The 51,437-nt window shown below is 67.5% G+C and carries 48 protein-coding genes and 1 riboswitch (1 of these 49 running past the window's edge); of the genes, 19 read left to right on the forward strand and 29 right to left on the reverse strand.

The window, feature by feature from the left end:
- A protein-coding gene (locus EDC64_RS21195) for a sodium:calcium antiporter (RefSeq protein ID WP_132035236.1) crosses the window boundary here: on the forward strand, window positions 1–130 show its 3' end. Its footprint begins 905 nt before the window's first position; only the last 130 of its 1,035 coding nucleotides appear in the window; its start codon lies off the left edge, out of view; the stop codon is at window positions 128–130.
- Window positions 131–145: 15 nt separating this feature from the next.
- Here the strand turns inward: EDC64_RS21195 and coxB are convergent, their stop codons facing one another.
- From coxB to EDC64_RS21225, 6 genes are read right to left on the reverse strand one after another with little or no spacing between them, the layout of a single operon-like run.
- Window positions 146–1,105: a cytochrome c oxidase subunit II gene (coxB, locus tag EDC64_RS21200; protein WP_132035239.1), complete on the reverse strand. Its 960-nt coding sequence runs from the start codon at window positions 1,103–1,105 to the stop codon at window positions 146–148.
- 9 nt (window positions 1,106–1,114) lie between these two features.
- Window positions 1,115–1,921 carry a c-type cytochrome gene (locus EDC64_RS21205; RefSeq protein ID WP_338023419.1) on the reverse strand — a complete coding sequence of 269 codons (807 nt, stop codon included), beginning with the start codon at window positions 1,919–1,921 and terminating at the stop codon, window positions 1,115–1,117.
- A gap of 44 nt (window positions 1,922–1,965) precedes the next feature.
- Window positions 1,966–3,735: a GMC family oxidoreductase gene (locus EDC64_RS21210; protein ID WP_132035244.1), complete on the reverse strand. Its 1,770-nt coding sequence runs from the start codon at window positions 3,733–3,735 to the stop codon at window positions 1,966–1,968.
- 8 nt (window positions 3,736–3,743) lie between these two features.
- Window positions 3,744–4,550, reverse strand: coding sequence for a gluconate 2-dehydrogenase subunit 3 family protein (locus tag EDC64_RS21215; RefSeq protein ID WP_132035247.1), 807 nt, complete (start codon window positions 4,548–4,550; stop codon window positions 3,744–3,746).
- A complete protein-coding gene (locus tag EDC64_RS21220) occupies window positions 4,547–4,909 on the reverse strand; it encodes a hypothetical protein (protein WP_132035250.1) in 363 nt (120 codons plus the stop codon). The genes EDC64_RS21215 and EDC64_RS21220 overlap by 4 nt, the downstream gene beginning before the upstream one ends.
- Window positions 4,906–5,652 (reverse strand): c-type cytochrome, encoded by a 747-nt coding sequence (locus EDC64_RS21225; protein ID WP_165933850.1) that lies wholly within the window; start codon window positions 5,650–5,652, stop codon window positions 4,906–4,908. The genes EDC64_RS21220 and EDC64_RS21225 overlap by 4 nt, the downstream gene beginning before the upstream one ends.
- A gap of 417 nt (window positions 5,653–6,069) precedes the next feature.
- Between EDC64_RS21225 and EDC64_RS21230 the strand changes: the two genes are divergently transcribed.
- Complete coding sequence (locus EDC64_RS21230) at window positions 6,070–6,375, forward strand: c-type cytochrome (protein ID WP_207916156.1); 306 nt, start codon at window positions 6,070–6,072, stop codon at window positions 6,373–6,375.
- A 105-nt stretch (window positions 6,376–6,480) separates the two neighbouring features.
- On the opposite strand, the gene EDC64_RS21235 is transcribed toward EDC64_RS21230, so the two are convergent.
- Entirely contained in the window at window positions 6,481–7,530 is a 1,050-nt protein-coding gene (locus EDC64_RS21235) for a PRC-barrel domain-containing protein (RefSeq protein ID WP_165933851.1), read from the reverse strand.
- Between the two features lie 381 nt (window positions 7,531–7,911).
- Window positions 7,912–9,915, reverse strand: a complete 2,004-nt coding sequence (locus tag EDC64_RS21240) for an AI-2E family transporter (RefSeq protein WP_132035259.1) — start codon at window positions 9,913–9,915, stop codon at window positions 7,912–7,914.
- 368 nt (window positions 9,916–10,283) lie between these two features.
- On the opposite strand from EDC64_RS21240, the gene EDC64_RS21245 reads away from it, so the two are divergent.
- Window positions 10,284–11,099 (forward strand): MBL fold metallo-hydrolase, encoded by an 816-nt coding sequence (locus EDC64_RS21245; RefSeq protein ID WP_132035262.1) that lies wholly within the window; start codon window positions 10,284–10,286, stop codon window positions 11,097–11,099.
- Window positions 11,100–11,173: 74 nt separating this feature from the next.
- Complete coding sequence (uxuA, locus tag EDC64_RS21250) at window positions 11,174–12,364, forward strand: mannonate dehydratase (RefSeq protein ID WP_132035265.1); 1,191 nt, start codon at window positions 11,174–11,176, stop codon at window positions 12,362–12,364.
- Between the two features lie 140 nt (window positions 12,365–12,504).
- Here the strand turns inward: uxuA and EDC64_RS21255 are convergent, their stop codons facing one another.
- Entirely contained in the window at window positions 12,505–13,011 is a 507-nt protein-coding gene (locus EDC64_RS21255; RefSeq protein WP_132035268.1) for a YciE/YciF ferroxidase family protein, read from the reverse strand.
- 168 nt (window positions 13,012–13,179) lie between these two features.
- Window positions 13,180–14,526 carry a UDP-glucose dehydrogenase family protein gene (locus EDC64_RS21260; RefSeq protein ID WP_132035271.1) on the reverse strand — a complete coding sequence of 449 codons (1,347 nt, stop codon included), beginning with the start codon at window positions 14,524–14,526 and terminating at the stop codon, window positions 13,180–13,182.
- A 335-nt stretch (window positions 14,527–14,861) separates the two neighbouring features.
- On the opposite strand from EDC64_RS21260, the gene cysQ reads away from it, so the two are divergent.
- Genes cysQ through cbiB form a run of 4 tightly spaced genes read left to right on the forward strand, consistent with a single transcriptional unit; the run spans window position 14,862 to window position 19,543 of the window.
- Window positions 14,862–15,701: a 3'(2'),5'-bisphosphate nucleotidase CysQ gene (cysQ, locus tag EDC64_RS21265; protein ID WP_132035274.1), complete on the forward strand. Its 840-nt coding sequence runs from the start codon at window positions 14,862–14,864 to the stop codon at window positions 15,699–15,701.
- 5 nt (window positions 15,702–15,706) lie between these two features.
- Window positions 15,707–16,642 carry a sulfate adenylyltransferase subunit CysD gene (gene cysD, locus EDC64_RS21270; RefSeq protein WP_207916157.1) on the forward strand — a complete coding sequence of 312 codons (936 nt, stop codon included), beginning with the start codon at window positions 15,707–15,709 and terminating at the stop codon, window positions 16,640–16,642.
- On the forward strand, window positions 16,642–18,546 hold the full coding sequence (gene cysN, locus EDC64_RS21275; protein WP_132035277.1) for a sulfate adenylyltransferase subunit CysN: 1,905 nt from the start codon (window positions 16,642–16,644) through the stop codon (window positions 18,544–18,546). Before cysD ends, cysN begins: the two co-directional genes overlap by 1 nt.
- 22 nt (window positions 18,547–18,568) lie before the next feature.
- On the forward strand, window positions 18,569–19,543 hold the full coding sequence (gene cbiB / locus EDC64_RS21280; RefSeq protein ID WP_132035280.1) for an adenosylcobinamide-phosphate synthase CbiB: 975 nt from the start codon (window positions 18,569–18,571) through the stop codon (window positions 19,541–19,543).
- Here the strand turns inward: cbiB and EDC64_RS21285 are convergent.
- The 8 genes from EDC64_RS21285 to EDC64_RS21320 all read right to left on the reverse strand — a co-directional run bounded on the left by EDC64_RS21285 (window position 19,527) and on the right by EDC64_RS21320 (window position 26,513).
- Window positions 19,527–20,981, reverse strand: coding sequence for a cobyric acid synthase (locus tag EDC64_RS21285; protein WP_245504827.1), 1,455 nt, complete (start codon window positions 20,979–20,981; stop codon window positions 19,527–19,529). The genes cbiB and EDC64_RS21285 overlap by 17 nt on opposite strands.
- Before the next feature lie 32 nt (window positions 20,982–21,013).
- On the reverse strand, window positions 21,014–21,664 hold the full coding sequence (gene cobO, locus EDC64_RS21290; protein ID WP_132035283.1) for a cob(I)yrinic acid a,c-diamide adenosyltransferase: 651 nt from the start codon (window positions 21,662–21,664) through the stop codon (window positions 21,014–21,016).
- Complete coding sequence (gene cobU, locus EDC64_RS21295; protein ID WP_132035286.1) at window positions 21,661–22,179, reverse strand: bifunctional adenosylcobinamide kinase/adenosylcobinamide-phosphate guanylyltransferase; 519 nt, start codon at window positions 22,177–22,179, stop codon at window positions 21,661–21,663. The genes cobO and cobU overlap by 4 nt, the downstream gene beginning before the upstream one ends.
- A gap of 12 nt (window positions 22,180–22,191) precedes the next feature.
- Window positions 22,192–22,803 (reverse strand): HupE/UreJ family protein, encoded by a 612-nt coding sequence (locus tag EDC64_RS21300; RefSeq protein WP_132035288.1) that lies wholly within the window; start codon window positions 22,801–22,803, stop codon window positions 22,192–22,194.
- 51 nt (window positions 22,804–22,854) lie between these two features.
- Window positions 22,855–23,048, reverse strand: a riboswitch (cobalamin riboswitch).
- A gap of 36 nt (window positions 23,049–23,084) precedes the next feature.
- Window positions 23,085–24,140: a lipopolysaccharide heptosyltransferase I gene (gene waaC / locus EDC64_RS21305; protein WP_132035291.1), complete on the reverse strand. Its 1,056-nt coding sequence runs from the start codon at window positions 24,138–24,140 to the stop codon at window positions 23,085–23,087.
- Window positions 24,137–25,159 carry a lipopolysaccharide heptosyltransferase II gene (gene waaF, locus EDC64_RS21310; RefSeq protein WP_132035293.1) on the reverse strand — a complete coding sequence of 341 codons (1,023 nt, stop codon included), beginning with the start codon at window positions 25,157–25,159 and terminating at the stop codon, window positions 24,137–24,139. Before waaF ends, waaC begins: the two co-directional genes overlap by 4 nt.
- A 187-nt stretch (window positions 25,160–25,346) precedes the next feature.
- Window positions 25,347–25,805, reverse strand: coding sequence for a phasin (locus EDC64_RS21315; protein ID WP_132035296.1), 459 nt, complete (start codon window positions 25,803–25,805; stop codon window positions 25,347–25,349).
- Between the two features lie 180 nt (window positions 25,806–25,985).
- Window positions 25,986–26,513, reverse strand: coding sequence for a phasin family protein (locus EDC64_RS21320; protein ID WP_132035299.1), 528 nt, complete (start codon window positions 26,511–26,513; stop codon window positions 25,986–25,988).
- A 335-nt stretch (window positions 26,514–26,848) separates the two neighbouring features.
- Here EDC64_RS21320 and EDC64_RS21325 point away from each other — a divergent pair, with 335 nt between their 5' ends.
- From EDC64_RS21325 to EDC64_RS21345, 5 genes are all read left to right on the forward strand, one after another.
- Window positions 26,849–29,446, forward strand: coding sequence for a PAS domain-containing sensor histidine kinase (locus tag EDC64_RS21325; RefSeq protein WP_132035301.1), 2,598 nt, complete (start codon window positions 26,849–26,851; stop codon window positions 29,444–29,446).
- Window positions 29,447–29,780: 334 nt separating this feature from the next.
- Window positions 29,781–30,017: a (2Fe-2S)-binding protein gene (locus EDC64_RS21330; protein ID WP_132035304.1), complete on the forward strand. Its 237-nt coding sequence runs from the start codon at window positions 29,781–29,783 to the stop codon at window positions 30,015–30,017.
- A 112-nt stretch (window positions 30,018–30,129) separates the two neighbouring features.
- Window positions 30,130–30,612 (forward strand): bacterioferritin, encoded by a 483-nt coding sequence (bfr, locus tag EDC64_RS21335; protein ID WP_132035307.1) that lies wholly within the window; start codon window positions 30,130–30,132, stop codon window positions 30,610–30,612.
- Between the two features lie 269 nt (window positions 30,613–30,881).
- Window positions 30,882–31,940 (forward strand): extracellular solute-binding protein, encoded by a 1,059-nt coding sequence (locus tag EDC64_RS21340; RefSeq protein ID WP_132035310.1) that lies wholly within the window; start codon window positions 30,882–30,884, stop codon window positions 31,938–31,940.
- Between the two features lie 73 nt (window positions 31,941–32,013).
- Window positions 32,014–33,687: an ABC transporter permease gene (locus tag EDC64_RS21345; protein ID WP_245504828.1), complete on the forward strand. Its 1,674-nt coding sequence runs from the start codon at window positions 32,014–32,016 to the stop codon at window positions 33,685–33,687.
- Window positions 33,688–33,702: 15 nt separating this feature from the next.
- Here the strand turns inward: EDC64_RS21345 and EDC64_RS21350 are convergent, their stop codons facing one another.
- A complete protein-coding gene (locus EDC64_RS21350; RefSeq protein ID WP_132035313.1) occupies window positions 33,703–35,667 on the reverse strand; it encodes an acetoacetate--CoA ligase in 1,965 nt (654 codons plus the stop codon).
- A 271-nt stretch (window positions 35,668–35,938) separates the two neighbouring features.
- Between EDC64_RS21350 and EDC64_RS21355 the strand changes: the two genes are divergently transcribed.
- Window positions 35,939–37,852: an AsmA family protein gene (locus EDC64_RS21355; RefSeq protein WP_132035316.1), complete on the forward strand. Its 1,914-nt coding sequence runs from the start codon at window positions 35,939–35,941 to the stop codon at window positions 37,850–37,852.
- A 64-nt stretch (window positions 37,853–37,916) separates the two neighbouring features.
- Here the strand turns inward: EDC64_RS21355 and EDC64_RS21360 are convergent, their stop codons facing one another.
- The 3 genes from EDC64_RS21360 to thrC are packed head-to-tail and all read right to left on the reverse strand — an operon-like array spanning window position 37,917 to window position 41,317.
- The gene (locus EDC64_RS21360) at window positions 37,917–38,558 is read right to left on the reverse strand and encodes a GNAT family N-acetyltransferase (protein WP_132035319.1); all 642 of its coding nucleotides are present in this window, start codon (window positions 38,556–38,558) and stop codon (window positions 37,917–37,919) included.
- 57 nt (window positions 38,559–38,615) lie between these two features.
- The gene (locus EDC64_RS21365) at window positions 38,616–39,902 is read right to left on the reverse strand and encodes a M16 family metallopeptidase (RefSeq protein WP_132035380.1); all 1,287 of its coding nucleotides are present in this window, start codon (window positions 39,900–39,902) and stop codon (window positions 38,616–38,618) included.
- Window positions 39,903–39,904: 2 nt separating this feature from the next.
- Window positions 39,905–41,317 carry a threonine synthase gene (gene thrC, locus EDC64_RS21370; protein WP_132035322.1) on the reverse strand — a complete coding sequence of 471 codons (1,413 nt, stop codon included), beginning with the start codon at window positions 41,315–41,317 and terminating at the stop codon, window positions 39,905–39,907.
- A 178-nt stretch (window positions 41,318–41,495) separates the two neighbouring features.
- On the opposite strand from thrC, the gene EDC64_RS21375 reads away from it, so the two are divergent.
- Both EDC64_RS21375 and purB read left to right on the forward strand, forming a co-directional pair.
- Window positions 41,496–42,452 (forward strand): hypothetical protein, encoded by a 957-nt coding sequence (locus EDC64_RS21375; protein WP_132035325.1) that lies wholly within the window; start codon window positions 41,496–41,498, stop codon window positions 42,450–42,452.
- Window positions 42,453–42,528: 76 nt separating this feature from the next.
- Window positions 42,529–43,836: an adenylosuccinate lyase gene (purB, locus tag EDC64_RS21380; RefSeq protein ID WP_132035328.1), complete on the forward strand. Its 1,308-nt coding sequence runs from the start codon at window positions 42,529–42,531 to the stop codon at window positions 43,834–43,836.
- A 69-nt stretch (window positions 43,837–43,905) separates the two neighbouring features.
- Here the strand turns inward: purB and grxD are convergent, their stop codons facing one another.
- From grxD to purC, 7 genes are all read right to left on the reverse strand, one after another.
- Complete coding sequence (grxD, locus tag EDC64_RS21385; RefSeq protein ID WP_132035331.1) at window positions 43,906–44,244, reverse strand: Grx4 family monothiol glutaredoxin; 339 nt, start codon at window positions 44,242–44,244, stop codon at window positions 43,906–43,908.
- Window positions 44,245–44,405: 161 nt separating this feature from the next.
- Window positions 44,406–44,882: a RidA family protein gene (locus EDC64_RS21390; protein WP_132035334.1), complete on the reverse strand. Its 477-nt coding sequence runs from the start codon at window positions 44,880–44,882 to the stop codon at window positions 44,406–44,408.
- A 106-nt stretch (window positions 44,883–44,988) separates the two neighbouring features.
- Entirely contained in the window at window positions 44,989–45,222 is a 234-nt protein-coding gene (locus tag EDC64_RS21395) for a BolA family protein (RefSeq protein WP_132035337.1), read from the reverse strand.
- A 12-nt stretch (window positions 45,223–45,234) separates the two neighbouring features.
- A complete protein-coding gene (gene purL / locus EDC64_RS21400) occupies window positions 45,235–47,439 on the reverse strand; it encodes a phosphoribosylformylglycinamidine synthase subunit PurL (RefSeq protein WP_132035383.1) in 2,205 nt (734 codons plus the stop codon).
- 104 nt (window positions 47,440–47,543) lie between these two features.
- A complete protein-coding gene (purQ, locus tag EDC64_RS21405) occupies window positions 47,544–48,242 on the reverse strand; it encodes a phosphoribosylformylglycinamidine synthase subunit PurQ (RefSeq protein ID WP_132035340.1) in 699 nt (232 codons plus the stop codon).
- Window positions 48,243–48,311: 69 nt separating this feature from the next.
- Entirely contained in the window at window positions 48,312–48,554 is a 243-nt protein-coding gene (purS, locus tag EDC64_RS21410) for a phosphoribosylformylglycinamidine synthase subunit PurS (protein ID WP_132035343.1), read from the reverse strand.
- A 70-nt stretch (window positions 48,555–48,624) separates the two neighbouring features.
- Complete coding sequence (gene purC / locus EDC64_RS21415; RefSeq protein WP_132035346.1) at window positions 48,625–49,419, reverse strand: phosphoribosylaminoimidazolesuccinocarboxamide synthase; 795 nt, start codon at window positions 49,417–49,419, stop codon at window positions 48,625–48,627.
- 290 nt (window positions 49,420–49,709) lie between these two features.
- On the opposite strand from purC, the gene EDC64_RS21420 reads away from it, so the two are divergent.
- From EDC64_RS21420 to EDC64_RS21430, 3 genes are all read left to right on the forward strand, one after another.
- Window positions 49,710–50,033: a DUF1476 domain-containing protein gene (locus EDC64_RS21420; RefSeq protein WP_132035349.1), complete on the forward strand. Its 324-nt coding sequence runs from the start codon at window positions 49,710–49,712 to the stop codon at window positions 50,031–50,033.
- Window positions 50,034–50,097: 64 nt separating this feature from the next.
- Entirely contained in the window at window positions 50,098–50,535 is a 438-nt protein-coding gene (locus tag EDC64_RS21425) for an SH3 domain-containing protein (RefSeq protein WP_132035352.1), read from the forward strand.
- A 77-nt stretch (window positions 50,536–50,612) separates the two neighbouring features.
- Complete coding sequence (locus tag EDC64_RS21430) at window positions 50,613–51,305, forward strand: MgtC/SapB family protein (protein ID WP_245504829.1); 693 nt, start codon at window positions 50,613–50,615, stop codon at window positions 51,303–51,305.
- Window positions 51,306–51,437: the final 132 nt, after the last annotated feature.

Below are 51,437 nucleotides of genomic sequence, written 5' to 3' on the forward strand. Positions count from 1 at the left end.
CGGCATTTTCCTGGTCGGTCTGATCGAACGCGGCAACCGCTCGGTGGCACGCCTCGGTTATGATTCCCTCGCGGCCCTCTGCGTGTTTTTCGCAGGCCTCGCGCTTCTGGCCCTCACGCCGGCCTCGTGACGGGACCGCGGTGCCTCATTTCAGACCATCCAGATAGGCTGCCAAGGCCCGCAATTGCTCCCCGGTGAAGACGCCGAACGAGGGCATCTTGCTGGCGGGCTTCAGGTGCTGAGTGGAGGCGATCCAGCCCGCGAGGGTGCCCCGATTGGTCGGGAACAGGCCCGCGCCGATGGTGCGCCGGCTGCCGACATGCGTGAGATCGGGGCCGAGCGTGCCGGCTGCCGACGTGCCGCGCACCGTATGGCAGGCGCCGCAGCCGGATTCCAGGAACAGGTCCCGTCCCTGGGCCCGGAGCGTGGTCACGGGCTGGCGCGCATCCTCGCGCTGGCCGCGCATCCATGCTTCGAACGCCTCCGGCGTGTGCGCGACGACGTCGAATGCCATCAGCGCATGGGCGGAGCCGCAGAATTCGGCGCATTGCCCGCGATAGATCCCGGGCCGCTCGGCCTCCAGCAGGAGCCGGTTCGTATGCCCGGGAATCATGTCCAGCTTGCCGGCGAGGCTCGGGATCCAGAAACTGTGAATCACGTCGGCGGACGTCAGGAGGAAACGGACCGGACGGCCGACCGGGACATGGATCTCGTTCGCCGTGACCAGCGGCGGCGTCTCGGCGGTGGCGGCGGGATAGTGGACACGCCACCAGAACTGCTCCCCCGTGACGTGGATTTCGAGCGGTTCGGTGCCGGGCGCGCGCACCAGGTCGCGCGTCAGGACCAGCCCATAGACCAGCAGCGCTGTCAGGACGACGAAGGGAAAGATGATCCCGCCGCCGATCACCATACGATGGTCCGAGAGAAAGGCCCGGCGCTCCTGCGGCGCGAACAGCGCGAACGCGACGCAGGCCATCACGATCAGAAAGATGATCGCGGCACCCGCGAACATGATCCAGGTCAGCGTCGCGATGCCGGCGGCCGCGGAGCCGGCCGGCGCGAGCGCCGATTGAACACCTGAGAACACCGCATCCAGTCCGGACATTCTGCTCCCTCAGGGCTGCCGCGGCGCCGGGGCGCCAAGCGGACCGCCGGGGCCATCGGCGCCGGGCAGGCGACCCGCCGTCCAGGGCGTCCCGCTTGTGCCCACGGCGTGCGCCGGACGGAAAGCCCCGGCATCGGGCGTGATCTCGCGCCCGCGCACATTGGCGAGGAACACCGACACCGCCTGGATCTGCTCGTCCGTCATCGCCTGCGCGATCAGCGCCATGACGTTTTGAGGGTCGCCGCCACGCACGCCCCGTTTCCATTGCTGGAGCTGGAAAGCGAGATAGGCGGCGGACTGCCCGGCGATGAAGGGATAGAAGGGCGCCTTGCCGACCCCATTCTCGCCGTGACAGCCGGCACAGGCCGGCACGCCCTGCTCCGGAAGTCCGCGGGCCGAGATCGCGCCGCCGATCTGCAGCAGGCCGACATCGGCCGGGGCCGGGGGCGCGGCGGGCGCGGCGTTCGCGGCGGCGTAATAGGTCGAGACGGCGATCAATTCGTCTTCGGCCAGGGCCCGGGCGACGGGCGCCATGACCGGATTCGGCCGGAGGCCGCCGGCATAATCCTGGAGCGTCTTGTAGAGATACCAAGCCGACTGGTCGGCCAACCGCGGAAAAGCACCGCTGCTGTCCCCCGCGCCGTCGGCGCCGTGGCAACGCGCGCAAGCGACCGCATCCTGATGACGCCCGCCGGTGATCGCAATCTGACGACCGTGCACCAAATCCGCGCGCCGGTCGGCCCGGTCGGCAGGTGTCTGCGCGGCAGGCGTCGTCGGCCCGGGGAGGGCGGTTTGGGATACGGCCGGACCGGCCATAATCAGGGCCGTGCCGAGCGCCAGCAGGGGCAGGATCGCCCGCTTCACGACGGCACCAGCGGGCGGGGGTTTCGCAAATACTGCTTGAGCATGGCGTCCAGCGCCCAATAGGTCAGGGCGCCGACGGTTCCGGTCGGGTTGTAGCCGGCATTTTGCGGAAACACACCGGCGCCCATGACCCAGAGATTGTGCATGTCCCAGGATTGCAAATACCGATTGACGACACTCGTCTTCGGATCGGTGCCCATGATGGTCCCGCCGGTATTGTGCGTCGTCTGGTAGGGAACTATGCTGTAATGGTCGTCGAGCCAGCCGACCGAGACCGACTTGCCGCCCATCGCCTGCGCGACGCGCCAAGCCTTCTCCGTCACGTGGCGCGACATCAGCCGGTCATTATAGGGGAAATCGAAGGTGACCATGCCCAGCGGCTGGCCGAAGGCGTCGGTATAGGAGGGGTCGAGGCCGATATAATTGTTCGGGTGGGGCACGGACGAGCCGTGAATCGTCAGCGAGACCGTGCTGTTATAATTCTCGGCCACCGCCTGCTTCCAGGCCCGTCCCCAGCGCGGCGTCCCGTCCGGGACCGGGTGGAAATTGATGGGACGTCCGCTGGTCTGATAGGCGGCGATATAGGCCCCGCCGACGAAGCCGAGCCCGGAATGGTCGAAGCTGCCATTGTTGACGTCGTCGATCGCGGTGCCGAGCGCGCCGGCCCCCATGAACGGATTGATGCGCTTGGAGCCGGCATAGAATACATTTATGCCGCTCATCGTCTGATAGGTATAATTGCGGCCGACGGTGCCGGAACGGGTCCGCGGATCATAGGGCTCGCCGATGCCGGACTGCAGCATCAGGACCGCATTGTGGTGTGCAAAGGCGCACAGCACGACCATGGCCGCCGGCTGGAACACCTCCCGGCCGCGCGCATCGACATAGGTGACGCCGGTGGCGACATTGGCCCCTCGATCCCACTCCACGCGCAGCACATAGGACCGCGTGCGCAGCTCGAAATTCTTGTTGGCGAGGGCGGCCGGCAGGATGGCGACCTGCGCGCTGGCCTTGGCGAAGTGCTCGCACCCGTAGGTTTCGCAGAAGCCACAATACATGCAGGGCTTCAGCTCCAATCCGTAGGGATTGGTGTAGTGCCGGGTCGAGTTCGAGGAGGGGACCGGAAAGGGGTGATGGCCGAGTTCGGCCGCCGCTGTGCCGAAGAGATGGCCGGAATAGGCCTGCTTCATCGGCGGATTGGGATAAGGTGCGCTGCGGGCGCCCTCGAACGGGTTGCCGCCCGATTGGACCTCGCCCCGTAGATTGCCGGCCGTCCCTCCGGTGCCGCAGATCCTCTCAAAATAGTCGTAGAAGGGTTCGAGGTCCTCATAGCTGAGGCCCCAGTCCTGGATCGTCACGTCCTCGGCGAGAAAGTCGCGTCCGTAGCGGTCGTTCACCCACGAGCGCAGCGCGAACCATTCGGGCTGAAACCGCCAGGTCTGGCCGTTCCAATGAACCATCGCGCCGCCCACCCCCTCGCCGGGGAGGAACGAGCCGAGCTGGCGCATCGGCAGGGCCCGCTGGCCGGGAAAATTCCGGAAGCTCAGCGTCTGCACCCGTGGGTCCTGCATCAGCCCGTGCCGAACCGAATATTTCAACTCGTCGTGCATGGTCGGCGACTGGAAGTCGGGGATCGTCTGGCGCATCTGGCCGCGCTCGAGCGCAACCACGGTGTGGCCGGCCTCGGCCAGTTCCTTGCCGAGGATCGCGGCGGTCATGCCGCCGCCGACCAAGGCGACATCGACGGGGGGCATCCGGACAGCCATGGCGACCCTCACGGGTGGTCGGTGAGGTGGGCGTGGCGCGCGTCCTCGTTCGCCATGCTGATCGGTTCGCGGCGGTACGCGTAATCATAGGCATCGACGAGTTCGAGATATTGCGCATAGGCACCGGGAAAGCCCACCATGCGCCACCCGACCATGTCGCGATTGCCGCCATAAGCGGGGTCGGCAAAGAAGCCTTCGATCGTATTGGCGAGCAGAGTCTCGAAAAAGACCGGCGCCGGCAAAGAGGGCAGAACGATGCGTGCGGTCTCCAGGCCGGAGAGCACATCATCCCTCTCGGCCTCGCCCAAGTCCCAGAATTCGCGGCCGGCATTCGCCGCCCGGACATGGGCGCGGATTTCCTCGATGCCGATCTGGTAGAGCTGCGCCGGCGTGAAGCGCAATTGGTAGCCCTGCTCGGGCGGCGCGTCGGCAAGCCATGGCCCGTCGAGATACATGCGGTCTCCGGCGCCGAAACCGCTCGCGAGCTGCCGATCGATATAAGTCAGCACCCCGGCTGCCGCGGCGCCGGCAAAGGTCGCATCCGGCGGGATCAGGCGGTCCACCGCCGCGGTCACGAAAGCCGCTTCCGGGTCGTTGAAGAAGAACAACATGCCCGTGCCGGAGGGCGCGGCGGCCGCTGCGTTCGAGGCGGGGGAAGCGGGGGCTGGAGCCGCGGGTTGGGCGGCGGCCTGCGATCCGCGGCAGATCGGAAAGCCGCTCTCGTCACAGGTGCCGATGGCGACGGCCGCGCCGACTCCCGCGACGCTCGCGGCGCCGGTCTTCAGAAGATGTCGGCGGGAAACGGGTCGGGTCATGGGCGATCTCCCTTCGCTGACGCGCGCAGGACGGTCTGAAGACAGGGCTGGTGGGCCGCGGACCCCTGATAGGCGTCGCACAATGCGGCCTGCGGAAGCGGCGGCACCCGCGTCTGGCCGGGGGGCACGGTCGGCGGGCTCTTGGGCCCGCTATAGCCGGTGGTGGTCCCGTTGTTCGTGCCGGCGCCGACATGCGTCAGCCGCGCGACGCCGTCGCCGCCGGCTTGCGATCCGGATGCGCCGCGCGACTGCGTCACCTCGTCGGACACGTTCGCCTGTGCCCAGGCCGGAGCCGCCGCGAGCACGCACATCCACGCGCCGAGCGCGAAGCGGGCAAGCCGAAGGGAAAGATGCGTCATCGGCTGGGGCTCCCGTATCCGCCGGGTGGGGCCGATGCCGGAACCGGCGGCAACGTGCGGATGTCCCGCGTCGCCGTGCCCGGCGCGGCCGGAGCGAGGGCGGCGTAATAGGCAGCAACCCCCTCAATGTCGAATTCGGTCATCCGTCGGGCGATGCTTTCCATCACCGCCAAAAAATCGCCCTTGCGCGCGCCGGTCTTCCAGGCGCGGAGCTGGGCCTCGATATAGGCCGCATGCTGTCCCGCCAGCGCGGGATAGAAGGGAGGAAGACCGCGCCCTGCCGGGCCGTGGCAATTGACACAGCCTTGGATGCCGCGCGCTGCCGAACCCACCGCCGCCAGGTGCGCGCCATGTTGGAGCCGTTCGGGATCCAGCGTCGGGCGCAAGGCCGCGCGCACCGGGATCTGCACCGCGAAATAGATCGACACGTCCCGCATCTGCTGGTCGTCGAGGGCGCGGGCGATGGGCGACATGACCACGTTTTCGCGCGCGCCCGACGCGTAATCCCTCAAGGCTCGATAGAGATATTCAGGGCTTTGCCCGAACAGGCTGGGAAATACGGCGGCAGCGTCTCCCGCACCCTGCAAGCCATGGCAGGTGAAGCAGGCTCCGCCGGGTGCGCCGATCCCAACCGCGCCGACGACGACCGCACGGCCGCGCGACACCTCCTCGGCGCGCACTGCCCCTGGCTGCCAGACGGCCGCGCCCCCGGACTGTGCGCGACCCGGGCCGCCGCCGAGCACAACAAGCGTCGCACAGACCAGAGCGCGGCACATCATGCCAGAGGCGGGAGTCAGGTTTCGCGACATCCTGGCTCTCCCTGTGAACCCGCACGGGTTGGGTGAGTTTGGCTCGGGACGCACCGCGCCATCGCCCAGGTAACGCCGCACCTTGGAAAAATGTTTCTTGCCGGGTCCTAAAAGTGCCGTCTGACGGAGCGTTCTCCTGAGGCCGGATCTCCTGGTCCCCTTCTCGGAAGGCACCGGCGCTCACCGGTTCGGCCGGGGGTCGAGGGAACATCCGGACCGGCCCGGGCATTGCACTTCGAGCAGTGCGCGACCTTGAAAGCCGACGCCGTGTCCGACGCCATCTCAAGCCACGTCCTCCGCATCATAGCGATCGGCCTCGGTGCTCTGCTGTCGGCAGGATGCGATCGCGTCGTGCCGGCTGGACGGCAGGTGGCGGACGGCGACCCTGCGCGTGGCCATGTCCTCGTTCGGTCTTATGGATGTCAGACGTGCCATGCGATTCCCGGCGTCGCGGGCGTCAAAGGCGTCGTCGGACCGCCGCTCGACCGGTTCGCTCGGCGGGCCATGATTGCCGGCCTGGTGCCGAACGAGCCCGCGGTCCTGCTGCGCTGGCTGGAAAATCCGCCGCAGATCTCCCCCCGCACCGCGATGCCGGACATGGGCGTGTCACGCGCGGATGCACGGGACATCGCCGCCTATCTCTACAGTCTGGAATAGGAGGGGCACGACGCCGCATCGCACGACGGTGCATCTCGCGGACCGAAGGCGCCGGCGCCCCCCGGGGCGGCAGGAGGGCCGTGGCCCTCCTGCGCTGGAATCCCGTCAGCCGGCGTGTTCGCGCCAGAAGGTGTCGACGCGCTGGCGGTCCTGAGTGGACTGGTTCGGATCGGAGAAGCGGTCCGGATCCACCGTCGGCGCCTGATCGATGACGTCTTCTGACACGTTCAGAACGAAGGTGTTCAGGCCGGACGTGGCCCGCACCGACGACCACGGAACCGCCACCATATCCTCGCCGAGGCCGAGAATGCCCCCGCTGGCGACGATCAGATAGCGGATGTCGCCATTGCCGGGATCGAGAACGATATCCTCGACCGTGCCGAGCTGCTCGTCTTTCGGATTGCGGACTTCCGTCGCGGTCACGTTGGCGAGATTGATGAGACCGGTCTGCACTTCGCTCACCGGCCGGGCGCCGACCAGACGCTGCTGACGCCAGTTCGAGACCTCGTTGGCGTTCACGCCGGCCTGCTTCAGCTCGTTGGAATAGCCGTTATAGACTTGGCGGAGTTCGTCCAGAACGGTTGCGCAGGCCTGTTCATCGCCCCGATGCGCGAGGACGTTCACGGCCGCCCGCAGGGTGCGGATCTGATAGGGCGCCGAGCGGATGCCCCAGCCGTCTCCCGCCCACATCTGGTTGGTGTTGGGGGTGGCCGTCTGCGCGGTGGTGCCGCCCCGAGTCGGCTGTGTCGTTGCGCGATCATCGGCCCCGCGATTGGCCTCGGCGCGGGGGTCGGTCGCGCGGGTTTCCGCAGCGCGGCGATCCCCTCCGCGATTATCTGCATTCCTGTTGGCATCGGTCCCGTAGCCGGGTGTTCCCCAGCCCGCGAGCCAATAGCCGTCCTGGTCGAGGCGGCGGTCGAACGCCTGGAGATTCTGGAGGCATTGCTGCGCCACCTGCTGGCGCTGGCCCTGCTCGCCCTGCGTTGCGCCGCGCATTCCCGGCTGACGGTTCTGCTGAGCCGGCATCTGCTGCTGTGCGGTGGCCGGGCGCTGCATCCCGGGTTGCGTGGTTTGCTGCTGAGCCATTGCGCCGTGGGAGCCGATCGCAAGACCGAGGGTGGCGACTGTCGCGCCGAGTACATGCTTCGTCTGCATTGGCATTTCCTTCCGCTGGGATCGCGAGGGGTGAAAACCCCGCCGCTCGCGGGGCCTTCCCTTTCGAAAGCCCCCCAGCGCCAGCAGGTTCGGGATCGGCGCTCGCCTTTTTGATCCTGCCGACGGCTCCGGCACGCGACGGGAATCGCGACCGCGGCAATGAAAAGACTCGGGGCCTCAAAGTTTTGAGATGCCGGGATCGGGAGCTTGACGATCCCGATATCTCGGCCATCGGATCACTTGTTTTTGATCTCTCGCCGGGCGGCTGTGGCCTCAGCCGAATGGGGAATGATTTTCGGCGTGAGCGGCTCATCCGATCCCGTGCAGCCCCGCCCACGCCGGCGCAGGCGGGGGAAGCACATCTGAGTGGTAATGCCTCCCTCAGGCGTCGACGAGACGAGCATCGTTGGGTTCGCGCCCGTCGGTCGGGGGCGTGCCGGTCTCCTCTGCCGCGAGACGGATCAGACCGGCCAGCATCTCGTCCATGGTGGTTGCCACGATGTCTGCGCCTGAACCGGTCTCCAACGTGGTCCGGAACGCCCGATCCTCCTGCGCACCCCAGGCGCAGAGAATGATGCGCGCCCCGGGAATGCGGCGTCGCAGGCGCCGGACGGAATAGCGCATCAGGGCGGCCGAGCGGGTTTCCAGCGTCGACAGCATCGCCACGGCAAAACCGGCACGGCCAAGGTCCGACAATGCGCCGCTGGAAAGCTGGTCCGGCCCTTCCAGGCGGGTGACCAGGCCGTGGCGTCCCACGAGATCGGCGGCGACCGCCGCCGCTGCCGCGTCGAGGCCGGAGCGAAGCGCAAGGCTGAGCACGGGTGTCGCGCCTTGCCAGCGCTCCGGCAAAGCTGAAGGATCGAAGCGCGGTCGGACGCGCGCCGGCCGGCCGGATTCGTCCAGCGCCGCCTCGGTTTCGACGTCGTGCGTATCGCCGTCCCGCGCCACGTCGTCGTAATCCGAGAGGTTGTCCAACAGTTCGCTGACGCTCGTCCGCAGCCGTTCGACCCGCTCGTCGTCGAGGCTGCCGCGCTCCGCATCACGCTCCGCGAGCCGCAGGCCGGGCAGGGCGACCTCGTCGAGATAGCCCAGCAGCGTGCCTTCCTTCAGAAACTCTTCCGCCTTGCTCGTCGCTTCGGTGGGGTCGCTCGCCAGCATGCGCTGGTAGAACAACTCGGAGGCGCTGAGGGCAGGGCGGTCGCCCAGCATCACGTCGAGATAATCGAGTTGGTCCACGTGCCGCCCCAGCACGACGAGGCACAAGGTGAGGGGGGTCGAAAGAACGAGGCCGATCGGCCCCCACAGCCAGGTCCAGAACGTGGCGCATACCACGACGGCGACCGGCGAGAGGCCGGTGCTTCGGCCATAGACCATCGGCTCGATGATGTGGCCGACCAGAGGCTCGACCACGGCGAACAGCACCACGGTCCAGACCACGATGCTCCAGCCGGGATCGACCGCCATGGCGAGGGTGATCGGCAGCAAGGCGGCGATGATGGCGCCGACATAGGGCACGAAGCGCAGCACTCCCGCCAGGAGCCCCCAGAGGGCCGGGCTCGGCACGCCGATCACCCACAGGCCGAAGCCGATCACGGTGCCGAACGCGGCGTTCAGCGCGACCTGCGTGAGAAAGAACCGGGACAGGCGCGCGGCAGCCTCGTCCAAGGCGGCGGTGGTCCTTTGGATATCCTGGGCGCCGGCAAGACGGATGAAGCGGTTCCTCAGGTCTTCGCGCTGGAGCAGGATAAAGATCACGAAAATGATGATGATGCCCGTTGTCGCAAGCGGATGGACCAGGGGCTCGATCACCGACTGGAGCATGCCGATCGTGCCCGGCGCGCGGTCGTGGATTTCGACCGGAAGCGGATCGGCGCTCGTGGCGGAGGGCATTGGGCCTCCGGGCGCCGGGATGTCGGGACGATCGATTTCCCGGCCGAGATCCTGGAACATCTGACCGAGGCGATCGAAGGTCCCGGATCCTTCGGCCGTGTCCTTCAGCGTGCGGATCTTCTCGCGCATCGTCTGCTGATAACGGGGCAGGTCGGTCGCCAGCTCGACGATCTGGCTCGCCACGACGCCCCCGAGGGTGACGATGCCGACAAAGGCGAAGGCGACGACCACGATCACGGACAGGGTGCGGGGCAGCCGCAGCCGGCGCAGCCCCAGGATCAGCGGCGCGAGCACGAAGCTGAGAAGCACGGCCAGGGCGATCGGCACGAGCACGTCGCGCGCGAAATAGAGCATCGCGACGATGGTCACGAAGCCGATGAGCCAGTTCACCTTATCGGTGCCGAAGGCGATCTTCGGCAACCCGTCGGGGATGACGAGCGGCTTGCTGCGCGACGCGCGGTCGCCGGACGCGCGGTCCGCTGCGGGAGGCTTCACGGCCGGAACGATCCAAAGCGCACCGCGCGGTGCGCCGGACGGGGCGAGGGGGGGCAGACATGAGCGGACGGCACGCGATCCTCCGGCGGCCAGACGGCCGAGCTTTCCGTTAACGCCGCCCGCGGCGGAAGGTTGCGCGGGGGTGCAAACATGCTGCGCGGGGGTGCAAACCTGCTGCGCAGGGCTTGGTCGAGGCCGCGCAGGGCGCTAGTGTCGGTCCGGCTGCGACGGTGCCGTCATTGGATGCCGTCGGAGCGTCAGATCCCGCTTCCGTTCCCTTCATGGAGGGTGTTACCCGCGTCGCGGAACGCGCAGATCGCCGTCGCGGCGGCTCGCGCGCCCGAAATGCGGCTGCCCGCGAGCCGATCATGTCCTTCACGTTCACCATTCTCGGATGCGGATCCTCCGGCGGCGTGCCGCGCGTCGGTCAAGGCTGGGGCGCCTGCGATCCGGCGGATGCGCGCAATCGCCGCCGCCGGTGCTCGCTGCTGGTTCGGCGGCACGGGCCGGGGGGCGTGACCACCGTCCTCGTCGACACCTCGCCCGACCTGCGCGAGCAATTGCTGGATGCCGGCGTCGACGATATCGATGCCGTTCTCTTCACCCATTCGCATGCCGACCATACCCACGGGATCGACGATCTGCGCCCGCTGGCGATTCACCACCGGCGGCGCCTCGACGCTTATATCGATGACGAGACGTCGGCCGCCTTGCATGCGCGCTTCGGCTATTGCTTCGAGACGCCGCCCTCGGGCACCTATCCCCCCATCCTCACCGAGCACCGCTTCCACGAGGGGCGGCCGATCGAAGTGACAGGGAAGGGGGGGCCGATCACCGCTTTGCCGTTCCGCCAGCGCCACGGAGAGATCGATTCCTTCGGGTTCCGCTTCGGCGACGTCGCCTATTCGAGCGATGTCAGCGCCTTCCCCGAAAACAGCCTGGACCAGTTGCGCGGGCTCGACATGTGGATCCTCGACGCGCTGCGGGACCTGCCGCACCCCACGCATTTCACCGTCAGGGAGGCGCTGGATCACATCGCGCTGCTGAAACCGCAACGCGCCATTCTGACCAATCTCCACACCGATCTCGATTATGCGGAACTCGCCGCCCGCCTGCCGGACGGCGTCGTGCCGGCCCACGACATGCTGACCTTTGCGATCCCCGAATCTTCTGCACGAACGTGAGGGTGTTCTCTCAAAGACCTGATAAATAACATATATTCGAATTCGGTGAAGTTCGACGACAAGGTGAGGCGGACATGCGGCAGGGGTGGCGGTGGTACGGGCCGGACGATCCGGTGAGCCTCGACGACGTCCGTCAGGCCGGGGCGAGCGACATCGTGACGGCCCTGCATCATGTGCCGATCGGCGAAGCCTGGACCGAACGGGACGTAGCCCGGCGCAAAGCGGAGATCGAGGATGCCGCGCCGCATCGAAGCCGGCTGCGCTGGAGCGTGGTCGAATCGATCCCGATCCCCGACGCCGTGAAACGCGACGGCGCCGGCGCGACGGCGGCGATCGACGCCTGGATCGCCAGCCTCGAGGCCGTGGCGCGGAACGGCATCAAGATCGTGTGCTACAATTTCATGCCGGTGATCGACTGGGCGCGCACCGATCTCGAATGGGAACTGCCGAACGGCGCCCGCGCGCTGCGCTTCGACCAGGACCGCTATGCCGCCTTCGACCTGTTCATCCTGCGCCGTCCGGGGGCGGAGCGGCAATATGACGGCGCGGCGATCGGCCGGGCGCAAGCGGCGTTCGCGCGCATGGCGCCCGCGGACGTCGCGGACTTGGTCCGGGTGATCGCCAGCGCCTTGCCGGGCTCCACCACCGAGCCGCTCACCATAGAAGGCTTCCGGGACACGCTCGACGCCTATCGCGGCATCGACGCTGCGGCGCTGCGGGCGAATTTGATCGGTTTTCTGGCGCGGGTCGCACCGGTGGCGGAGCAGCTCGGCGTCACCTTGACTTTGCATCCCGACGATCCGCCGCGGCCGCTATTCGGCCTGCCGCGCATCGCCTCGACCGCCGACGATTATGCCGCTCTCTTTTCGGCCGTGCCGTCGCCGGCCAACGGCATGTGCTTCTGCACCGGCTCGCTCGGCGTGCGGCCGGACAACGATCTGCCGGACATGGCGCGCCGTTTCGCGCCGCGCATCGCCTTCGCCCATCTGCGCGCGACCAAGCGGGAGGCGGACGGCCTGTCGTTCCACGAGGCCGATCATCTCGACGGCGATGTGGACATGATCGCCGTCCTGCAGGCGCTGCTGGCGGAAGACCGGCTCCGCGCGCCGGGCGCCCGCATCGTGTTCCGCCCGGACCATGGCCACCGCATGCTGGACGATCTCGCGCCCGGCAAGCGCACCAATCCCGGCTATACCGCCATCGGGCGGCTGCGCGGTCTCGCCGAGCTGCGCGGCGCGATCCGGGCTTTGGAGGCGTCGGCCTGAACCGGGGGGATTTCCCGGAACGCGGGATATCCCGTCATGTTCCATAATATCTCTTCTGCGAATTGTGGGGCTTGTTTTTAGGGCGCCGACACGGCCGGCGCCCTCTCTTGCGGCTGGGAAATGCGAAACTCCGCGCGGGCCTATTCGGCGGCGCGGATGTTCAGCTTGCCTTCGGCGATGCTGGTCAGCTTCTGGTCCGCGGCTTTCTCCTCGGCCAGGGTCTTTTCGAGCACGCGGGCGCAGTCCGCGCGTCCCAGGCGCTTCGCCCAGGCGACCAGCGTGCCGTAGCGGGTCATTTCGTAATGCTCCACCGCCTGCGCGGCGGCCGCCAGTGCGGCGTCGAGGACTTCCTTGTCGGCGATCTCCCCGGCGATTTCCTCGGCCTCGTCGATGATGCCGTCGATGGCCGGGCACGTCACCGTCTTCGCTTCGACGCCGTGCATCCGGAACACTTCCTCGAGCCGCGTCACATGGCCCTCGGTTTCCTTCAGATGCGCCTGGAACGCCTGCTTCAGCGTGGCATCCGACGTTTTGTCGATCATCTTGGGCAGAGCTTTGAGAATGCGCTTCTCGGCATAATAGATGTCGCGAAGCGTATGGACGAACAAATCGTCCATGGTTTCAATGTCTTTTGAGAAAAGGCCCATGGCGAAGCTCCCGTTCTTGGCGGATGTGGGGGGCAGGACGCGCCGCGCATCCTGCCTAGCCATCGAACGTGAGGCGGAGATACTTGTTCCTGCTGCGCAGCTCGGCGTCTCGCGCCAAGCTTCCGTGAACCGCAAGGCTTTGCGGCGATATGAACCGCCCTGCCCGGTCTATTCCGCGGCGTCGAGATTTTCTTCCGCGCTCTGCCCCACCGGACGCCCGACGCTCTCATAGACGAAGCCGAGCTGCGCCATCTGGTCCGGCACATAGATGTTGCGCAGGTCGACCAGAACGGGCTGGCGCAGGATCGCCTTCATCCGGTCGAAATCGAGGGCGCGGAAGGCGTCCCATTCGGTCACGATGACGAGGCAGTCGGCATCCTGCGCAACGTCATAGGGGCCGGTGCCGTATTCGACCGCGGCGGGCAGAACTTTCCTGGCCTCGTCCATCCCCTCCGGGTCGAAGGCCCGCACGCGCATGCCCTTGTCGAGGAGCGCGTGGATGATCGACAGAGCCGGACTGTCCCGCATGTCGTCGGTGTTGGGCTTGAAGGTCAGGCCGAGGATCGCCGCCGTCCGCCCCCGGACCTGGCCGCCGAGCGCCTTTTCGACCTTCCGCGCAATGGCGAGCTTGCGCACGTCGTTGACCGCGATCACGGTCTCGACGATGCGCAGCGGCGTGCCGACCTGCTGCGCCGTGCGCGTCAGAGCGAGCGTATCCTTAGGGAAGCAGGAACCGCCATAGCCCGGTCCGGCATGGAGAAATTTCGCCCCGATGCGGTTGTCGAGGCCGATGCCGCGCGCCACGTCCTGAACGTTCGCCCCGACCTGCTCGCACAAGTCGGCCATCTCGTTGATGAAGGTGATCTTCATGGCGAGGAAGGCGTTTCCGGCATATTTGATCAGCTCGGACGTCCGCCGGGCAGTGAACATCAGCGGCAGCTGGTTGAGCGAGAGCGGCCGGTAGAGCGCGGCCATCACGGACCGGGCACGCGGATCCTCGGTGCCCACGACGACCCGGTCGGGCCGCTTGAAATCCTCGATCGCCGCGCCTTCGCGCAGGAATTCGGGATTCGACACCACCGAAATGTCGGCCTCGGGCCGGGTCTCCCGGATCACCCGCTCGACCTCGTCGCCGGTCCCCACCGGCACCGTCGACTTCGTAACCACCACGGTGAAGCCTTCCGCGACCGCAGCAATCTCGCGGGCGGCGGCAAAGACATAGCTGAGGTCGGCGTGCCCGTCGCCGCGCCGCGAGGGCGTGCCCACGGCGATGAAGACGGTCTCGGCCTCCTTCACGGCGCGGGTGAGGTCGGTGTCGAAGTCGAGCCGTCCGGCGGCGCAATTGCGCGCCACGAGTTCGTCGAGACCCGGCTCGAAGATCGGGATCCGCCCTTCGCGGAGCATGGCGATCTTGCCCGCATCCTTATCGATGCAGGTGACGTGGTGGCCGAAATCGGCGAAGCACGCGCCGGATACCAGCCCCACATAGCCCGTCCCGATCATTGCAACCCGCATGCCGTCGCCCTCTTGTCGCTGTCCGAACACCTGCCGGGATAATGATGCGGCGTTTATAACAACAACACGGCAGCGTCCCCTGAAATATGACGCCGTCTAACACATAAAACACAATATTATTGCGTAAAAATTATTAATCACCACAAAAATATTGCAAATCTCTGCGGCGACGCTTAGGGATCGAACGGCTCGGCGCGCCTTGGATCCCTCCCCAGCGAGAGCGTTCGGTGGTATCCGGCGTTCGGTGGTATCCGGCTTTCGCCGAAACAGAACTGGTTTGGACCGGCAGATCCGCGGCACCCGTCGCGAAACTCCGGTTGGTTTGGGAAACGGGCATGTCCACGCGCGCCGCTGCTAGTCTTCTTCTGCCCGATCTCATGCGCCTCGTCGTGTCCGCCGGCGCCGCGATCCTGGACGTCTATGCCACCGACTTTACCATTGCGCACAAAGCGGACAATTCTGCCGTAACGGAAGCCGACCTTCGGGCCGAGGCCATCCTCCTCGAGGGGCTGGCACTCCTGTCCCCCGGCGTCGCGGTGGTGGCCGAGGAGCAGGTGTCCGCCGGGGGACCCGCTTGCGCGGCGCCAATCTTCTATCTGGTGGACCCGCTCGACGGCACCCGCGAGTTCGTCTCGCGCAACGGCGAGTTCACCGTGAATGTCGCTTTGGTGGAGGACGGGTGCCCGGTCGCCGGACTGGTCTACGCCCCGGCGCTCGGGATCCTCTATGGCGGCGTGGTCGGCGCGGGCGCGGCCAAGCATCGGATCGAGTCCGGCAGGATCGGCCCCGCCGAAGCGATCACGGTGCGCGCAGCCGCGCTCGACGCGCTGGCCGTGCTGGCGAGCCGGTCCCATGCCGATGCGGCGACCCGAAGCTGGATCGACCGCCTGCCCGGCGCCAGCGTGCTGTCGGCGGGCTCCTCGCTGAAATTCGGCCTGATCGCCGAGGGACGCGCCGATCTGTATCCGCGCTTCGGTCGAACCATGGAATGGGACACGGCGGCGGGCGATGCCGTCCTGCGGGCGGCGGGCGGCTGCGTCGTCTGCCGCGACGGGCTGCCCCTGCGCTACGGCAAGGACACCCGGACCGACGACGCCCCGTTCGCGAACCCGCATTTCGTGGCTTATGGCGATCCTCGGCTGGCGCCGCTCGCCATTCTTCCGGTGGAGGGGTGACGACGATGGTTCAGCTTTCCCCCACCCCCACCCCGGCCCCTGCCCGGCTGTCGCATCTCCAGCGCCTCGAGGCGGAATCGATCCACATCCTGCGCGAGGTCGCCGCGGAATCGGCCAATCCCGTCATGCTGTATTCGATCGGCAAAGATTCGGCCGTCATGCTGCATCTCGCGGTGAAGGCATTCTATCCGGCCCGCCCGCCCTTCCCCCTGCTCCACATCGACACCGGCTGGAAGTTTCGCGACATGATCGCCTTCCGCGACCGCATGGCCGCGGACCTGGATTTCCGCCTGATCGTCCATACCAACAGCGCGGGCGCGGCACGCGGCATCAATCCGTTCGATCACGGCTCCTCGCTCTACACCGCGATCATGAAGACCGAAGCGTTGAAGGAGGCCTTGAGCCTGCATGGCTTCGACGCGGCGTTCGGCGGCGCCCGGCGGGACGAGGAGAAGAGCCGGGCCAAGGAACGCATCTTCTCGTTTCGCAGCGCCAGTCACGCCTGGGACCCGAAGACCCAGCGGCCGGAACTCTGGAACCTCTACAATACGCGGGTCCGGCCGGGGGAATCGATCCGCGTCTTTCCGCTCTCCAACTGGACCGAGTTGGATATCTGGCAATATATCCAGGCCGAGCGCATCCCCATCGTCCCGCTTTATTATGCGGCGGAACGGCCGGTCGTGTGGCGCGACGGCCAGATGATCATGGTCGACGATGCGCGCCTGCCTCTCTCCCCCGGTGAGGTGCCGGAGCTTCGCAAAGTGCGCTTCCGCACGCTCGGCTGCTATCCCCTCACCGCCGCCGTCGACAGCGATGCCGACACGCTGGAGGCGATCGTCGCCGAAATGCGCGTCGCCCGGACGTCGGAGCGCGCGGGCCGGCTGATCGATCACGACGAGGCGGCCTCGATGGAAAAGAAGAAGCGGGAGGGCTATTTCTGATGCGGGCCGCGCCGTCTCCGGACCTTGTCGCGTCCGACACCAAGGGCCTTCTGCGCTTTCTCACCTGCGGCAGCGTGGATGACGGAAAGTCGACCCTGATCGGCCGCCTGCTCTACGACACGAAGCTCCTGCTCGACGATCAGGTCGCCGCGCTGGCCCGCGACTCGAAGAAGTTCGGCACGGCGGGAGACGACCTCGATTTCGCGCTTCTGGTCGACGGGCTCGCGGCCGAGCGCGAGCAGGGCATCACCATCGACGTCGCCTACCGCTTCTTCGCGACCGAGAGGCGCAAATTCATCGTCGCCGACACGCCGGGCCACGAACAATATACCCGCAACATGGCGACCGGCGCCTCCAATTCCGACCTCGCCATCCTCCTCGTCGACGCGCGCCACGGCCTCCTGCCCCAGACGCGCCGGCATTCCTTCATCGTTTCGCTGCTCGGCATTCGCCACGTCGTGCTGGCTGTGAACAAGATCGATCTCGTGGACTTTTCGCAGGCCACGTTCGACGCCATCGTCGCGGACTATCGGGCCATGGCCGCCGGGCTCGGCTTCGAGACCGTCCATGCCTTACCGCTCTCCGCCCGCCACGGCGACAACGTGCTCGCGCCGAGCCCCCGCACGCCGTGGTACGATGGCCCCGGTCTGTTGCCTTATCTCGAAGAGATCGAGGTGGACCGGGCCGAAAGCGCGCCGTTCCGCATGCCGGTCCAGTGGGTGAATCGCCCCAATCTGGATTTCCGCGGCTTTTCCGGCTCGATCGTCGGCGGCCGCGTGCAGCCGGGCGACCGGATTGTGGTGGCCCGCACCGGGCATGTCTCGCGGGTGAAGTCGATCGTGACCGCCGATGGCGAACTCGCCGAAGCCGGCGCCGGACAAGCGGTCACCCTGACCCTGGAGGATGAGATCGACGTTTCGCGCGGCGACCTCCTCGCCGCTGCCGATGCGCGTCCGGAGCTTGCCGACCAGTTCGCGGCGCACGTCATCTGGATGCACGAGGACCCGCTGGCCCCCGGCCGGCCGCTCCTCCTGAAGATCGGAACGCGCACCGTGGGCGCGAGCATCAATGCCGTCCGAAACCGGATCGACATAGACAGCTTCGCCCCGCAGCCGGCCCGCAGCCTTGCCCTCAACGAGGTGGGCGAGGTGCATATCGGGCTGCGGGATGCGGTCCCGTTCGATCCCTATGCGAGCTGCCAGGGCACCGGTGCCTTCATCCTGATCGATCGCCACACCAACCAGACGGTGGGCGCCGGCATGGTGCGCGCCGGCCTGCGCCGGGCGACCAATATCCATTGGCAGGACCTGAAGGTCTCGAAGACGGCGCGCGCCGCGCTCAACCACCAGAAGCCGGTCGTGCTCTGGTTCACCGGCCTCTCCGGAGCGGGGAAGTCGACCATCGCCACCTTGGTCGAAAAGAAGCTCCATGCCGCCTCGCGGCACACTTATGTGCTCGACGGCGACAATGTCCGCCACGGGCTCAACAAGGATCTCGGCTTTACCGATGCCGACCGGGTGGAGAATATCCGGCGCGTCGCGGAGGTCGCGAAGCTGTTCGCCGATGCCGGTCTGATCGTGATCGTTTCCTTCATCTCGCCGTTCCGCACCGAGCGCGGCTTCGCCCGCGATCTGCTCGGGCCGCGCGAATTCGTCGAGATCTATGTCGACACGCCGATCGAGGTGGCCGAGGCGCGCGATGCCAAGGGGCTCTATCGCAAGGCGCGCGAAGGCCTGATCAAGAATTTCACCGGGATCGACAGCGCCTATGAGCCGCCGCTCGCGCCCGAATTGCGGCTTTCCGGCGGGACGCGGAGCGCCGAGGATCTGGCCGACGAGGTCATCGCCTATCTCGGCGAGAACGGCTATCTGGAGCGGGCCGAGGATCTGGACTGGACCATCTGAGGCCCGTTCGGGGGGTGATTGCGTGCCTTTCCTTCCTGTGGCGGCGCTCGCGCTTCTGATCGAGGCGGCCGTTGGCTATCCCGCCCGCCTGCTGCCGCGCATCGGCCATCCGGTCATCTGGATCGGACGCCTCATCGCGGCTCTCGACGACCGGCTCAATCGGCCGGATCGTTCGTTTGCGGCGCGGCGCGTCCGCGGCATCGCCGCCCTCCTCGTCATCCTCGCCGCGGCGGCCCTTCCCTGCGCGCTGCTCCAGCATGTCCTGCTCGCGCTGCCGCTCGGGCTGATCGGGCTTGCCATCCTCGCCTCTTCGCTCCTGGCGCAGCGCTCGCTTCATGCCCATGTCGCCGCGGTGGCGCAGGCGCTGGAGGATGAGGGTCTCGCGGCGGGACGGGCCGCGGTCTCGCAGATCGTCGGACGCGATCCGGCCCAGCTCGACGTCGCCGGCGTGTCGCGCGCGGCGATCGAGAGCCTCGCGGAGAATTTTTCAGACGGCATCGTGGCGCCGGCTTTCTGGCTCGCCATCGGCGGTCTGCCGGGAGCGGCCGCCTATAAGGCGGTCAATACCGCCGACAGCATGATCGGCCATAAGACGCCGCGCCACCAGGCGTTCGGCTGGGCCGCGGCGCGCCTGGACGATCTCGTCAATCTTCCCGCCTCGCGCCTGTCGGGCCTGCTCCTGGTCGCGGCGGCGCGCACGCAGCCCGGCGCCTCGGCGGCGGGGGCGTGGCGCGCCATGCGGCGCGATGCGCCGCGGCACCGGTCGCCCAATGCGGGCTGGCCGGAGGCGGCCATGGCCGGCGCCCTGGGTATCGCAATCGCGGGACCGCGGTCTTACGGAGGCGTGCCGGTCGATGCCGCCTTCATGGGGGACGGACGGCGCGAGATCGGGCCGGCCGACATCAGGGCGGCGCTGCGGCTCTACCGCCGCGCCGATGCCCTGCTCGTCGGCGCGCTCTCGCTCGGCGCGCTGGCAACGCTCATCGCGCCAGGCTGAGGAGCCGGTCCAGGTCGATAGAAGCGGCGAGATGGGCCGCCAAAGCGTCCAACGTCGCCTCGATCTGGGCGTCATAGCCGATCTGCGACGGCCCGGCGCCGAGCTGCGCCAGCCAGGCCGCCCGCTGGGCATCGTCGGCGAACAGGCCGTGGACATAGCTGCCGGCGATCCGGCCGGAGGCGGAGACCGCGCCGTCGGCGCGCCCGTCGGCGAGCCGGGCGAAGGGGCGCGCCGCATCGGGGCCGGCGGTCTCGCCCATATGCATCTCGTAACCGCGGAAGGGCGCGTCCAGCCAGGAGCGCCCGGTCACCTCGGTCAGTGTCTTGCCCGCCGTCAGTATGGTCGCGACGTCGAGCAGGCCGAGCCCGCGCGTCGTGCCGGGCGGTCCTTCGACGCCGTCGGGATCGGCGATGCGCGTGCCGAGAATCTGATAGCCTCCGCACAGGCCCATCACCCGTCCGCCTCGCCGGGCGAAGGCGATGATGTCGTGATGGAGGCCGCCGGCCCGCAGCGCGTCGAGATCGGCCCGCGTCGCCTTCGAGCCGACCAGCAGGACGAGGTCGGCGTCCGGCGGAAGGGTATCGCGCGGGCTCAGCCGGCATATGTCGAGAGCCGGCTCGGCATCCAGCGGATCGAGGTCGTCGAAATTCGATACATGGGGCAGGATCGGGACGCAGATCAGCCGCCGCGCGCCCTCTTTTCGCGGCCGGAGGGCATCGAGCGCGAGCGAATCCTCGGCCGGCAGCAGAGAAGCCTGGGCAAAGTGTGGCACGAGGCCGAGCGGCGCCCATCCGGTGCGCGTCGCGATCTGCCGCATGCCTTCGTCGAAAAGTTTAATATCCCCATGCATCCTATTGATAATGAATCCGCAAACCTGCCGTTCATCCTCTGGATCAAGAACCGCTTTGGTCCCGACGAGGCTGGCGATGACGCCGCCGCGATGGATGTCGCCGATGATCGCCACGGGCACGTTTGCTGCGCGGGCGAAGCCCATATTGGCGATGTCGTTGGCCCGCAGATTGATCTCCGAGGCGCTCCCCGCCCCCTCCACCAGGACCAGATCGCACGCACTGCTGAGCCGGCTAAAACTCTCCAGGACAAACGGCAGAAGATCCCGCTTCATCGCCTGATACGCGGCCGCCCGGGCCGCGCCGAAGACGCGCCCCTGGACCACGATCTGGGCGCCGGCGGTGCCCTGCGGCTTCAGCAAAACCGGGTTCATGTCGACTTGCGGCGCACAGCGCGCGGCGCGCGCCTGGAGCGCCTGGGCGCGGCCGATCTCGCCGCCATCCGCGGTCACGGCGGCATTGTTCGACATGTTCTGCGGCTTGAACGGCCGCACCCGGAGGCCGCGATCGGTGAAGGCGCGGCACAGGCCGGCGACGAGGAGCGACTTGCCGACGTCCGAGCCGGTGCCTTGAAACATCAGCGCGACCATATCGGCTCCCGGCTCAATCTCGGCGCGAAGGGTCAGAATTCGATGCCGGCCTGCGCCTTCACGCCGGCGGCGAAATGGTGCTTCACCAGCGCCATTTCGGTCACGAGGTCGGCCACCGCCAGAAGATCCGGCTTGGCGTTGCGCCCGGTGACCACGACATGGAGGTCGGGCCGGCGGTCGCGCAGCACCGCCACCACGTCGGCGAGGTCGAGATAGCCGTAGCGCAGCGCGATGTTGAGTTCGTCGAGGATCAGCAGAGACAGGCGGGGATCGGCCATCATCGCGCGGGCCTGGGCGAAGGCGCGGGCGGCGGCCGCCTTGTCGCGGGCGATGTCCTGGGTCTCCCAGGTGAAGCCCTCGCCCATCGCGTGCCAGTCCACCCGGTCGCCGAACGCCTGGAAGGCCTCCCGCTCCCCGGTCTGCCACGCCCCCTTGATGAACTGAACCACCCCCACGCGCCCGCCGCGCCCGAGCATGCGCAAAGCGAGGCCGAACGCGGCCGTGCTCTTGCCCTTGCCGGGCCCGGTATGGACGATGAGCAGCCCCTTCTCGCGGGTCTTCTCGGCGACCTCGGCGTCCTGGACGGCCTTGCGCTTGGCCATCTTCGCCTTGTGCCGCGCGGCCTCGTCGTCGGGTGCGCCCAAGGCGATCTTGCCGGGGTCTTCGCCGCTCGCGTCGCTCATGCCACGTCCTTTACCGTGAGAGGAAGGCCGGCCACCACCAGGATCACCCGGTCGGCGCGCGCCGCGACGGCCTGATTGAGGCGGCCGGCGCAGTCGCGAAACCGGCGCGCGAGCGCATTGTCCGGCACGATGCCGAAGCCGACTTCGTTGGCGACCAGCACCAGGTCCGCGGCGCGGGGGCGAAGAGCCGCCAGCAAAGCGGCCTCTTCCCGGGCGAGGTCGTGGTCCGCGAGCATATGGTTGGTCAGCCACAATGTCAGGCAATCGACCAGAACCGGCTGCGCGGACGGCAGGTCGGCGAGCAGAGCGGCGACGTCGAACGGGCAGTCGTGGGTCTGCCAGCGCACATCGCGCCGCGCGCGGTGGATGTCGATCCGCGTGGTCATTTCGGCATCGAACGCCTGCGCCGTCGCGACATAAGCGAGCGGCCCCGGGGATTGCTCCACCAGGGCCTCGGCATGGCGGCTCTTGCCCGAGCGGGCGCCGCCCAGGATCAGAATGATCCGGCCGGTCACGGCCGGTCTCCGCTAGCCGGGCAGGATCTGGCCGGCCAAAACGGCGATGCCGATCCCGGCGACCGCCGCGCCGGCGAGCCGCGCATTCAGCGGTGCGATCGCAAGACCGCGGGCCGCCAGGGCGACGCCGACCGCGATGGCGCTCTGGATCACGAACAGGCCGGCGAGATAGGCGACGAGCGGCGTCGCCTCGGCGCCGAAGATCGACTCACCATAGGCATAGCCATGGAACAGCCCGGCCACCGCGAACAGGCCGGCCCAGACCGGCGTGCCGAGCGCCGCGCCGCGCGCCAGCAGCACGCCGATCAGCAGAACCGAAGCGGCGACCAGAAGTTCGGCGCCCGGAAGCGAAACGCCGGCGACATGGGCGAGCACGCCCACCATGGAGGCGCCGACAAAGGCCACCGGCAGCGCGAGGCTGAGGCCATAGGCGCCGGCCACCAGGCCGGCCGCCACGATGAAGGCCAGATGATCGAGGCCGATCACGGGATGGCCGAGCCCGGACAGGAGGCCCTGGGAGAAAGTCCCCGGCAGCTCGCCGTCCATCATGTGGTGCGCATGGGCCGGTGCGGCGAGCGCGGCGAGCGACAGCAAAGCGAGGGCGACACTGCGAGACCGGATCATCTTGGACTCCCTGCCCTCCCACCGAGGGCCGATTGGACTGCCCGCACGGCGGCGGGGTGGCGATCTTCGGCAGGTCTCCTGGCTCGCGGTTCGTCGCCTCTCCCCGCCTTCCCGGAGCTGGGCTCCAGTGGCGCACCGGGGAACGCTCACCGCCGACAGTTGCGGGGGCAGCTGCGGCATGGGGACGGATCCCGCACCGCATTCCCTTTTCATTCCCGAAGGAAACCGACGACTCTGCCGACTATAGAGGCGCGCGCGTGCACTGCAACGGTCGCGATGGATCAGCGCGTCGCCGGCGCCGCGTTTCTTTGGGTGCGATCGGCATGGCCGAAGCGCAGCACGTTGAGCGCCCGCCACGCGGCGCGGGCGGCGTGATCGACCATGCAGGGTGGGCCTTCAAGGGTGTGCGGGGCGATCTTGCAATGCGCCGATTCGCACGGCGCACAGGGGCGGAACGCCCGCAGCTCGAGCGCCTTGGGGCCATAGAGGCCGGTCAGCCGCGCGTCCGTCGGTCCGTAGAGGCCGAGCGTCGGCACGCCGAGCGCGGCCGCGAGGTGCCCCAGCCCGGAATCCACGGTCACCACGCCCTGCGCCCCCGCCAGAATCGGCGCCAGCCGGTCGAGCGGCAAAGGCGGCAGGATCTCCACCTCCGGCAGATCGCGGGCGATCGCCTGGGCGCGGTGCGTCTCGGCCTCGCCGAGCGCGAAGACGCGAACCGCCAGGCCTTCGGACGCGGCGATCTGGGCGAGTTCGCGCCAGCGCAGCACGGTCCAGGTCTTGGTGCTCCAGGTGGTGCCGTGCAGCAGCACCAGATAGGGCGTGCCCGGCTCGGCCGGCGGCACGCCGAGCGCGCGTTGGGGCGCGAGGTCTGGCAAGGCATAGCCGAGCGCCGCGGCGAACAGCCGGCGGATCCGCACCGCCATGTGCTCCACTTCGGGAATCGCGTAGCGCCGGCCATATGCGAGACTCGCCACCCCCTCGCGCGCGCTGCCCCAGGCGAAGCCGTGGCGGCGGCCGCGGGCCAGGGTCGCGATCAAGGCACTCTTCATCAGGCCCTGCGCATCGAGGATCGCATCATACCGTTCCGCGGCCAGAGCGGCGCGCACCGCCCGGCCCTCCTGCGAGCGCCAGGCCGCGAGCGGATTGCCGCGCAGCCGCCGAAGCGGCACCGGGATGGCGCGCCGCACCGCCGGATGAAGCTGCACCAGAGGCACGAGCGATTCCTCCACGGCCCAGTCGACCACCAGGCCCGGAATCGCGCGCGCGGCGTCGCTCAGCGCGGGAAACGTATGGACCACGTCTCCCAGCGAAGAGAGTTTGACGATGAGAACCTTCATCCCCGGACCCGCACCGCCGCGGCCAACACCTCAGCCGGCTGGATCGCCTCGAAGCAGGCAAGGGTCTTCAACGGGCATTCGCGCTTGAAGCAGGGCCGGCAGGGCAGATCGTGTGACACGACCGAGGAGCGCGGCCCGGTCGGTGGCGTCAGCTTTTCCGAACTGGAGCCATAGAGCACCACCAGCGGGCGATCGAGCGCGCCGGCAACGTGCATCAGACCGGAATCGTTCGACACGACGACATCCGCCGCCGCGAGAATGGCGGCCGCGTCGAGGAGGCTGGTGCGTCCGACGAGATTGTCGACCGGCGTGCCGGCCAGTCGCACGATCTCCTCCGCGATCGGCGCGTCCTTCGGCCCGCCGAGCACCCGGATCCGGTAGCCCGCCGCTTGCGCAAGGTTCGCGAGGCGGGCGAACTTGGCGGCCGGCCAGCGTTTGGCAGGGCCATATTCCGCGCCGGGACACAGCGCCATGATCGCGCCGCTGCCGGCGAGCGGAAAGCGGGAGGCCGCCGCCTCGGCGGCGCCGTCGGGCAGATGCAGCACCGGCCGCGGCGCCTTCATCTGGTCGCCGCGCGGTGCGCCGAGCGCGACGAATCGGTCGATGGTGCGGGCGGTCTTGCGGTCGCGATCCTCCCGGGCCTCGGTGAGGAGAAGGCTGCGCCCCTCGGCGGCATAGCCGATGCGCTCGGGGATCCCCGCGGCGAACGGCACAATGGCCGCCTTGAAGGCGCGTGGCAGGATGATGGCCTTGCCATATCCCTCCTCGCGCAGCGCCCGGCCGGCGCGCCAGCGGGCCACGAGGCCGAACTCGCCATGGCCGAGACCGAGGGGAATGGTTCGCCGCACCCCGCGGATCAACCGGGCGATGGGAAGGGCGGAGGGTGGCGCGATGACGTCGATGGGCCGTCCCGGTTCCCGAACGCGCAGGCTTTCGATCAAGCTTCCCGCCATCACCATGTCGCCGACCCAGGACGGGCCGACGACGAGAATCGGAGAAACCGAACCAAAGGCGCGCATAAGGGGCTCGTGGCACCGACTGTCGCCCAGCCTCAGCCCGGCGGGCGCGGCTTTTGAGGATGCGACATAGGCCGGGGTCTTCGCAAGACCGGGGGGCGGCGTCAAGGCGCGAATGGATGCTGCGCCGCAAACGAAAGAAGCGTCGGGGACGACCCGACGCTTCGACGAAATCAGGGCAATCCGCGGATCAGGCGGCGGTGCGGAAGGTCTTCTCGACCGACGACTTGATCGGTTCGGAGGTGTCGGTCGCGATCTTCTGGGCGAGGCTGGACAGCTCCTTGGCCTGGGCCTGGAGGCTCTCATATTGCTGGCGCAGATGGGCGGTGGACAGTTCGACCGCCTCGGAAGGACTCTTCGCCGTCAGCACGGAGGCGAAGAAGTCGAACGCCGAATTCATGTTGGTGCGCAGGATTTCCAGCGACTTTACATTGTACTCGGCGACACCCTTGGCCGACGTCGAGAACGTATCTTCGAACATGTCGGTGGTCTGCTCGGCCGCCGTCTTGAACTTCTCGTAATTGCCGCGAGCGGTCTGGACGCTCTTCTCCGCCATATCGCGGAACGGAGCGGGAACTTCGAATTTCGAGAAGGCGCTGCTGGCAGCGGCCATCTGATCCTGGAACGCCTTGGCAAAGGTTTCGTTCATGATGTCCTCGGTGCGCTGTTGGCAGGTTGATGCGCAATGGGCTGGCAGTGTCCCAACGACGCTCCGGCTGCGACCGCACCCGGCCCCCGTGATCCACAATCCCTCAAACATCATAACCCACAGAAGAGTGCGGCACAAAAGAAAATTTTGCGCCGCACAATCGGCGGACCGTGGGCAGGCTCAATAGGTCTGGTTGGGGTCCGACGGCTTGCTGGCGTCCATCGCCTTGCCGGCGGCACTCTGCATGTCCTCGGCCACCGACTTGGCATGGGCCGTGGCGGCCGCGCCGAGGGCCTGCACCCGCTCGGACAAGGCGCGGGCATGCTCGTCAAGCGAGCGGACGGTGGATTCGCCGAGCGTGCGGGCATCGCTGCCGAGCGCCGCTGCCTGGCTCGCCACCGCCTGAACCTGCTCGGTCACGAAGGCGGTCTGGAGACTGAGCACTTCCTGCGGCGAGCGGGCCTGCACCAGCTTGGTGAGAAACTCGAAGCTCGCATTCACGTTCGCCTCGACCAAGCCGAGGGTTTTCTGGCGCAGTTCCTTCATTCCGGAGCGCACCTCTTCCATGCGCCCTTCGGAGTCCCCGACCGCGCTGCGGGCGGTGTCGAACATGGTGTCGAACGCCTGCCGTGCCTGCGCGACATTCTTCTCGGCAATGGCCCGCAGTTCCGCGGGCAGCTCGAAGTCCGGACCGAACTTTCCTGTCATCGTCGTCACTCCTCGGGCGTTGGGGCTTGCCAGCACCGGCCGCTCCCTGGCGATCTTAGATGCGGTTTTGCCGCGATGGAATTCCTTAATCGCTGCGAGAGCCTGCCTTATCGGTCTGCGCTCAAGGGGTTAGGTCGTGTCGCACAAGCGCGTTCCGGCTCCCGCGTTCAAAACGGGCATTCTGCGGCCCGCAACCCTACGTATGCCGTCACAATAAAACAGGCCTGCGACGAACGCCGTGCAAGGCGGGCTGTTAATCTTTAAATGTCACCTTGAGATGCGGTTCCGAGCGGCTTTGGCCGCAATGCCCTTTCGGGCGTTTCACGTGCGAGGTCATGAGCGAGCATACCTCCCGCCTGCTGTCCCTGAACGAGCCGGCCTTCGCAGCGCTGCGCCGGGCGGAGTACGCGTCTTTTCTCGTCTCCATGCCGGACGCCAAGGTGGTCGCCGCGACCCCGCCTTGTGCCGGCCTCGGCGTGATCGAAGGGGCGAGCGCGCCGATGGGCGCGAAGATCGTCGCCCGCACCGTGGCGGCGGCGGCGAGCCCGACCGCGCGCCTCGAACGCGTCCGGCTCCCGACCGGCTTCGTGCCGGTCGTCTTTTCCTGCACCACCATGTCTTCCGCCCTCGGCCGGCTGGTCCTGTTCGCCGATCCCCGCGCCCTCGCACCGACCACACCGACGCCCCTGGATCCCGGCGGCCCGCAGCCCGGACCCCGCCGGGACGCCGCGCGCCCGCTTCGCTTCACCTGGGAGGCCGACGCGCAGGGCCGCCTCTGTGCCCTCTCGCCCGCCTTCGTCGACGCGCTGGCGCCCCGCCTCTCCGCGTGGAGGGGACGCACCTTCGCCGATCTCGCCGCCGACGGCGTGCTGCGCGACGTGGCGCCGGTCGTCGACCTCATGGCGGCCGGGGCGAGCTTTTCCAATGCGGTGCTCTGGACCGGCGGGGCGGCGGCGCGCCGGATCGAAATCGGCGGCGTCCCGTTGTTCGACGGTGCCAAACGCCGCATCGGCATACGCGGGTTCGGCCTGATCTGGGACGCCTCCCCCGAGGCGGCCGAACCGGAAGCGGCCCGGAACGTCGTGCCGCTGCGCGGCGGGACCCTTTCCCCGCGCGAGCGGTCCGCTTTTCACGAGATCGCCCGCACTTTGACCGACGCGATCGACGGATGGCCCAAGCCGGCCGCGCCGCCCGCTCCCCCGGTTTCGCCCGCCCCGGTCTCCCCGCCCGCACCCGTCTTTCACGCGCCGCCCAATGCCGCGATCGTTTCAGACTCTCCAGACGCCAGGGTCCGGGCCTCGACGGCGCCGCCCCCCGAAACGCCCGGTCACGAGACGCCGCGCGCACCCGAGGCGAGCCCGACCCTGTCCCCCATGGCCGAGGCGGAGCCGCCCGCCGACGCGCCCTCTCCGCCCGCCCCCGATCCGGACGGCACTGCCGCCCCGCCGCCCGCCGCCCGCCCCGCGCCGACGATCCTGCCCGCGGCCCGCGTGCCGCTGGACGAGACGCTGCTCGACACGCTGCCCTTCGGCCTCGCCGTCGAGCAGGGCGGCGATCTGGTTCACGTCAATGCCACGCTTCTGGCCTGGGCCGGCACAGGCGACAGGTCCGCCTTCGCCGCCACGGGGGGCCTTGGGGCCCGGCTCGTGCCCGCGGCGCAGGGGCGCGGGCGGTTCGAGATGGACGGGGTGGACGGGGCGCGTCTGCCGGTCGAGGTGCGGGTGATGTCCGTGCCCTGGCGGGGCGAGACGGCACGGCTCACCGTCGTGCGCCGGATCGAGGATGCCCCCCCGTCCATTCCCCCGGCCGATGTCGGCGCCGAGCGCGCGCTGGCGAGATCACAGGCGTTAGATGTCGTTCCTTACGCCGTGTTCGTGCTGGATCAAGCGGGTTCCATCGATGAATTAAACCGTGCTGCCGCCGATCTCAGCGGGTTCGCCCGCGACGAACTGCGCGGCGAACCCTTCGCCCTGCTGTTCTCCAGCGCCAGCCAGAGCGCCGCCGTGGGCCTCCTCGACGCCGCCGCCGCCGCCCCCGAGGGCAGCCCCCCCGGCCAGGCCAGCGTCACGCTGCGCCACCGAATCGGTCGGGAGACCCCGATGGAGGCGGTCCTTGCGCGAGCGACGGAGATGCCGCCCCGCTTCTGCCTGATCCTACGGCCGCCTTCCGCCGCCGAGACCGCGCAGCGCGACGCGCCGGCGGTCCCAGCCGCTGCTTCGGTCCTGATGTCCTGGGCGCCCCCCCACGATCCCGCCACGCCGGTCGAACCCTTCGTGCGGCGCATGTCGCACGCCGTGCGGGTGCCACTCACCAGCATCCTCGGTTTCGTCGAAGCCGTTCGTGCCTCGACCTTCGGACCGGTCGGCAACAGCCGCTATGCGAAGCAGGCGGAGGCGGCGGCGCTCGCGGGGCAACATTTGCTTGCAAGCCTCGCGGACATCGAGCACCTGCTTCCAGTCTCCACCGAGGATGGCCGGGAAGCCGTCGACATCAATGCGGTGCTCGATGCGGCGATCGACCATATCATCCCGAGCGCCCGCCGCCGCCGCATCCTCATCCGGCAGGATTGCGAAACGGGCCTCGACACTTGGTTCGACCCCGAAGCGCTCGCCCGCGCCCTTCGCCTGCTCTTGGAAGAAGCGGTGCGCGCCACCCCCTCGGGCGGGCAGGTGATCGTTTCCGCGCGCCGTCGCAAGGCGGATCCGGGCGTCGTCGTGATGATCCGCGACGGCGGCGCCGGCCTCACCGAGGAAGAGATCGCCCAGGCGCTCTCACCATTCAGGGCGGCGGGCACGTCGGACCGCTTCACCAGTGCGGGGCTGCCCTTCCGGATGGCGCGGATCGCCGCCGTCATGCGGGCCAATGGCGGCGAGCTTCGTCTGCGCCGCGGGGTGGAGAGCGGCTTGCTGTGCGAGATCCACCTTCCCGCCTGAGGTCCGCCTCCCCACAGGAGATGTCGTTTCGCTCCGATGTCCTGATCGGCGGAATCGGACGCGACATCTGCGGCATGCGGCGGTGGGGAGCGGTTCACAGAATAGAATGATTAGAATCTACGGCGTGATTTCTTCACATTTGGTGGTCTTGGCACCATGTCGCATCTGACCGGGATTGACGCGAGGCCCGGCAGTTTGCGAAAACTATCAAGGAAACAATGATTTAGAAGAAATCTAAACTGCAAGTATGTCGGGTTTCGAAGCTGGCCCCATCATTTCTTGAAGCAACCGCCGACCAACGAACGCCAACCGAGCCGAACGCGAAGTCAGCCAGATGATTGTCTGCTCCTGCAATGTCTTTTCGGATCATCAGGTTCGCGACGCCCTCGCGACGTCCTCCGGCGTGCGGTCTCCCGGCGAGGTGTATCGCTGCCTCGGCTGCTCGCCGCAATGCGGGCGCTGCGCGCGCACCATTCGCGCGATCATGGATCAGGTTCACGGCTCCTGCGCCGCCTGCCCCGCAGAGTGCCCTGCGGCTTCCTTGACTGCAAAGCTGATCGCGGCGGAGTGAGCCGGAGGTGGGGCGGACCTTTTGGCGAGATGTTGCAATGAGTTTAGAATTCCTCTAAGTCTTATTCGAGGGTAGCGGGGCGCCCCTGCGGCGCAGGGCAAGGAGCGGAAGCATGAAGGGCGATACCAAGGTCATCGAATATCTCAATCGGGGCCTTCGGTCCGAGCTGACGGCGATCAACCAGTATTGGCTGCATTACCGCATGCTCGACAATTGGGGATTCAAGGCCCTGGCAAAGAAGTGGCGCGCGGAATCGATCGAGGAGATGGTGCACGCCGACAAATTCGTCGACCGCATCCTGTTCCTCGACGGTTTTCCGAACATGCAGGTCCTCGAACCGCTGCGCATCGGCCAGGACGTGAAGGAAATCCTCGAAGCCGATCTGGCCGCCGAGGAAGGCGCACGCGCGCTGTATCAGGAAGCCGCCGCCTATTGCCACTCCGTCAAGGACTTCCCGAGCCGCGACCTGTTCGAGGAGCTGATGACGGACGAGGAAGGCCATATCGACTTCCTCGAGACGCAGCTCGATCTGGTGGCCCGTATCGGCGTCCAGCTCTACGCGCAGCACCATATCGGCGAACTCGAATCCGACTGAGCTTCCGGCGCGCCTTCGCACGAGGCGCGATCTGCGGACGTTCAAGCCCGTCCTGCACCGCCGCGGTCCGAAAGGATCGCGGCGGATTGCGTTGAAGACCATGTCGCGACAGCAAGACATCTGCATCGACGCGCCAAGAATTAGTTTAGATTTCCTCTAACCTTTTACGATCACTTGCTCTTTCATTGACGCAGCAGGCCGCGTGACGTTAGGCGATGGTCCATCAGCAAGGCGATGCGCGCGCGCCGCCTTAGCGGGAGGAGGAAGCCATGTCCGGGACATCGCCCACAATATCCCTGGTGCGCCGCACCCTTTGCGGCGCTCTCGCGGCCGTATCGCTCGCCGCTCTTGGGCTCGCCGCTGGCCCGGCGGCCGCCGAAGAGGTCGTGAACGTCTATACCACCCGCGAACCCGCGCTCGCCGCCCCGCTCTTCGAGGCCTTCACCAAGGCGACCGGCGTGCGCGTGCACAGCGTGTTCGTCAAGGACGGCCTCGCCGAGCGCGTCAAGGCCGAAGGCGCCGCCTCTCCCGCCGACGTGCTGATGACGGTCGACGTCGGCAATCTGCTTGATGTGGTCGATGCCGGCGTGACCCAGCCGGTGGAGACCCCGGTCCTCACCGCAGCCGTACCCGCCAATCTGCGCGACCCGCAGGGCAATTGGTACGCTCTGTCGCTGCGCGCACGTCTGGTCTATGCGGCCAAGGACGCGAAGCTCACCGGGATCCATTACGAGGATCTCGCCGACCCGAAATACAAAGGCAAAATCTGCATCCGCTCGGGGCAGCACCCCTATAATGTCGCCCTCACAGCGGCCTATCTCGTCCATCACGGCGAGGCCAAGACCGAAGCCTGGCTGCGCGGCGTCAAGGCGAACCTCGCCCGCAAGGCGACCGGCGGCGACCGCGAGGGCGCCCGGGACATCGTCGGCGGGATCTGCGAGCTGGCGATCGGCAATTCCTATTATGTCGGGTTGATGCGCTCCGGCAAAGGCGGCCCGGAGCAGCAGAAGTGGGGCGACGGGATTGCCGTGCTCCTGCCGACCTTCGAGGGCGGCGGCACGCACGTCAACGTCTCCGGCGCGGCGGTGGCCAAGAACGCCCCCAACAAGTCGAATGCCGTCAAGCTTCTGGAGTTTGCGGTCTCGCCCGAAATGCAGGCGATCTATGCCAAGGCGAATTTCGAATATCCGGTCCTCAAGGGCGCCGCGATCGATCCCGTCATCGCCGCCCTCGGCCCGCTGACCGTCGATCCGATCTCTCTGGTCGACATCGCCAAGGCGCGCAAGAAGGCCAGCGAGCTGATCGACAAGGTCGGCTTCGACAGCTGAGCCGCGGGTGCCGCCGCACATCATCTCCAGGAACAGGCGCCTCGCCTCGGCCTTTGGCCGGCGGCGGGGCGCCTTGCTTTTGGTCGCCCCGGCCCTCGTCGCGGGCTTTGTCCTGCTGCCGATCCTCGCTCTGGGCATCATCGCGGCGCGCGGTTCCGGCGACCTCTGGCCCCATCTGATCGCATATGTCCTACCCGATGCGGTGAGCCAGACTCTGATCCTGCTCGCAGGCGTCGGGCTATTGTCTTTCTTCGTCGCCGTCCCCTGCGCCTTTCTGGTCGCGACCTGCGAATTTCCCGGGCGTCGCCTCCTCGATTGGGCGCTGCTTCTGCCGCTGGCCTTGCCCGGTTACATCGTCGCTTATTCCTATCTCGACCTGCTGCACCCGCTGGGCCCGGTCCAGGGCGTGCTGCGCTTCGCCCTGGGCATCGCCTCGCCCCGCGATTTCCGGCTGCCGGACGTCCGCTCGGTCGGCGGGTGCATTTTCGTCCTCTCCTGCGTTCTCTATCCCTATGTCTATCTCTCGGCCCGCGCCTCGTTTCTGATGCAGTCGGCGGCGGCGCTCGATGTCGCCCGCTCGCTCGGCGCGAGCCGCACCCGGGCCGCGCTGCGGATCGCCTTGCCGATGGCGCGCCCCGCGATCGTCGCCGGTCTGACCCTGGTCCTGCTCGAAGTGCTCGGCGACATCGGCGCCTCCGAATTCCTCGGCGTACGGACGCTGACCGTTTCGATCTATGCGACCTGGGTCAACCGCTCCAACCTCCCCGGCGCGGCGCAGATCGCGCTGGTCATGCTGGCTCTGGTGCTCGTTCTGGTGGCCGCCGAGCGCTTGGCACGGCGGCGCGCCCGCTACACCACCGCAGCGGCGGGTCGTCCGCCTGCGCGGGTTTGCCTGCGCGGCGGCAAAGCGGCGGGCGCGACGCTCCTCTGTGCGCTGCCCGTCCTGCTCGGATTCGTTGCGCCGGTCTGGCATCTCGCCACCGCTGCGGCCCAGCGCCTGGAATTCAGCGGCCTGTCGCCGGCCTTGCTTCTGGAGGCGCGCAACAGCGCCCTTCTGGCGGGGGGCGGAACCCTGGTCGCCATCGCCCTCGGCCTCGTGGTCACGGTCGGCCAACGCCTGTCCGCACGCCCCGCGGCGAGCGTGCTCGCGCGGATCGCGAGCCTCGGCTATGCCGTTCCCGGCACCGTCCTCGCGATCGGCCTTTTGACGCCTCTCGCCGGCTTCGACAATTGGGTGGATGCGGCGGCTCGGGAAACGTTCGGTGTTTCGACGGGATTGCTGATCTCCGGGTCGGGCGGCGCCCTCGTGATCGCCTATGCGATCCGTTTCCTCGCCATCCCCATCGGCGGTCTCGAGGCCGGGTTCACGCGCATGTCGCCGCATCTCGACATGGCGGCGCGCAGTCTCGGCGCGACAGGGGCCTCGGCCGTGCGGCGCATCCACCTCCCCTTGCTCCGCCCGGCGCTCGCGACCGCCGCCTTGATGGTGTTCGTCGACGGCATGAAGGAATTGCCGGCGACCCTGCTGCTGCGCCCGCTCGGCGTCGAGACACTGGCCACGCACATTTACGGGGAGGCCGCGCGCGGGACCTACGAGGACGGAGCGCTCGCCGCGCTGCTGGTGGTTCTGGTCGGACTGGTTCCGGTCGTCATTCTTGCCCGCATCTCAGGTGCGGCTTTCGGTGCGACGCAATCCTCCAGTGCACGCCGCGGCGAGGCGCAAGGCGCCCCGACCGCGGTCGGCTGAGGTCTGGCGCGCGGCTCAGCTCTGCAAGGTGGCCAAGTCGCGATACTCGACCAGGGCTTCGGGATTGGCCAGCGCCTCGGTGTTCTTCACGGGACGGCCGTGCACCACTTCGCGCACCGCCAGTTCGGTGATCTTGCCGGACCGCGTGCGCGGGATGTCGCCGACCTGCACGATCTTGGCCGGCACGTGGCGCGGGCTCGCCCCGGTACGGATCTGGGTCTTGATGCGGCCCGTCAGGGCGTCGTCCAGCGTCACGCCCTCGCGCAGGCGCACGAACAGGACGACGCGCACGTCATTGTCCCATTCCTGGCCGATCGCGACCGATTCCATCACTTCCGGCACCTGCTCGACCTGGGCATAGATTTCCGCCGTGCCGATCCGAACGCCCTGCGGGTTCAGCGTCGCATCGGAGCGGCCGAGGATCACCATGCCGCCATGCTTGGTCCAAAGCGCGAAATCGCCGTGGCACCAGACATTCGGGAAGCGATCGAAATAAGCGGCGTGATATTTCGCGCCGTCCGGGTCGTTCCAGAACATCACCGGCATCGAGGGGAAGGGCCGGGTGCAGACCAGTTCGCCGCGCTCCTCGCGGACCGGACGCCCCTCCTCCGACCAGACGTCGACCGCCATGCCGAGCCCCGGCGCCTGGATCTCGCCGCGCCAGACCGGCGAGGTGGGATCGCCGAGGACGAAGCAGGAAATGATGTCCGTACCGCCGGAAATCGAAGCGAGCGGCACGTCGCCTTTGATGGCGTCGTACACATAATCAAAGCCCTCGGCAGCCAGAGGCGACCCGGTCGAGGTGATCAGCTTCACGCTCGACAGATCGTGCGTGTCGCACGGGCGCAGGCCTTCTTTGTGCAGCGAATCGATATATTTCGCCGACGTTCCGAACAGCGTGAAGCGCTCCGCCTGGGCATAATCGAACAGAATGGCCGGGGTCGGCGCAAAGGGCGAGCCGTCATACAGGCACAAGGTCGCGCCGATCGCGAGGCCGGAGACCAGCCAGTTCCACATCATCCAGCCGCAGGTGCTGAAATAGAACAGGCGGTCGCCCTCGTTGAAGTCGCTCTGGTAACGGTGCTCCTTCATGTGCTGAAGCAGCGTGCCGCCGACGCCGTGAACGATGCATTTCGGGACGCCGGTCGTGCCGGAGGAAAAGCAGATGTAGAGCGGCTGATTGAAGGGCACGCGCTCGAACGTGACGGAGGTCGGCGCATAGGCTTCCAAGAAGCTGTCGAGCGTCGCGCCGCGCGGCGCCAGCCGTTCGGCCACGGCTTCGGCCTCGCCGAGATACGGCACCACGACGATCTTCGCGGCGCTCGGCAGGCCGGCGGCGACCTGGACCAGCTTGTCCGCGATGGCGACGCGCTTGCCATTGTACCAATAGCCGTCGCAGCAGAAGAACACTTTCGGCTGGATCTGGCCGAACCGGTCCAGCACGCCGCGCTCGCCGAAATCCGGCGAGCAGGACGAGAAGATGGCCCCGAGCGACGCGACCGCCAGCATGATCGCGACGGTCTGCGGCATATTGGGCATCATCGCCGCAACCCGGTCGCCGACGCCGACCCCTTCGGCTTTCAGCGCCTGCTGGAGCCGAGAGACCAAGGCGTTCAGTTCGTCATGGGTGACGCGGGCCTTGGCCTTGTCCTCGCCCCAGAAGACCATCGCCTCGCCGCCACCGGTCTTCCGCAGGAGATTTTCCGCGAAGTTCAGCCGGCCGTCCGGGAAGAATTGTGCGCCGGGCATCTTGTCGGCGTGGATGAGGGCGCGCTCGCCCTTCTCGCCGATCACCTTGCAGTCGTCCCACACCAGGCTCCAGAACGCGCCGGGGTCGCCGACCGACCAAGCGTGCAGGTCCTTATAGGTGTGCAGGTCGGTCCCGTGGCGCGCGTTCACCTGCTTGATGAAAGCGGCGATGTGCGTGGAGGCGACGCGGGCTGCGTCCGGTTGATAAAGTGGGTGTTCGGCTTCGCTCATTGTCCCCTCCCTTGCTTCCGGCTGGCCTAGCGCAAAGGCCCAACGCACCGCAAGTTCGCATCGTCGCACGTCAAAAGACATAGAGCGCGATCCGGGGCGACGAAAAGGCTTTCGTTCGATTCGAACCGGATTCCGCCGGTTTCCCGCTCCCCGCCGGGCAGCCATGAAAGCGACACAGAGCGTCACGATGGTGCCGGCCACGTGAAAGAGAGTCGCAGCGGGACCGCCCTGCGGTCGCGCGCGCCTCGATTCAAGATCGGAATTTCTGCTGGTGACATTCGGCGCATCCGCCCGCAAGGTCGTGGTCCTGTCGACAGTCATGGTGGGCGGCTTGGCCCTCGCCGGACTCGGACTCCTTTCAGCCGCCACCTGGCTCGTCCCGACGTCCGAGTTGCGCAAGGTGACGGTGGATGCGATCGGCAAGTCCACCGGCCAGCCCGTGCGTTTCACCGGCGATCCCTATCTTCGGCTCGTCCCAGCCCCCAGCGTGGTGCTGGACAAGGTGGTATTTCCCGTCGGCAAGGGCCTGTCCCTCGATGCGGAAGGCGCGGTGGCGCGGCTGCGTCTGCTGCCGCTCTTCCTCGGCCGGCTCGAAATCGCCGATGTCACCCTGGACCGTCCGACCTTCGTCGTCAGTGGACGGGTTCCGCCTCTCGCGCCCCCGCTGCTCAAGCTGATGGGCGGACCCAACTTGCCCGAGCTTCGGCTGGTCGGCGGCACGGTCGCACTCCGCAACACGGACGGGCTGACCGAGGAACTGATCAGCGGGATCGATGCCCGGCTCGACCGCTCCGCCGGTGGCGGCGGTCTCGCAGCCAAGATCGCCTTTGTGTGGCGTGACCGGGTGACCGATGGCGAACTCGAACTCGCCGATGCGGCCGCCTTTCTGGCCGGCAAGCCGAGCGCCGTGCGTCTGCATCTGACGTCGGGGGATTCCGCCTGGCTGCGCTTCCGCGGGTCCGCCACTTCCGGCGAGGGCGCGGTGGCGGAGGGGGAAGTCAGCGGCGAAGCAGGATCGCTGCGCGACCTTCTGGACTGGGTCGGGGCGCCGGTCGCGCTCGATGGCGGCCTGCAGAAATTCAGCTTCACGGGCGCGATCTCCGCCCGGCATTCCGGCATCGAACTGACCTCGATCGCCGCCGAGCTGGACGGGAACCGCAGCGAAGGGGCGCTGAGCCTCAAGCTGGACGGGCCGCGGCCCGCTTTGGTCGGAACCTTCGCCGCCGGCGCGCTCGATCTGTCCCGCTACGGCCGGATGAGCGTGACGGACGGCCCCGGGGGAGCCTGGGACGAGGACAGGTTCAATTTGGCGCCCCTCGCCCGCGTCGATCTCGATCTCCGCCTTTCCGCCGCACGGATCCGGTCCGGGGACAGTATTTTTGAGCGCGTGGCGACCAGCGCCGTCCTGCAATCCGGCCGCCTCGTCGTGGCATTGGGCACGGCGAAGGCCTGGGGCGGCATGGTCCGGGCCTCGCTCGACGTCGCGCCGGTGGCCGACGGCGCGGTTCTGCGTTTGAAGGCCGATGGGACCGGCATAGCCCTCGACCGCGCGTTCGGAGATCTGCTCGGCATGCGCCGGATCGAAGGATCGGGCGACGTCGAGGCCTCGCTGGAGGGGACGGGGCGGAGCTTCGACGCGATCGCCCGGTCGCTTTCGGGGTCGGTCGCCCTGAAAGCATCGAATGGCGCCATCGCTGGCATCGATGTCGCGCAGGTGTTGCGGCGGATCGAACGCCGTCCCCTTTCGGGCGGCGGCGACTTCCGCGGCGGGCGCACGCAATTCGACCGGCTTTCCGCCAAGATCACGCTCGCCCGGGGGGTCGCCACCATCGAACGGGCGCGGGTGGAGGGCAAGCAGGTGCAGCTCTCTCTCGAAGGCCTGGTTGCGGTCGGGCGCCAGGATATCGACCTGCAGGGCCACGCGTTTCTCGCGAATGCACCGGTGGCGCCCGGCGATCGGCAGCGGCCGCCCTTCGATCTGCCCTTCATCGTCCAGGGGCCGTGGGGCAGTCCTTATGTCATGCTCGATCCGCGAAGCCTGATCGAGCGCTCGGGCGCAGCACAGCCGCTGCTGGAGGCGGTGCGCAACCGCGGCATGGGGGAAGCCGCCGTGCGCTCGGTGATCGAGCAGCTCGCCAAGCCGACAGCCCTTCCCCCCGCTTCGGCGGGTGCCGCGGGCAACTGATCCCGAAGTCTCGATATCTCGATATATCGTCGGCTTCGGCCGATGCCCGCGGCGAAGTCGGGCTTTATTGCGCCGCGAACGACGATGCGGAACGCTCTTGCGCGCCGGTTCGGTCGCGGCCCGTCCTGGCATCCCCGCGGAGGCGGGCGAACAGGAGGTGGTCCTCCCACGCCCCGTTGATACAGAGATATTGCCGTGCAAAGCCCTCGCGGGTGAAGCCGACGCCTTCCAGCAGGCGAATCGACGCCAGATTGTTGGTCATGCACGCCGCCTCGATGCGGTGCAGGCCCAGCGCCTCGAACGCCACCGGCAGCAGCGCCGAAACGGCGGCCGTCATATAGCCGCGTCCGGCATGGGGCTCCCCCATCCAATAGCCGAGGCTCGCTGCCTGGCAGATGCCGCGCCGGACGTTCGACAAAGTCAGCCCGCCCAGGAGGCGGTCGTCATCCGCGCGGAACAGGAACAGGGGATAGGCTTCGTCGCGCAGCATGTCGCGGGCATAGCGGCGCAGACGGCGGCGGAAGGCCCCGCGCGTCAGGTCGTCGGAGGGCCAGAGCGGTTCCCAAGGGGTGAGAAAGGCACGGCTCTCGGCACGCAGGTCCCGCCACGCGACGAAGTCGCCGGCCTGAGGGACGCGCATATAGACGCCCTCCCCCGGAATCGTCGGGAGGACCTCGGTGGAGAAAATCGTTCTCAAGAACCACATGCCAAGCTCATCGAGCCGCCCGACACCACCCGTCCCAAAAGGCGATGAGCGGCCCGATCACACCGGCCGGCCGCGCCCCGCACCCTTGGTCAGACGTTCCACCACACGCGCGGCCGGTTCAAGCCCCGCATGCGGACCGATGGCCGCAAGGACCGGCCGCCCCCCGCCGACGAGATCGCGGGCCGCGGTCCGCACATCCTCCACCGTCACCGCCTCGACCTTGGCCACGATTTCTTCCACCGGAATGACCCGGTCGAAGACCAGGATCTGGCGCGCCAACTGGTCGGCGCGCGCACCCGAGTTTTCCAGCGCCGCGAGCAGGCCGACCTTCATCTGCGCTTTGGCGCGGGCGACCTCCAGATGCGTCGCCGTCTCCGCCGTATCGGTCAGCTGGTCGATCACGACATCGGTCAATTCCGCAACGTCCGCATCGTCGGTGCCGGCATAGATGCCGAACAGGCCGGCATCGGCATAGGACCAGTGGAACGCATAGATCGAATAGCACAGGCCGCGCGCTTCCCGCACTTCCTGGAACAGGCGCGAAGACATGCCGCCCCCGAGCAGATTCGTCAGCACCTGGAGGGCGTGATAGCCGGGATCGCCGTAGGCCCGACCTTCGAGACCCAACACGACGTGGACCTGTTCGAGGTCCCGCGGGGTGAGCGAGATGCCACCGGCATAAAGTGCAGGCGGCGCGTGCGGCTTCTGATCCGGCGCAATTCCCCGCAGCCGCTCCCCGGCCTCGGCGACGAGCTGGTCGTGATCGACGGCTCCGGCGGCGGCCACCACCATCCGGGGGCCGCGATAGGTGCGTCCGAGATAGGCGCCGAGCCGGTTCCGGTCGAATCCCCGCACCGTCTCCGGCGTGCCGAGGATGGAACGTCCGACCGCCTGGCCGGGGAACGCCGCTTCCTGGAAGAGGTCGAACACCAGATCGTCGGGCGTGTCCATCACCGCCCCGATCTCCTGGACGATGACGTTCTTTTCGCGCGCCAGTTCGTCGGCGGCGAAGGCCGGCTCGGTGAGGATGTCGGACAGGATGTCTAGGCCGAGCCCGACATCCTCCCCCAGAACCCGCACATTGTAGGAGGTCTGTTCGACCGAGGTCGCGGCATTGATATCGCCGCCGACCTGCTCGATCTCCTCGGCGATGCGGCGCGCCGAGCGGCGGCGCGTGCCCTTGAAGGCCATGTGCTCAAGGAGATGGGAGATGCCGTGCTCGTCTTCCGCCTCGTCCCGCGCACCGGCCCCGATCCAGATGCCGAGCGAGGCGGTGCCGAGATGGGGCATGGCCTCGGAGATGACCGTCACGCCATTGTCGAGACGGGTGCGCCGGACATTCATGCTCATGCCGCCGCCCCGGAGGCGATGCGGGAATGGCGCGAGATATAGGCTTCGACGGCGGTTTGATCGTTCGGCAGGATGCTGAGCCTTTCCTTGCGTGTCATCAGGTCCGCCATGTGCGGCGGCAGGATCGGCCGGCGGCCGGTCGCGGCCTCGACGGCATCGGGAAATTTTGCCGGATGCGCGGTCGAGAGCACGATCTGGGGAATGCGGGCGCTGTGCTCGATTTTGCGCGCGACGGTCAGGGCCACGGCCGTGTGGGGATCCACCAGATAGTCGGTGTCACGGAACTTGCGGGCGATCGTGGCAGCCGTTTCGGGTTCGTCCGCGCGTCCGGCGGAGAAGTCGCTGACGATGGCGGCGAACGCTTCGCGCGGTATCGTGAAGGTGCCGGACTGGGCGAGCGAGGCCATGAGCCCCCGGAGCGCTGCGGCATCCCGGTCCAGCGCCTCGAACAGAAGGCGCTCGAAATTCGAGGAGACCTGGATATCCATCGAGGGCGAGGAAGACGGCTGCACCCCGCGCACCTCGTAGCGTCCGGTCTCGATGGTGCGGGCGAGGATGTCGTTCACATTGGTCGCGATGGTCAAATCGCGGATCGGGAGGCCCATCCGCTTGGCCGCCCATCCGGCGAAGATGTCGCCGAAATTGCCGGTCGGAACGACGAAGGACACCTCCCGGCCCGGTGCGCCGAGCGCCGTGGCGGCATAGAAATAATAGACGATCTGCGCGACGATCCGCGCCCAATTGATGGAATTGACCCCCGCCAGCGCCAAGCGGTCGCGGAAGGCGAGGTGGTTGAACATCGCCTTCACGAGGCTCTGGCAATCGTCGAACGTGCCCTCGACCGCGATGGCATGGACATTGGGTCCGCCCACGGTGGTCATCTGCCGACGCTGCACCTCGGAGACCCGCTTGTGGGGATAGAGGATGAAGACGTCGACCGCGTCGGAATGGCGGAACGCCTCGATGGCCGCGCTGCCGGTGTCGCCGGAGGTCGCGCCGACAATGGTCGCCCGCGCATTTCTCTGCGACAGGACATGGTCCATGAGGCGCGCCAGAAGCTGCATCGCCACGTCCTTGAAGGCCAAGGTCGGGCCGTGAAACAGCTCCAGGACGAACCGGTTCGGCGCAACCTGCACCAGAGGGGTCGTCGCGGGGTGCCGAAACCCGTGATAGGCGTCGGAAATCATCAGATCGAGCGCCGGGGCGGCAATCGCGCCGTCGACGAACGGCCCGATCACGGCGCGCGCGACGTCGGCATACGGCTTTCCCGCGAGCGCAGCGATCTCGTCGGTGGAAAAGGTCGGCCAGGTCTGCGGCACATAGAGGCCGCCATCGCGCGCCAGCCCCGCGAGAAGTGCGTCGGCAAAAGAGAGAGGCGGCGCCTCGCCGCGGGTCGACACATACTGCAAAGCTTTGCTCCGGCATCCGCGCCCCGAAGGCACGCGCAAGGGTAAACCCGCCGCCGCAACGGGAAAAGGCGGACGACATGCGCGTGGCGGTCTTATCCGGCAATGCGGCCATGCGCCAGACCCGGTTGCCGGGCGGACCGGCGGAGGCGAGGATGGCACTCCCCATCAGATCCCCGATATGCCCCCTTATCATCCCCTGAGTCTGCTCGCCGCCCTCGGCCGCCACGGCCCGCGCGCCATTGCCGCCAGCATCTTTCTCGGATTGCTCGTGCCGCCGGCGGCGGCGCTGGCGAAGCCGCTCTTATTGCCGTGCATCGTCGCTCTGCTGGTGATCTCGTTCCTCCGCACGGATCTCGGGCAGGTTCGGCGCGGGCGCCATGGGCGGGCGGTTCTGTTCGCCCTCGTCTGGATCATGGGCGTGCTACCCGCCGTGTTCGGCTATATCGTCAGCACGCTTCTGCCGCCGTCCGACAACGGCATCCTGCTGGCTCTGATGATGCAGGCCGCCGGACCACCGATCATGTCGACCCCGGCCTTCGCCGCCATGCTCGGGCTCGACGCCACTTTGAGCCTCGCTGTGATGGTGTCGTGCCTCGTTGCCGTGCCGTTCACGGCGCCGGTTCTCGTCGCGTTCTTTACCGACGGGGCGCTGACCCTCGATGGCGTCGCGCTCGCGGGCCGCCTCGCCGTCATTCTGGCCGGCACCGCGGGCGCGGGGCTCGGGCTGCGGGCCGGGATCGGCCGCCCCCGCATCGCCGCGTGGAACGATCATCTCAACGGCATCAACGTCCTGCTGCTGCTCGTCATGGCGGTGGCCTTCATGGACGGGGTGACGGCCTATGCCATTGCAGATCCCCTTTTGGTCGCCTCGCTGACCGGGCTTGCCTTCCTCGTCACTCTGGTCGGCCTGATCTCGACCCTTTTCGTGTTCCGCTGGGTCGGCGGCGGCCAGGACGTGATCATGGGGTACGCGGCGGGCAACCGGAATCTCGGCCTGATGGTGGCGGCGACCGGCGGGCTCCTGCCGGAAACCACCTGGCTCTATGTCGCCCTCGCCCAGTTCCCGATCTATCTCCTGCCCTATCTCCTGCGGCCGCTGATCCTGCATCTGACGCGCCCCCCCGCCCCGCTCTGAGCAGAGCGCCGCGCTACCCGAGGCGGCGGCGATCTGTTAGAGGGCTGGCTTTCCTCATCGCCCGAAGAGCCGATCCATGATCCCCCGCTACAGCCGCCCGGAAATGGCCGACATCTGGACCCCAGAGGCCCGGTTCCGCATCTGGTTCGAGATCGAGGCCCATGCGGTCGAGGCGATGGCGGATCTGGGCATCGTCCCGAAGGAGGCCGCCGCCAAGATCTGGGAATTGGGGCGGAACGCGGCGTTCGACGTCGCGCGCATCGACGCGATCGAGCGCGAGGTGAAGCACGACGTCATCGCCTTCCTCACCCATCTCGCCGAGATCGTCGGTCCGGATGCACGCTTCGTGCACCAGGGCATGACGTCCTCCGACGTGCTCGACACCTGTTTCGCGGTCCAGCTCGCTCGCGCCTCGGACCTTCTGATCGCCGATATCGACCGGGTTCTGTCGGTGCTGGAACGCCGGGCGTTCGAACACAAGCTGACGCCGACAGTCGGACGGTCGCACGGCATCCATGCCGAGCCGACCACTTTCGGCATCAAGCTCGCCATCGCTTATGCCGAATTCCAGCGCGCCCGCGCCCGTATGGTGGCGGCGCGCGCGGAGATCGCGACCTGCGCCATTTCCGGTGCGGTCGGCACCTTCGCGCATATCGATCCGAAGGTGGAAGCCTATGTCGCGGAGAAGATGGGCCTGACGGTCGAGCCGGTCTCCACCCAGGTCATCCCGCGCGATCGCCATGCGATGTTTTTCGCCACGCTCGGCGTCATCGCCTCCTCGGTGGAGCGGCTCGCGACCGAGATCCGCCACCTCCAGCGCACCGAAGTGCTCGAGGCGGAGGAATATTTTTCCGAGGCCCAGAAGGGCTCCTCGGCCATGCCCCACAAGCGCAATCCGGTCCTCACCGAAAATCTGACCGGCCTCGCCCGCATGGTGCGGGCCTATGCGCTGCCGGCGATGGAAAATGTCGCGCTCTGGCACGAGCGAGACATCTCCCATTCGTCGGTCGAGCGCATGATCGGTCCGGACGCCACCGTGACCCTGGACTTCGCCCTCGCCCGCCTGGCCGGCGTCGTCGACAAGCTCGTGGTGCATGCCGACAACATGCAGCGGAACATGGACAAGCTCGGCGGGCTCATCCATTCCCAGCGCGTCCTGCTCGCTTTGACCCAGAAGGGCGCGAGCCGCGAGGAGTCCTACCGCCTGGTTCAGCGCAACGCGATGCGAGTCTGGCGCGGGGAAGGCGATTTCCGCACCTTCCTCCTGGAGGATCCCGAGGTGCGCCGTTTCCTTTCCGAAGACGACATCAACGAGAAGTTCGACCTCGGCTATCACATGAAACACGTCGATACGATCTTCGCGCGCGTCTTCGGGCGGACCTGAAACACAAATGCCCGGGCCAAGGCCCGGGCATTTGGTGCGGATCCGGGATTTTTCCCGATCCTGATCGGATCAGCCGATCGCGCGGTCCCGAACGGCGACGCCCTTTTCCTCGAACAGAGGGATCAGCTCACCGGCCTGGAACATCTCCCGGACGATATCGCAGCCGCCGAGGAATTCGCCCTTCACATAGATCTGGGGAATGGTCGGCCAGCTCGCATACTCCTTGATGCCCTGACGCAGTTCGTCGGATTCCAATACGTTGATGCCTTTGAACGGCACGCCGATATGGTCGAGGATCTGCACCACCTGTCCGGAAAAGCCGCACATGGGGAATTGCGGCGTGCCCTTCATGAACACCACCACCTCATTGCCCTTGACCTCGCGGTCGATGAATTCGCGAATGCTCATCTTTCTCATCCAAACAGGGGCCCCGGCACGCCGGCTTACCGGGAAGATCGGTCTTCAGGCGGCAAAGCGCAAGGGGACGCCGGAGGCCGGGCGGCGGCCTTCGGCGCATGAGCCCCCGTGCAGGTGCAACCGGCACGTCTCAGGGGCGCGCGCCCTCCCGGCTACTTCTTGACCGGGGCGTAGAAGGTGCCTTCCACTTCGACGATATCGTCCTGATTCAGCCGGTCGACCTCGATGATGGTGCGCGGCGGATACGGCCCCTTGCCCCACAGCTCTTCCTGCACCTTGTTGACCACTGGCCGGAAGCGGAACATGTCGGTGACGTACACCACCAGACGCACGGCGTCCTGAAGCGTCGCGCCTTCCGATTCGGCGATCAGCTTCATGTTCAGGAAGGCCTGCTTCACCCGCGCCTCGTCCCCCGGCACAAGCGCATTGGTCGCCGGATCGATACCGCGCATGCCGGCCACGAACACGAAATCACCGGCCCGGGTGCCGAGATTCCAGGTGCCGGTCGGCTTGATCGCGCCGGCCGGGGACAGCGTCTTCACGCCGTTGGGGGACTGGGCGGAGGCGGCCGCCGGCAGAAAAAGGAGGGCAGCAGCAAAAGCGGCGGATAAGCGGTTCGGCGCGGACATGGGGGGCCTCGGATTGGAATGAATGTATACATTCATTCCATGCTGCACCGCAGCAGGTCAATCGCGCAGCACGCTCAAATCGTAGGCAGAACCACGCGCCGACGCGTCAGGCCGGCGCCGAGGTCTTCAGTGCGAGCGCGTGAAGAACTCCGCCCATATTTCCCTGGAGCGCGGCATAGACCATCTGATGCTGCTGCACCCGGCTCTTGCCCCGGAACGCCTCCGAGACGATGGTCGCGGCATAATGGTCGCCGTCCCCGGCGAGGTCCTGGATCGTCACTTCGGCATCCGGCAGCGCCTGCTTGATCAGGCGCTCGATATCGGCGGCGGGCATCGGCATCGTCGTCTCCCGTCAGGCGCTCGCGCCCATATAGATGGGCAGCCAGGTCTCGTTCCGATCGCGCAGCGTCTCGACGAAGATCGAACGCTCCCCGGGCAGCGCGAGCCGGTCGCCGCCGGTCTTGCCGATCTTCATCAGGGGAACGCCCGCCGCTTCCGCCCGGCGCACCAGTTCAGGCCCCTGCCCGTGCGCCGCCACGATTACGTAGCGTGCCTGATCCTCGCCGAACCAGAAGGCATGCGCCGGGATGCCGTGCGGCCGATCGAGCGAGGCGCCCATATTCCCGGCCATCGCCATCTCGGCGAGCGCCACCAGAAGTCCGCCGTCCGACACGTCGTGCACGGCCGTCACGAGTTCCTGATGGATCAGGCTGCGGACGAAGTCGCCGTTGCGCTTTTCGGCCACCAGGTCGACCGGGGGCGGTGCGCCTTCCTCGCGGTCGCAGACCGTGAAGAGATAGGCGGAGGCGCCGAGCCAGCCTTCGGTCTTTCCGACGACATAGATCGCCTCGCCGGCCGCCTTGAAGGCGAGGGTCATGCTCTTGGCGAGATCCTCGATCAATCCGACGCCGCCGATCGTGGGGGTCGGTAGGATCGCCTTGCCGTTGGTCTCGTTATAGAGGCTGACATTGCCCGACACGACGGGGAAATCGAGCGCCTCGCAGGCGGCGCCGATGCCTTTCACGCAGCCGACGAACTGGCCCATGATTTCCGGGCGCTCGGGATTGCCGAAATTCAGATTGTCCGTCACCGCGATCGGCGTCGCGCCGACGGCGGTCAGGTTGCGCCAGGCTTCGGCGACCGCCTGCTTGCCGCCCTCGAACGGGTCGGCTTCGCAATAACGCGGCGTGACGTCTGTGGTGAGCGCCAACGCCTTCGGCCCGTCCTCGACGCGGATCACGGCGGCGTCGCCACCCGGCTTCTGCACGGTATTGCCGAGGATCAGATGGTCGTATTGCTCCCAGATCCAGCGCTTGGAGCACAGGTCCGGCGACATGACGAGCTGCTCCAGCGCGTCCGCCAACGACACCGTGTCCGGCACGTCCTTGGCGGCGATCACCGGGCGCGGCTGCGGATCGGTGTGGGGGCGGTAATATTCCGGGGCCTGATCGCCGAGATCCTTGATCGGCAGATCGGCCTCGACGAGGCCCTTGTGCTTGACCACGAAGCGCAGCGTATCTGTGGTGTGGCCGATAATCGCGAAGTCGAGCCCCCATTTCCGGAAGATCGCCTCGGCTTCGGCCTCCTTGCCCGGCGCGAGGACCATGAGCATGCGCTCCTGGCTCTCCGACAGCATCATCTCGTAAGCGGTCATGCCGGTTTCGCGGCACGGTACGGCGTCGAGGTCGAGTTCGATGCCGAGACCGCCCTTCGCGCCCATCTCGACCGCCGAACTGGTCAGACCCGCCGCCCCCATGTCCTGGATCGACACCACGCAGCCCGCCTTCATGATTTCGAGGCAGGCTTCCAGCAGCAGCTTTTCCGCGAACGGGTCGCCGACCTGGACGGTCGGCCGCTTCTCTTCGGCGTCGGCGCCGAACTCCGCCGAGGCCATGGTCGCGCCGTGGATGCCGTCGCGTCCGGTCTTGGAGCCGAGATAGACGATGGCGCGGCCGACGCCGCTCGCCGCCGCGTAGAAGATCTCGTCGGTGCGGGCGAGCCCGACCGCCATCGCATTGACCAGGATGTTGCCGTTATAGCGGCTGTGGAATCCGACCGAGCCGCCGACCGTCGGGACACCGAAGGAATTGCCGTAGCCGCCGATCCCGGCGACCACCCCCGCCAGAAGATGGCGGGTGCGCGGATGGTGGCAATTGCCGAACCGGAGCGCGTTCAAGGCCGCGATCGGCCGTGCGCCCATCGTGAACACGTCACGCAGAATGCCCCCCACCCCGGTCGCCGCGCCCTGATAGGGCTCGATGAAAGAGGGATGGTTGTGGCTCTCCATCTTGAAGACCGCGGCCAGCCCGTCACCGATATCCACCACGCCGGCATTCTCGCCCGGGCCCTGGATCACTCGGGGGCCGGTGGTCGGCAGCGTGCGCAGCCAGACCTTGGAGGATTTGTACGAGCAATGCTCGTTCCACATGGCCGAGACGATGCCGAGCTCGGTCAGGCTGGGCTCGCGCCCGATCAACGCGATAAAGCGCTGATATTCGTCCGGCTTCAGCCCGTGTTCGGCCACGAGTTCCGGGGTGATACGCGGGGTGTTCGGAATAAGATTCACGTGTCCGATCCCATCCGATCGCGCGCCGCGGCTCCGGGCCCGGTCGCCGCGACGACGTCATGCTACAGAATGGCCGGCCGATCCAGCCCCGCCCGTCACGCCGCCTTGAAGGCGGAGGACAGGCTTTCGAACAGGCCGCGGCCGTCGGTCGGGCCGATCGCCGGCTCGATGTAATTTTCAGGGTGCGGCATCATCCCGAGCACGTTGTGGGTCTCGGAATAGATACCGGCAATGCCGTTGATGGCGCCGTTGGGACCATCGGTCTCGTCGATCTCGCCATCGGGCCGCGCATAGCGGAAGGCCACCCGGCCCTCAGATTCGATCTCGCGGATCGTCTCCTCGTCGGCGGTGTAATTGCCTTCCCCATGCGCCACCGGGATGCGCAGGACCTCGCCCTTGCGATAGGCGCGGGTAAACGGCGTGTCGGCGCGCTCGACCCGGAGGCGAACCTCGCGGCAGACGAAGCGGAGCTTCGCGTTCCGCACCAGGACGCCGGGCAGCATGCCGGCCTCGCACAGGATCTGGAAGCCGTTGCAGATGCCGAGCACCAGGCCGCCGCGCTTGGCGTGCGCCTGCACCGCCGCCATTACATTCGCCCGCGCCGCGATCGCCCCGCAGCGCAGATAATCGCCATAGGAGAAGCCGCCGGCGAGCACGACGAGGTCGGTCTGGGAGGGGAGCTCGGTTTCCGAATGCCAAACCTTCGTCACCTTGGCGCCGGCGACGAGGGTCAGCGCGCGCTCGGCATCCCGCTCGCGGTTCGTCCCCGGAAAAACAACTAAGGCTGACTTCATGGCTCTAAACCGTGTTGCAGCGACGCGCGATCCGGGTCCGGATGCGAGCCGGCCCGGGCGCACCGCGTCTCATTCGGCGAATTCGACCCGATAGGTCTCGATGATGGTGTTGGCGAGCAGCTTGTCGCACGCCTCCTTCAAGACGCCCTCGGCCGCGGCCTTGTCATTGCCGGCGAGCTCGACGTCGAACACCTTGCCCTGGCGCACGCTCTGGACTCCGGCGACGCCGAGCGAGCGCAGAGCCCCCTCGATGGCCTTGCCCTGGGGATCCAGAACCGCGGATTTCAGCGTGACGATCACACGCGCCTTCATGCAGCACCACTCGTAACGGAAGCGGGGGCCTTATGGCCCCCGTCGCAGTTGGGATCAAGTGTCGTCGGCCTCACTTCACCAGAAGCGGGCCTTTCGCCTGGTTGGGCTCGTTCTCGCCCAGGATGCCAAGACGCCGCGCGACCTCCGAATAGGCCTCCACCAGTCCGCCCATGTCGCGGCGGAAGCGGTCCTTGTCGAGCTTGTCGGCGGACTTGATGTCCCAGAGACGGCACGAATCGGGACTGATCTCATCAGCCACGACGATCCGCATCATGTCGTTCTCCCAGAGCCGGCCGCATTCCATCTTGAAGTCGACGAGGCGGATGCCGACGCCGAGGAAGAGGCCGGAGAGGAAGTCGTTGACGCGGATGGCCAGCGCGATGATGTCGTCGATCTCCTGGGTGGTCGCCCAGCCGAAGGCCGTGACGTGCTCCTCGGAAACCAGCGGGTCGTTCAGCGCGTCGTTCTTATAATAGAATTCGATGATCGAGCGCGGCAGCGCGGTCCCTTCCTCGATCCCGAGACGGGTCGAGAGAGAGCCTGCGGCAACGTTCCGCACCACGATTTCGAGCGGGATGATCTCGACCTCCCGGATCAACTGCTCGCGCATGTTGAGCCGGCGGATGAAGTGCGTGGGCACTCCGATCTCGTTCAGCCGCGAAAAGATATATTCCGAGATTCGGTTGTTCAGAACCCCTTTGCCATCGATGACGTCATGCTTCTTGTTGTTGAAGGCGGTGGCGTCGTCCTTGAAGTGCTGGATGAGCGTGCCCGGCTCGGGGCCCTCATACAGGACCTTCGCCTTGCCTTCGTAGATGCGGCGGCGGCGGCTCATGGGGGTATACCGTCGATTGAGGAAATCCATTGGGTTGCCAAGGCTCCGTTCGGGTGACGCTCCTCGGCGGGGCGCATCATTTGCTGTCTTGCAGCGCAAGATACGCCCTGGCGGACACTAGCCGATTGCCGGGCGGTATACAACGCGCTGTCTCAGGAGGGGACACGGTCCTCGTCCGTTTTCGTGGACCCGGCCATCCTCCCGGCGACACCCTTTCCGTTGATCTAGGGGAACCTCCCCTATATTCAAGGTCGCGGAAGGGATGGGCTTCGCTGCCACGCCTCCCTATCTGTCACGAAAACGTCAATATGAGGGCCGCCATGACCACGTTCGACAAGCGGGAAGACGGCTTCGAGAAGGCCTACGCCATGGACGAGGAGATCCGGTTCAAGGCCCTGGCTCGACGCAACAAGTTGCTGGGTCTGTGGGCCGCCGAGAAGCTCGGGCTCGGTGAGGACGAATCGCAGGCCTATGCCAAGGAGGTCGTCGTCGCCGACCTCGAGGAACATGGCGATGAGGATGTCTTCCGAAAGATCCGAGGCGATTTCGACGCCAAGGGTGTGACCGTGTCGGATCATCAGATCCGCCGCACGATGGACGAATTGCTGGCTCAAGCGGTGATCGCGATCCGCACCGCGCAATAGCGGCGATTCGCCGAGGCGGGGGCGGGTGACGAAGCGCGGCGGCGCGCCGCAGAGGAGATGACGCATGCAACGTTCCGGACGGGTGCTCGTTTGCCTCGCGGCGCTCCTATCGGGTGCGACGCCTGCCGCCGCCACCTCCGCGACGGTGCTCCGGCAATTGAACGTGCGTACGGGGCCCGGCACGAACTTCCCGGTCATCTCCCAGCTTCCCGCCGGTGCCACCATCGAGGCGATGGCCTGCAGCCCGTCTTGGTGCACCATCGCCTGGAACGGCCCGGCTTTCGTCGCGGCTTCCTATCTCGGTTTCGACGGTCCTCCGCCTTATGTCGACGGGCCGCTTCTCTTTTCGGCGCCGCCGCCCGTCATGATCGCGCCGCCCGGCCCGCCGGTCATGGTCGCGCCCCCGCCCCCGGTCTATTACGGCCCGCCGCCGCGCTTTTACGGCGTGCCGCCGGGTCCCGGCCCCGGCCTTTATGGCGGGGTCGGTGTCTGGGGTTTCTAGATCTGGATCCCGCCCTCTGCGGAACGCAGGCTTGACCGCGTCGTTGGTCTCCCAGCGCCCGCGCCGGGGAGATGACGATGCCGCTGTATCCCGACTGGACCGACCTCGGCCTCCGACTTCTCTGCACCTTTCTCGGCTGTGGGGTCATCGGCCTCGATCGCGAATGGCAGGAGCGCGCCGCGGGGCTGCGAACCACGATCCTGGTGGGTATCGCCGCCTGCATCACCATGATCAGCGCGAATCTTCTGCTTCCCCTCGACGGCAAGGGCAGTACGTCGTTTTCCGAGATCGACGTCATGCGTCTCCCGCTCGGCGTCCTGACCGGCATGGGCTTCATCGGCGCGGGAGCGATCATCCGGCGCGACGGACTGGTCCGGGGCGTCACGACGGCCGCCACCCTCTGGTTCGTCTCGATTTTGGGGCTGTGCTTCGGGGCGGGCCAGTTCCTGCTCGGCGGCGCCGGCTTCGCGGTCGGCATCTTCACCCTGTGGGGGCTCAAATATGCCGAGCGCTTCGTCCTGCGCGAGCGCGAAGCGACCCTCACGCTCGTTCTGGGGGCTGATGGACCGAGCGAGGACGGCATCGAGACCATCCTCAACGAGGAGGACGTCCGCGTGCGGCGTCTCACCGTGAGCTACGAGCCCGGAACAGGGAGAAGGGAATACCGCTTCAGCCTGTGGAGCGGATCGCCGGAACTGTCCCGGCCGCCCCCGCTCGTGGAACGCCTGAGACTCACGCCCGGCGTTGAACGGCTCGATTGGACGATGTAGGGCGCGAGCCGGGCCAAACAAAAAGGCCGCCCGAAGGCGGCCTCAGACCGCTGACAAACCCCTGGCGCGAGCCGGGGGTTTTTGATTCATTCGGGTATGCTGAAGAAACCCGGCCCGACCCAGACCGCTCTT

This window comes from Aquabacter spiritensis (assembly GCF_004346185.1).
Taxonomy (GTDB): domain Bacteria; phylum Pseudomonadota; class Alphaproteobacteria; order Rhizobiales; family Xanthobacteraceae; genus Aquabacter; species Aquabacter spiritensis.

What these genes read in the sequence shown, in the direction of transcription:
- EDC64_RS21395 (WP_132035337.1), bottom strand. Translation starts at nt 45,222, where the DNA reads ATGCCGATGCCCGCCGCCGATATCGAGCGCCTGATCAAGCAGGCGCTG.
- purB (WP_132035328.1), top strand. Translation starts at nt 42,529, where the DNA reads ATGATCCCCCGCTACAGCCGCCCGGAAATGGCCGACATCTGGACCCCA.
- EDC64_RS21390 (WP_132035334.1), bottom strand. Translation starts at nt 44,882, where the DNA reads ATGTCCGCGCCGAACCGCTTATCCGCCGCTTTTGCTGCTGCCCTCCTT.
- coxB (WP_132035239.1), bottom strand. Translation starts at nt 1,105, where the DNA reads ATGTCCGGACTGGATGCGGTGTTCTCAGGTGTTCAATCGGCGCTCGCG.
- cysQ (WP_132035274.1), top strand. Translation starts at nt 14,862, where the DNA reads ATGTCCACGCGCGCCGCTGCTAGTCTTCTTCTGCCCGATCTCATGCGC.
- EDC64_RS21350 (WP_132035313.1), bottom strand. Translation starts at nt 35,667, where the DNA reads ATGAGCGAAGCCGAACACCCACTTTATCAACCGGACGCAGCCCGCGTC.
- EDC64_RS21430 (WP_245504829.1), top strand. Translation starts at nt 50,613, where the DNA reads ATGCCGCTGTATCCCGACTGGACCGACCTCGGCCTCCGACTTCTCTGC.
- EDC64_RS21315 (WP_132035296.1), bottom strand. Translation starts at nt 25,805, where the DNA reads ATGAACGAAACCTTTGCCAAGGCGTTCCAGGATCAGATGGCCGCTGCC.
- bfr (WP_132035307.1), top strand. Translation starts at nt 30,130, where the DNA reads ATGAAGGGCGATACCAAGGTCATCGAATATCTCAATCGGGGCCTTCGG.
- EDC64_RS21425 (WP_132035352.1), top strand. Translation starts at nt 50,098, where the DNA reads ATGCAACGTTCCGGACGGGTGCTCGTTTGCCTCGCGGCGCTCCTATCG.
- EDC64_RS21205 (WP_338023419.1), bottom strand. Translation starts at nt 1,921, where the DNA reads ATGGCCGGTCCGGCCGTATCCCAAACCGCCCTCCCCGGGCCGACGACG.
- EDC64_RS21330 (WP_132035304.1), top strand. Translation starts at nt 29,781, where the DNA reads ATGATTGTCTGCTCCTGCAATGTCTTTTCGGATCATCAGGTTCGCGAC.
- EDC64_RS21375 (WP_132035325.1), top strand. Translation starts at nt 41,496, where the DNA reads ATGCCCCCTTATCATCCCCTGAGTCTGCTCGCCGCCCTCGGCCGCCAC.
- EDC64_RS21215 (WP_132035247.1), bottom strand. Translation starts at nt 4,550, where the DNA reads ATGACCCGACCCGTTTCCCGCCGACATCTTCTGAAGACCGGCGCCGCG.
- EDC64_RS21340 (WP_132035310.1), top strand. Translation starts at nt 30,882, where the DNA reads ATGTCCGGGACATCGCCCACAATATCCCTGGTGCGCCGCACCCTTTGC.
- EDC64_RS21320 (WP_132035299.1), bottom strand. Translation starts at nt 26,513, where the DNA reads ATGACAGGAAAGTTCGGTCCGGACTTCGAGCTGCCCGCGGAACTGCGG.
- EDC64_RS21300 (WP_132035288.1), bottom strand. Translation starts at nt 22,803, where the DNA reads ATGATCCGGTCTCGCAGTGTCGCCCTCGCTTTGCTGTCGCTCGCCGCG.
- EDC64_RS21365 (WP_132035380.1), bottom strand. Translation starts at nt 39,902, where the DNA reads ATGAATGTCCGGCGCACCCGTCTCGACAATGGCGTGACGGTCATCTCC.
- EDC64_RS21260 (WP_132035271.1), bottom strand. Translation starts at nt 14,526, where the DNA reads ATGCGGGTTGCAATGATCGGGACGGGCTATGTGGGGCTGGTATCCGGC.
- cobO (WP_132035283.1), bottom strand. Translation starts at nt 21,664, where the DNA reads ATGAGCGACGCGAGCGGCGAAGACCCCGGCAAGATCGCCTTGGGCGCA.
- purC (WP_132035346.1), bottom strand. Translation starts at nt 49,419, where the DNA reads ATGGATTTCCTCAATCGACGGTATACCCCCATGAGCCGCCGCCGCCGC.
- EDC64_RS21220 (WP_132035250.1), bottom strand. Translation starts at nt 4,909, where the DNA reads ATGACGCATCTTTCCCTTCGGCTTGCCCGCTTCGCGCTCGGCGCGTGG.
- cysN (WP_132035277.1), top strand. Translation starts at nt 16,642, where the DNA reads ATGCGGGCCGCGCCGTCTCCGGACCTTGTCGCGTCCGACACCAAGGGC.
- EDC64_RS21255 (WP_132035268.1), bottom strand. Translation starts at nt 13,011, where the DNA reads ATGGGCCTTTTCTCAAAAGACATTGAAACCATGGACGATTTGTTCGTC.
- EDC64_RS21360 (WP_132035319.1), bottom strand. Translation starts at nt 38,558, where the DNA reads ATGTGGTTCTTGAGAACGATTTTCTCCACCGAGGTCCTCCCGACGATT.
- EDC64_RS21285 (WP_245504827.1), bottom strand. Translation starts at nt 20,981, where the DNA reads ATGGTCGCGCTGATGTTTCAAGGCACCGGCTCGGACGTCGGCAAGTCG.
- EDC64_RS21210 (WP_132035244.1), bottom strand. Translation starts at nt 3,735, where the DNA reads ATGGCTGTCCGGATGCCCCCCGTCGATGTCGCCTTGGTCGGCGGCGGC.
- waaC (WP_132035291.1), bottom strand. Translation starts at nt 24,140, where the DNA reads ATGAAGGTTCTCATCGTCAAACTCTCTTCGCTGGGAGACGTGGTCCAT.
- EDC64_RS21325 (WP_132035301.1), top strand. Translation starts at nt 26,849, where the DNA reads ATGAGCGAGCATACCTCCCGCCTGCTGTCCCTGAACGAGCCGGCCTTC.
- EDC64_RS21420 (WP_132035349.1), top strand. Translation starts at nt 49,710, where the DNA reads ATGACCACGTTCGACAAGCGGGAAGACGGCTTCGAGAAGGCCTACGCC.
- purS (WP_132035343.1), bottom strand. Translation starts at nt 48,554, where the DNA reads ATGAAGGCGCGTGTGATCGTCACGCTGAAATCCGCGGTTCTGGATCCC.
- grxD (WP_132035331.1), bottom strand. Translation starts at nt 44,244, where the DNA reads ATGAGCATTCGCGAATTCATCGACCGCGAGGTCAAGGGCAATGAGGTG.
- EDC64_RS21245 (WP_132035262.1), top strand. Translation starts at nt 10,284, where the DNA reads ATGTCCTTCACGTTCACCATTCTCGGATGCGGATCCTCCGGCGGCGTG.
- purQ (WP_132035340.1), bottom strand. Translation starts at nt 48,242, where the DNA reads ATGAAGTCAGCCTTAGTTGTTTTTCCGGGGACGAACCGCGAGCGGGAT.
- waaF (WP_132035293.1), bottom strand. Translation starts at nt 25,159, where the DNA reads ATGCGCGCCTTTGGTTCGGTTTCTCCGATTCTCGTCGTCGGCCCGTCC.
- EDC64_RS21235 (WP_165933851.1), bottom strand. Translation starts at nt 7,530, where the DNA reads ATGCAGACGAAGCATGTACTCGGCGCGACAGTCGCCACCCTCGGTCTT.
- uxuA (WP_132035265.1), top strand. Translation starts at nt 11,174, where the DNA reads ATGCGGCAGGGGTGGCGGTGGTACGGGCCGGACGATCCGGTGAGCCTC.
- cysD (WP_207916157.1), top strand. Translation starts at nt 15,707, where the DNA reads ATGGTTCAGCTTTCCCCCACCCCCACCCCGGCCCCTGCCCGGCTGTCG.